This is a genomic window from Pseudomonas sp. LARHCG127 (genome assembly GCF_052871455.1).
The window spans coordinates 223,569-281,239 of sequence record NZ_JBIXJT010000009.1; the positions used below are offsets into that span (position 1 = coordinate 223,569).

The following is a 57,671-nucleotide window of genomic DNA, read 5'->3' on the forward strand; positions in this document are numbered from 1 at the left end:
CTTCTCTTCCTACGTGTGGCACCGCATCGCCCCGCTGTTCTTCGCCACCCACCGGGTGCATTACTTCGACCTGCTGGGGTATGGCCAGTCCGCACAGCCCGATGCCGACGTGTCCCTCGGTGTGCAAAACCATCTGCTCGCACAATTGCTGGAACATTGGCGCCTGGATTGCCCCGACGTGGTGGCCCATGACTTCGGCGGCGCCACAGTCCTGCGTACGCACTTGCTCAACGGCAAGGACTATCGCAGCCTGACCCTGATCGATCCTGTGGCGTTGTCGCCCTGGGGTTCGCCCTTCGTGCAGCATGTCCGCCAGCACGAAGCGGCCTTCAGCGGCCTGCCCGACTACATCCAGCGGGCCATCGTGCCGACCTATATTCGCGGCGCGATCAAACGGGACATCCCGGACGCCGAACTGGCGCCCTACGTGCAACCATGGCTTGGCGAACCGGGCCAGGCGGCGTTCTACCGGCAGATCGCCCAGATGGACGAGCGCTATACCCGCGAGGTCGAAGGCCTGTACCCGACCGTGCGCTGCCCGACCCAGATCCTCTGGGGCGAGGAGGACCAGTGGATCCCCATCGAGCGCGGCCGGGCCCTGCACCGGCTGATTCCAGGGGCGCAACTGCACCCGGTGCCGAATGCCGGGCATCTGGTCCAGGAAGACGCGCCGGAAGCCGTCGTCGCGGCGGTGTTGCGGTTCCTGGCGTTGCCCCCAACCTGAAGCCCCCGGCATTCCACTGTGGGAGCGAGCTTGCTCGCGATGGCGGTGTGTCAGTTGATAGTTATGTGGCTGACCTGACGCCATCGCGAGCAAGCTCGCTCCCACAGGGGGTCGTCATGGGTGAGCGGTGGCGGTGTGGGGGGGGTTTTTTTTTTTTTCTCGCGTCGCCCCCCCCCCCCCCCCCCCCCCCCCCCCCGCCCCCACAGGGGGTCTTCATGGGTAATGCGAATTGTGTTCCAACTTGAATCACCACCGCACCGCTTTCGCCCCCTTCGCCCACCCAATCCCCAGGATTGTCTATAAATAATCTCACGCTCACCCGTTTGGCACGGCCGCTGCACGCTTGCGACATCCCCTCATCCGCAAGGACCGCCACATGACTCAGAACGATCCGGGCAATGACTATCCCCTGAGCGAAGTACCGCTGCACGCGCGCAAGGGCCTAGCCTCCACGGCCATGGTGCTGCTGGGTTTCACCTTTTTCACCGCCACGATGTTTGCCGGTGGCAAGCTCGGCGTGGCGTTCGGTTTTGCCGAGATGCTCACGGTCATCGTCATCGGTAATCTGCTGCTGGGCCTCTATGCCGCCGGCCTGGGTTACATCGCCTTCAAGAGCGGGCTCAATTCGGTATTGATGGGCCGTTTCTGTTTCGGCGAGGTGGGCAGCAAGCTCAGTGACTTGATCCTCGGGTTCACCCAGATCGGCTGGTACGCCTGGGGCACGGCGACGGCCGCGGTGGTGCTGGGCAAGTATTTCGAATTGGGCCAGGGCACGGTGTTGTGGCTGATGGTGCTGTTCGGCCTGGGGTTCTGTGCCACGGCCTATGTCGGTTATCGTGGCCTGGAAATTCTCTCGTACCTCGCCGTGCCGGCCATGATGTTGCTGCTGATGCTGTCGATGTGGGTCGCCACGGTGAAGGTCGGTGGCTTCGAGGGCTTGTTGGCGGTGGTGCCCACCGGCAGCCTCGATTGGTCCACGGCCATCACCCTGGTGTTCGGCACCTTCGTCAGCGGCGCGACCCAGGCCACCAACTGGACGCGGTTCTCCCGCTCGGCGAAGGTCGCGGTGCTGGCGAGCCTGATCGGTTTTTTCCTGGGCAACGGTTTGATGGTGCTGATCGGCGCCTACGGGGCCATCGTCTATCAACAACCGGACGTGGTCGAAGTGTTGCTGCTGCAGGGCTTCGCCATGGCGGCGATGGCGATGCTGCTGCTCAACATCTGGAGCACCCAGGACAACACCATCTACAACTTCGCCGTGGCCGGCTGCAACCTGTTGCGCACCCGCCGGCGCAGAGCCGTGACCCTCGGCGGCGCGGTGATCGGCACGTTGCTGGCGCTGCTGGGCATGTATGACCTGCTGGTGCCGTACCTGATTCTGCTGGGCACCGTGATCCCGCCCATTGGCGGGGTGATCATGGCCGATTTCTTCTTCCGTTGGCGCGGCCGTTATCCGCGCCTGGCCGAAGCCCGGTTGCCGGCGTTCAACTGGCCGGGGCTGGCGGCCTATGGGCTCGGCACGCTCGCCGCGTTCAATTCGCCGTGGGTCGCGCCACTGGTAGGAATCGCCACCGGCGCGCTAACGTATGTGCTATTGATCGGCGTAATGGGTGCCCGCACCGCTGACGCGCCCCTACAAGACCTATAAAGGATTCGCCCGATGCACATCATCAACGCCCGCCTGCGCAACCGCGAAGGCTTGCATGAACTGCACCTGGAAAACGGCCTGATCGCCAGCATCGCCCGCCAGACCGAGGCCCCCAGCCTCGGCCCGGAAGACCTCGATGCCGGCGGCAACCTGGTGGTCCCGCCCTTCGTCGAACCGCACATCCACCTGGACGCCACCCTAACCGCCGGCGAGCCGCGCTGGAACATGAGCGGCACGTTGTTCGAAGGCATCGAGTGCTGGGGCGAACGCAAGGCCACCATCACCCAGGAAGACACCAGCACCCGCGCCAAGAAAACCATCCAGGCCCTCGCCGCCCATGGCATCCAGCATGTGCGCACCCACGTCGACGTGACCGACCCCGAACTCACCGCCCTCAAGGCAATGCTGGAGGTGCGCGAGCAAAGCCGTCACTTGATCGACATGCAGATCGTCGCGTTCCCCCAGGAAGGCATCGAGTCCTACCGCAACGGCCGCGAGCTGATGGAAGAAGCGATCCGCATGGGTGCCGACGTGGTGGGCGGCATTCCCCACTTCGAATACACCCGCGACCAGGGCGTCAGCTCGGTGAAGTTCCTGATGGACCTGGCCGAACGTACCGGGTGCCTGGTGGATGTGCATTGCGACGAAACCGACGACCCGCATTCGCGTTTTCTCGAAGTGCTCGCCGAAGAAGCCCGCAGCCGCGACATGGGCGCCCGCGTCACCGCCAGCCATACCACGGCGATGGGCTCCTACGACAACGCCTATTGCGCCAAGCTGTTCCGCCTGCTCGGGCACTCGGGCATCAGTTTTGTCTCTTGCCCGACCGAAAGCATCCACCTGCAAGGCCGCTTCGACACCTTCCCAAAACGCCGCGGCGTCACCCGGGTCAATGAGCTGCTCGAAGCCGGGATGAATGTGTGTTTCGGCCAGGACTCCATCGTCGACCCGTGGTATCCATTGGGCAACGGCAACATCCTGCGGGTGCTGGAAGCGGGGCTGCATATCTGCCACATGCTCGGCTATCGCAACCTGCAAAGCGCCCTCGACCTGGTCACCGACAACAGCGCCAAGGCCATGAACCTGGGCGAGCGCTACGGACTGGAACCGGGCCGCCCGGCGAACTTGCTGATCCTTTCAGCGGACAGCGATTACGAAGTAATTCGCAGCCAAGGGTTGCCGCTCTACTCGATTCGCAATGGCGAAGTGCTGATGAAGCGGCAAATGCCGGTGGTGGAGTTTGCCCAGCAGCCTGGCTGACTGCCACAAGGGATACATTCATTTTGTGCCCCGCCGAATATCTACTGTGGGAGCGAGCCTGCTCGCGATGGCGGTGGGTCAGTTGCATCAAGGTTGGATGTGCCGCCGTCTTCGCGAGCAGGCTCGCTCCCACAGGGGAACGGTGTCGTACGAGAGTTTTATGCCCGCTGGAAATCAACTGTGGGTGGGAGCAGGGAGAGTTTTATGCCCGCTGAAGATCTACTGTGGGAGCGAGCCTGCTCGCGATGGCGTCATGCGCCGCGCCGCACCAAACAACCTGACCCGCACCAGCTCCCCCGCCTCTTCCTCCAACAAGATCGGCGCAGTACCGCCGGGCATCACCACCCTCACCGCCCCCGCTTTCACCCAACCCACCCGCCAGGCGGCACTGGCCACGGCGCTGGCGCTGGTGCCCGAGGACGCGGTAGGGCCTTCGCCCCGCTCAAACACCCGGGCGGCGATCTGCCCTTCGGCTTCGAGCCTGGCCCATTGCAGATTCACCCCCCTGGGGCATGGAACACCAGCCCCACCGGGCGCCGCATAAGCGATGCGGGTCAAGCCCCGTGACAGCGCCGCAGCACGCATCTGCGCATTGCTTGGCAACGCCTCGCCCTTCTCCACCAGCGTCACGCAATGCGGATTGCCCATGCTCACGAACTGACTGTTGCCCCACGCCGGGTCCAACCGTTCAAGCGCCGCCACACGGCTGACATCACGCTGGTTGAACATCACCCCCTCGACCTCTTGGGCAGCAACGGCCTGAGGCCCGAACAGCGGTTTGCCCAGGTCCAGCCAGAAACCTTGCACCCCTTCGAATCCAGCGGCGCGAACCGAGGTGTGCAGCGGTGACAAGCCGTCGGGTTTATCGTGATGAACCTGCAGCACGCAATCACCAGGCGCCGCCATCAAGCCTTGTTCTTGCAGGGCCTGGGAGAAAATCGTCAAGCCATTGCCACTGCGCTCGGCCAATGTCCCGTCGGTATTGACGATCAACAGATCAAAGGGTGGCTCATTCTGGAACGGGCCAATCAGCAAACCATCACTGCGATGGGCCTTGGCATCCGGCGGCGCTTCGCCCGGCGTCCAACTGCAAAAGGCATGCACCGCCGCGACCGCCCATTTTTCGCAAGCCTGTGCGGCCTGGGCGGCTGACTGGGGCAGATCGATGCCGAGGTCGCGGACCTGCTGCGGTGAAGCGACTCCATAGATATTGCCGCGCGCGTCATAAAACTTCGTCATGGACCAGACCCAATATCAACCAGCAAGAGCCGCTACTTTATAGGCCCAGCCAGCGAATAACACAGGGGAACAAGCTTTCACACGCTTCATCTCACCCCACGGACACCGGTGCCTCCTCCAGCGCGAGCTGAATCTGCCGATGAAAATGCTGCAACGCCGGTTCGTGACGGCCGAACGTCAGGCATTCTTGGGCGCCGGAACGCAGGCCTGGCTGGATACGCTCACTGATCGCAAAGTCCTCCCCGTCCACGGTCTCGATCAATAACGCCAGGTTCTTGTCCCAGTACTCACGCTCGCGAACGGACGTGGCGGCATGCGGTGTATAGAGCGACACCTGGGCCGTGCATCGATCGGGACGCTCCTGGCTGGGGTAAACCTGCCAAGTCTCCAGGTGGTCGGCCTGCCAGAGCAGGAGGGTATTGGGAAACAGCCAATACATGATCAGTGAGTGTTTGAGCAGGCTCCATTGCTCGATGGGCTTGTCGCGCATCTGCAGGATCGAACGGCGTGGCATGATCAGGCGCCCATGGCGGTCGAAGGCTTCGAACAGGCTGACGGAGGGTAGGAAGATCGGGAGGACTGTCCTGCGGTGCACGAACGGGAAATGCCAGTTCTCCAGAAAGGTCTCTATGACCATCTTCCAGTTGAACGACCGGTGGAGCTGAAGGCGTCGATAAAGCACGAACGTCTCGAAACGATAGGCGGCTATTTCCTGGTTCAAGCCTCCCAGCAACGCCAGTGGTTCCATAGCGCGACCGGGGCTTGGGCTGACCCAGATCAACCCATGCTGCTCAAACACCGCCAGGCGCGTCAGGTCGCGTTCGGCACAACCCAACCCCTGGAAACCGTCGGCAGGCACCAGTTTCTTCAGCCGACCGTGCAGGTCATAGCGCCAACCGTGGTAAGGACACGTCATCGACCTTGCCAGCGTACCGTTACCCTCCAGTAATCGTGCACCGCGATGGCGACAGACATTGATGAACGCATTAAGCCCACCCTCTGGCAGACGGATGATGACAATGGGCACGCCGCTCAGGTCGTCGGTCAGATAAGCACCCGGGCCGGACAGTTCACAGGACAAGCCCACCATCAGTGGGCCGGAACGAAAGAGCCGGGCCTGCTCACGGCCAAGATGCTCTGGACAGGTGTAACTCGATACCGGGTTGACAGAGCACGACGCCGCCAGGCTGGTGCCGTTACGGTCGATCAAGTCCAGAAGCTGGTTCGCCAGTCTGAGTTGAGTTGGATGATCCATCATCATCTCCAGCACGCCCCTGAACCTAATTCGTCCGGGTTGTTGTTCAAGAAGTCTTCTTCATACTCGCAAACTATCGCGTCGTAACCTGTCAGGTTCGACAGGTGCGCTGCTGCCTGGGGATCCCGTACCGTGGGCACGCAAGCTCCCAACACAAGGAGGCCCCATGAACAGCAAACATCCCTCCAAGCCCATGGCCGAGCTCTACCGCGAAGGCCGAAAGCACTTCATCGAACTGGTGCCGGACGGCGCCGCACGACTCGACGCGCTGTTCCATACCGCGCCGGGGCTCGGCGAGTTGGCGGTCGGCGTAGTGTACGGTCACTTGCAAAGTCGCCCAGGCCTGGACCCGCGCCTACGAGAGGCCGCGACACTGGCCGCCATCGTCGCGGCCGGCATGACAGGCCCGCCTTTGAGCGTGCACTTCAAGACCGGCATGGCCTCGGGTCTGGCTTCGGGAGAAATGGTCGAACTGGTGACGCAGGCTTCGGCTTTCACCGGGTTCCCCAGGGCGGTCGCAACGGCCGATCAACTCAATCGGTTATTCGAAGAAGCCGGCCTTGTCTCGCCACCGCCGCCAACGCCGCGAGAAGTGACGCTGGCGTTTTGCGAAAGCGTGCGCAAGGGCCGGCCCCCCATCCGGGTCTCCCTCCAGATCAAGCGATTGTTGCGCCAGGCCGAACGCTTGTCGGCCCAGGCAACGTCGGCCCGAAACGTGATTGTTGAATGTTTCGATGACCAGCAGGCAAACCCCATCGTGCTTATTTATTTTGAGGTGGAGGCGGAACACGTGGTGAGCATCAGGCTGTTCAAGGAGCAGTGACCCACTGTGTTCAAGGAGAGTACGTCAGGCCGTCGGCACCTTGGGGTCGCGGTGCGGTCAGTGGATATGCAAGCATAGGCTCCCTGCCTGCATCACCGCACCGCACGAAAGCCAAGGACGTTTCATGACTGCCATTACGCCCCCGCCCACCTTTATTCCCGGACGCCTGGAACAGATGTCCACCCGCATCGCCTATCTCATCGCCGGCATCGGCATCGCCGCCTGGGCGCCGCTGGTGCCTTACGCCAAGGTCCGGGCGAACCTGGATGAAGGCACCCTCGGCTTGCTGCTGCTGTGCCTTGGGGTCGGGTCGATCCTGGCGATGCCGATTTCCGGTGCGCTGGCGACGCGGTTCGGCTGCCGTCGGGTGCTCAGCGGCGGCACGATCCTGATCTGCCTGGCGTTGCCGTTGTTGGCGACGATGACCTCCCTGCCCTGGCTGGTGGCTGCGCTGTTCCTGTTTGGCGCCGGGCTCGGCACCGTGGACTCGACCGTGAACCTGCAAGCGGTGATCGTCGAGCGAGCCAGCGGCAAGACCATGATGTCGGGTTTCCACGGCATGTTCAGCCTGGGCGGGATCATTGGCGCAGCCGGGGTGAGCGCCCTGCTCGGCCTGGGACTTTCGCCGCTGGGGGCGACGTTGGTGGTCAATGGGGTGCTGTTGGTGGCGTTGTTCAAGGCGGCGCCGCACCTGTTGCCGTATGGCAGTGAAAGCTCGGGACCGGCGTTTGCCATTCCCCATGGCGTGGTGCTGTTTATCGGCATCCTGTGTTTCATCGTGTTCCTGGCTGAAGGCGCGGTGCTGGACTGGAGCGCGGTGTTCCTGACCACCGAGCGCGCGGTGGATACCGCCTATGCCGGGTTGGGTTATGCCGCGTTCGCGCTGACCATGACCGTCGGCCGCCTGACCGGCGACGCGGTGGTGCATCGCCTGGGCGCCAAGCGCGTGATCATCTATGGCGGGTCGATCGCTGCGGCGGGGTTCCTGCTGGCAACCCTCGCACCCATGTGGCAAGCAGCGTTGCTGGGGTATGCGTTGGTGGGCGCGGGCTGTTCGAACATCGTGCCGGTGTTGTACACCGCTGTCGGCAAACAGACCCTGATGCCGGAAGCGATCGCCGTGCCGGCCATCACCACCATCGGCTACGCCGGCATCCTCGCCGGCCCGGCGCTGATCGGCTTCGTCGCCCATGGCAGCAGCTTGAGCATTGCCTTCGGGCTGATTGCGCTATCGCTGGTGGCGGTGGCGGCCAGTGGGAAAGTGTTGAAGGTCTGAGGCCTGGCACCGCTTGTCGAGGCCTCATCCCATTCCCTGTGGCGAGGGAGCTTGCTCCCGCTCGGCTGCGAAGCAGTCGTAAACCTGTGGATGCGGTGTTCAGTAGGTTTTGGGGCCGCTTCGCGGCCCAGCGGGAGCAAGCTCCCTCGCCACAGGATGGTACTCAGCCCCAAGAACTGTATTTCAGCCCCTGGAAATTGAGTCCAGATGAGCCTGATCCTCGATCAGAACCCCACACTCGCCTGCACAAAGAACGTGCGCGGTGCGCCGACGTAGATGCCCGAGTTGTTGTCGCTGGAGCGGGTGTAGTACTGGTGGTCGAACAGGTTTTTCACCCCGGCGCCGACTTTCAGGTTCGACAGTTGCTCGCCGAAGTCATAGCCGGCGCGCACGTTCCAGAGCACATAGCCCGGCATGTCGCCGTATTGCCCATCGGCGGTGCCATCGGTGATGTAGTCGCCGCTGAAGCTGCCATCGGCGTTCACGCTGTTGCCGGGTGAGCGTTGCTTGGACTGGGCGAAGGCGTCGAGATTATAGGTCCAGCGATTGACCTCGTACCGCAGGCCCATGTTGGCCACCTGGCGGGAATAGAACGGCAGGTCACGGCCCTTGAAGCTGGGGATCTCACCTTCGTACGTCGCCCGGGTGTAGGTGAAACCGGCGGTGGCGGTGAGGCCTTCAAGGCGCGGGTCGAGCGCGGCCATGTCGTAGTGCACGGAAGCTTCCAGGCCCTGGTGCTTGGTCGCGCCCATGTTGGTCCAGCCCACGTCGTTGCTGATGTATTGCAGTTCGTCGTCGAAATCGATGTAGAACAGCGTCACTTCCCCGCCCCACACGTCATCGTTGTAACGCGTTCCGATCTCGTAGGTCTTGGCCTTTTCCGGGCTCAAGCCGTTGGCAGTGTTGTTGCCGTCGCCGCCCTGGCCGAGCTGGAAGTATTGCAGGCTGCCGAACGAGGTTTCGTAGTTGGCGAACAGCTTCCAGGCGTCCGACAAGTGATACATCACGCTCAGGGCCGGCAGCGGCTCGTTGCTGTCGATGCTGCGGCGTTTTTCCTGCACGGGACGGCCGGCGGTGTCGAGCACCGGACGGTCGTGCCATTCGGTGCTGATGCTTTCGAAGCGGATGCCCGGGGTGATGGTCCAGTTGCCGACATCGATCTTGTCATCGATATACACCGCGTGGGCTTCAGTGCCGCCGGTACGGTCCTGGTAGACGTGGCCGTCGGAACCCGGGCGCACCACCGGTTCGTTATTACGCAACGCCAGGCGGCTGGCTTCTTCGTGCATGCCTTCCTTCAAGTAGCGATAACCGACGCTCGCTTCCTGGGTGGTGGGCCCCATGTCGAACACGTGGGAGACCCGAGGCTCGATGCCGAAGGTGTAATAGGTGCGCGGGTAGGACACCAGGTTGCGCTGGTCCCGGGAGGCAATGGTGCTGCCACGGTAGCTGTCGGAGTAATAGGTCAGCACCTCGGCCTGGGTGCGCTCGTTGATCTCGCGGATCCACTTGAACGACACGTCCTTGCGCCGGCCGCTGAAGTTGTCCCAGTCGCGGTCGGACTGGTACGGGTCGGCGTCATATTGGGCCTGGGTCAGGCCACCGGGCATGTCGGCCTTGGCGTCGTAGTAGTGGAAATTCAGCGAAAAATCGTCGACGTCGGTCGGTGCCCAATGGGTCTTGAGGATCACGTCGTCGATGTCGTTGCCGTTGTTGCTCTGGCGATAGCCGTTACCGTTGACGCCCGAATACAACAGCGCCACGCCCAGGCCGTTGTCGGCGGTGCCACCGAGGAAGGCCGTGTCGATGTGCTTCCAACCGCCGCGCTGGGAGGTTTCCAGGGTGGTGCCGATTTCACCAGTGGCTTTTTCCGGAATGGCACGGGTCACGAAGTTGATCACCCCGCCGACGTTCTGCGGCCCATAGCGCACGGACCCGGCACCGCGCACCACGTCGATGCTCTCCAGGTTGCCCAAGGAAATCGGCGCCATGGACAGTTGCGGCTGGCCGTAGGGCGCGAATGCCGCCGGTACGCCGTCGATCAACACCGTGGAGCGTGGCGACAAGCGCGAGGTCAGGCCGCGCACGCCGACGTTCAGGGAAATATCGCTGCCGCCGGTGCCGTTGGCGTCCTGGACCTGCACACCGGGTACGCGCCGCAGCACATCGCCGAGGTTCATGGCGCCCTGCTCCACCATCGCTTCGCGGCGGATCACCGTACGCGCACCGGGGTGGTTCTGCACCACCTCGGCATTGGCGTCGCCGAGCCAGTCACCGACCACCTGGATCTCAGTGGCGCCCAGCTCCAGCGGGCCAGCGCTGGAGGCTGAGGGCGCCGGCAACACGGTCGCCGAACCCTTATCGATCTGGTATTGCAGGCCGCTGCCCTGGAGCAATTGGCGCAAGGCCGCTTCCGGGGACAGGTTGCCGTCCACCGCCGGCGCTTGCTTGCCCGCTACCAGCTCGGGGTTGAAGAACACCTGCAACGCGGTTTGCTGGCCGAGCTGGCTCAAGGCTTGGCCCAACGGCTGCGCCTGGATGTGAATGGCGGTGGCGGCCTGGTCGGCGAACGCCTGGGGCACTGCGGCGCTGACCGCCAGGGTCAGGGCCAGCGGCAGCCAGCGTGCCGGGGTACGGTTGTGGTGTTTGGCGGTTTTGTTCACGTCGAACCTTGTCCTGTTGATCGCAAGAATACGCGTCTGTTAATGCAAACCAGTTGCAGTTGGACAAGAAGACGATGAACTCGGAAAAAACCTGAATCTATTTCGCAATTATTTCCTGGCTGCCGTCATCCAGGGTGCGCACGGCCACCGGCAGGATGTTCGGCAGCGCCTTGAGCAGTGCCTCGGGATCGTCGGCACGGAACACGCTGGTCAGGCGCAGGTTACCCACCATCGCGCTGCCGACCCGCAGGGGCTGGGTGCGATAGCGGGAGACTTCTTCAACCACATCCTTGAGCGGCGCGTTGTCGAACACCAGCTTGCCGCTGCGCCAGGCGGTGAGCGTCTCGGCGTTGACCGCGTAAGGCGCGGTGACTTGGCCCTGGGCATCGATCTGGGTGCCGAGACCCGCCGTCAGGCTGACGAACTGAGCCGGCGGCGCGGCGCGTCCCTGGACCTTGACGCGGCCCTGGGCCACCGCAATCCGAGTCTTATCGACGTCACGGCGCACATCGAAGCGCGTTCCGGTCACCGTCACCTGGCCGTTGCCCGTCTCGACGGTGAAGGGTCGGCCCGCATCATGCTCGACCGTGAACAAGGCCTCGCCTTCGGCCAGTTCCACCCGGCGTTGACGGTGTGCGAATTCAATCCGCACGCGGCTGCGGCTGTTGAGGTCGATCACCGAGCCGTCCGGCAGGGCAATATGCCGACGCTCGCCGAAGGCGGTGGCGTATTCGCCGCTGTAGTCGGTGGAAGAACTCAGGCCGCTGAACAGCCCCAACCCCAGCGCCACCGCGAACACCCCGGCGGCGACGGCGTAGCGCAACAGCGGCCGACGCTTGGGACGTTCGGCAGGTGGTTCGCACAACGCTTGCAGGCGTTCCTTGGGCAGCAGGTCGGTGGCGCTCCAGATGCCCTGGAGCAACTGGATTTCGTCGCGGTGATTGGGATGTTCGTCCAGCCAGGCGTTGAAAGCCTGGCGCTCCTCGATACTCATGGCGGGCGCTTGCAAACGCACGAACCAATGCGCCGCCGCGTCGCGAACCCTGTCCTGCCCGCACGGGCATTCACGGCTATCCATCATGGAAGGTCCTGTGGCTCAGGTGAAAGAGGGCGACGGATCATTGGCCTGGCCCGTCCAGGCGATCGCGCAGATGCCGCAGGGTGCGGATCATATACTTTTCCACCATGTTTTTTGACAGGCCCAGGCGCTCGGCGATTTCCGCCTGGGTCAGGCCTTCGATCTTCTGCCAGACGAACACCGTGCGGCAGTTGGCAGGCAACTCGGCAAGCGCCCGCTCGATGGAGTCCGCCAGTTGGATCGCGTGCATGAAATGCTCCGGGTCGCCCGAAAACGACAGACCAGGGTCGATGACTGCCTCTTCCATGGCCCCCCGTCGATCTTCGCGCCGATAGCCATCCACTGCAATGTTGCGCGCCGTCTGATGCAAATAGGCCCGCGGCTGCTCGACCTCGCTCGAATCGGCCTCAAGCACCCGTACGAAGGTGTCGTGGGCCAGATCCTCGGCCTGCTGGCGATTGCGCAGGCGACGGGTCCAGGTGCCGATCAACTCTTCGTAATGCTCGAAAAAGCCGGGTCTGCGGGGCAGCTTGGGGATCATCACGGCGCGCTGTGGAAACGGGGCGTGAATAGTAATGCTTCCTATTAATAGGAAGCAAACGCCGTCCGACCGCCTGACATAAAAATAATGTGGGAGCGGGCTTGCTCGCGAAGGCGGCAGCACATTCGAGAATGATGTCGCCTGACACGCCGCTTTCGCGAGCAAGCCCGGGTGCGCCCCCCCCCCCCCCCCCGGCCCCCCCCCCCCCCCCCCCTCCGCCCCCCCCCCCCCCCCCCCCCCCCCCCCCCCCCCCCTCCCACAGGGGCCAGCGCTAACCGCGATTAAACTAGAACCGGCACACCGCCGCCGCGCCCGTGTCGGTCGGCATCACATGCTCGGGTGGAATCACCACCACTTCGCCCCCCTGCCGGGTCACGGCCAGGATCAGCTCATCCAGTACATCCGGAGCCAGTTCGTCACCACTCTCGTCAATCAGCAACCGCCCCTTGTCCAAGTCGAGCTGGCCAGGAACCTGGCGCTCGGCCTCCACCAGCAGCAGCGCGACGCGGCCTTCCCAGGCGGCCTTGGCGATGTCGGCCAGGTTATCCAGTGCCCGTCCCTGCCCCACCGCGATGCCGTAGCGATTCAAGCTGTCGACAACGTGATCGGCATAGCTGTGGGCCATGAGCTTCGAGCAGTGGACACGCAACGCCTCGACGCCAAGCCTGGACGGGTCAATCTCGATCCCCTGGGCCAGCAGTTGCGAGTTGTGGCTGACGGCACGGAACACGGCCTGGTTTTCCGGCAGGGCCACCAGGATCATCGGCAACCCTGAAGGTTGCGAATGGTATTGCAGGATCGTTTTATCCACGACGCGGAAAAAGCGCTCGCGGTCGAGGTTGATTTCGTCCTGCTTACCGCCGCCGGCGGCCTCATGCATCATCCCATCGCCACGCTCGCCACTGCGGCTGAAACCGTTAGGAAAACCCTGTTGGTTGCCCGGTGTCAGCTCGTCGCCCAGGGCCTCGTTCTGGTTGCGCGGCACCTGTTCGGCCAGCTCGATTTTCTCCAACTGCTCCGAGGAGCCTTCATACAGCCAGACTTCGTTGCGGGTCAGGCACAGCGCTTGATAACGGTCGGTGGATTGGACCAGCCGCAACAACGGCTTGAGATAAGGGTGACTGTTGGCGACGGCGCGTTGCGGCAAGCGCTGATTCACCGCAATGACTTTGAAGTAGTCGCGGGCGCCGAACACCGCAATGCCGTCCCGATTGGAATTCCAGAAGTCCTGGTCGTCCACCAACGCGTGAAAAGACTGGAGCAACGGCGCACCGTCAAGGTCCGGGTGCTGTTGCTCCAGTTGCGTCTGCAGATCACGCACCAGGTTCTTGTAGCGGATCGGGTCCTGGCTGCGTTCAGGAAATGTACGGTGCGTGGGCATGTACAACGAAAGGCTCGGCTGTTCGTCGAACGCCAGGAGTTCGGCCAATACCTGCCGGCTGAAAGGTTGATGAGCGGTCATGATCGCCTCCTTATTCTTTGCCACGCGCCTCTTGGTTTTCGAGGAAATCTTCCTCCAGCATCGCGTCCACCACCTCGGGTGGCGCTTCATCAGTGGGCGCAGTCACGCGTCCCATCGGTTCGACGGCGGGGTTGAGTTTGCCGATCTGATGATCGAGCGCGTGCAGCATTTTTTCGGCGGCGCCCTCCACGGCCAGTTCAAGGCTTGCGGCCTTGTGGGAGACCGACATCGGCGATAGGCCTTGCAAGCGTGCCTCGATCTGGCAGCGCTTGTCGGCAGCGCCGCCCTTTTGGGCATTCTCATCGCTGACATGAACTTCAATCCGGGCCAGTTGACCCTCGAAACGCTGCAGCGTGTCCACCACCGTACCGCCCACCCACTCCTGCAGGCGGGCGCTGCCTTCGATATCGTTGCTATTGACTTGAACTTGCATGATCGACTCCTTTGCAAAAGACGGCTGACGCCGCCTGTTGTAGGTAGAAGAAGATCAAACGGGCGAAGTTCCCAGCGCGGGATGACTGGAGCCTGAGCGGCTGGGAGGAAGCGTTTCGATGATCAACTGTGGGAGCGAGCTTGCTCGCGATGGCGGTGTATCAATCAATGGTGCATGAACTGTCAGACCGCTATCGCGAGCAAGCTCGCTCCCACAGAGGCTCCCACAGCTTATTCTTTCTGGATCGAGGCGTCTCAGGCCTCAGGCATCTTGCGAAAGCCCACCGCCAAGCGGTTCCAACCATTGATGGCGTTGATCGCCACGGTCAGGTCGACCATTTCCTTGGGGCTGAAATGTTCGCTCAGCAAGGCATAGTCGGCGTCCGGCGCGTGGGTGTCGCTCAGGCGCGTCAAGGCTTCGGTCCAGGCCAGTGCGGCGCGCTCGCGGCCGGTGAAGAATGGCGCTTCACGCCAGGCGGTCACGGCGTACAGGCGACGTTCGGTCTCGCCGTCCTTGCGGGCATCGGCGGTGTGCATGTCGATGCAGAAGGCGCAGCCGTTGATCTGTGAGGAACGCAGCTTGACCAGCTCCAGCAGGGACTTCTCCAGGCCCAGGTTCGAGGCGGCGTTTTCCAGGGCCAGCATGGCTTTGAAAGCGTCGGGGGAAGCGGTGTAGAAATCGATGCGCGGTTGCATGGTGAACTCCAGGACAGCAATTGGGTGTAGCGCTACGTTAGCGGTGCAGGGGCGCGGTACAAATAGCCAATTGTTGGGAAGTTCGGGTGGCCAATGAAGACCGAGGCTCAACCTGGAAATGGACGCAAGCCTTTGTGGCGAGGAAGTGCCCGCGGCGTCTTCGACGCTGCGTTGTCGCTCAGCAAACGAGTGTTCGGCCGAAGATGGTGTTTTTTCATGACAGCTGCGCCCACCCATCTCACGAGACAAGCGAGCGAGACACATCGTGACGTAGCTTTCACCTTGCCAGACTTTTTTCGAACAGGTCGAGGTGGATTACGCTTCAGGCTTCAGTCAAACACGATCCATGATCGAGGGGGCAGTTTTTAAGGCTTAGGCAACGTTGCGAACCCACCCCCCTGCCGCTCATCGAAACTGTCAGTTATTACAGTAGCCGATACTGAACAACAAAAACTATCCTCATCTCAAAATGAAACACCACGATAAAAATGCTTACACGACAAAACCAGAAAAATTTTAACTCAGCACGACTACCACCCCAAGGTATCATCTTTAATTATCGATGAGAGCACGCGAGATTTGATAGGGGCCACGACGAAATGATGCTTTCCGAGTTTCAGACTCTCAAATAAGCTCGGACATTCAACCAAAAAAAGTAAAAAGCAAGAAAGGCAACGTATGCAATTACATCTGGAAACGGACCACACCGATGAACATATCCGTCATAACAGCGACCTATAATCGAAAAGAATACCTTAAGGAGGCTATAGAAAGCATTCAAAAAAATATTACAACGCCCCTCTCCAACGCAAGCTTCGAACATATCATTTATGACGACCATTCAACCGACAAAACAGAGACAATATTTGAAAATTCGAAATGGGATAACCTTAGCTATGTCTACGGCAAAAAAAACAAAGGGCAGTCATTTTCAAAAAACCAAGCCATCACCAAAGCAAAAGGCGAATATATATTCATCTTGGACAGTGATGACATAGCGCTCCAGAGAACAATATACAATTTCCTCGTAATGACAAACAGCCACTTACAGACCGACTGGTTCATTGCGGATTTTCTTCGCATCGAAGAAAATGGAAAATATCGAAGCGGTGAAGACTACTACGGATGGAACTTTAATACGCCAAATGAAATGCTTGATGCCATCGTCAAAGGCAAACACTTCCTTCAAGGGAACGTCTTGTTTAGGAAAGCGCTTTTCGAAAAAGTCGGAGGTTTCAACGAAAACTTAAGAATGGCTGAAGACTTGGATTTATATATTAGATTTTTACTACAGAACTCCATGCCAAAATTCGCCAACTTCATTTCTCATCTTCACCGGGTACACCCGGGGAATATTTCTTTAGGCGAAACACCGGAAAAACACACGAAAAGGATAAAATCAATAGCAACAGAATACAATCTTCTGCTGCCTTAGTTATGAGCATTCCGAATATTGCTAGGCCCGGCTGCGCAACCATTGCAAAAAGCGCTTCTTGGCGATCGGCTTGGGGGCTTCGCGGGTCAGGTTCTGGGCCAGGTGCATGCGTACGTCCAGCAGGTTTTTCATCGCGTCGTTGATGTCGCGACGGGCTTCGAGGCACGGCTTGAGGTAGCTGTTCTCGATGCGGTAAAGGGTGCAGAAGGTCTTGGCGTTAAAATTAGCCAGCGCCGCCTGCTCGGCGACGATCCCGGCTTCACCGATCACTTCCCCCGGCCCCATGCGCCCGCCCTCGAGTGGCTGGCCGTTGCGCATGAGGGTCACGCTGACCACCCCGGACTCAATGATGAACAGATGATCGCTGACCTCTCCCGCCGCCAGGATCACATCGCCGGCACGGAAGCTTTGTAATGTCATGTTCTGGCTGAAAACATCTTTTTCGTCCGGGCGTAGCGTCGAAAAAATGCTCGAGCTTTCCAGCAGCGCCCGAGGGCGCGACACGCCGATGGAGGCAGTGCTTTCGCTGGAGGACAACAGACTCACGCCCGACGCTTGCAAATGCCGGAACGCCAGGTCGAACAGTTGATTGCGCACCTCCCGCTTCTGCCCCATCGACGCCACGAATCCGCTGATCTCGTATTCCGCCCCGCCGCTACCGGTGCTTTTGAGCGTGACACAGGGCGCCGGAGTCGCGAGCAGCGCACGGCAACCGATCATTGCCCGCTCCAACGCGTCGATCACCTTTTGCGGACGCGCATGGGGGCTGACCTGGAGACTGATGGCCAAGCCATGCATGTCGCTGGGTCGGCTGAAATTGACGATCTTGGCTTTCGCCGCCAGCGAATTGGGGATCACCGCCATGCTGCCCTGGGAGGTCTGCAATCGCGTGGCACGCCAGTCGATGTCGGTGACCCGGCCTTCGGTGCCATCGATGGAAATCCAGTCATCGACTTGGTAGGGCTTGGTGGTATTGAGCACTATCCCGGAAAACACGTCGCTGAGTGTGCTCTGCAAGGCCAGGCCAACGATGATCGCCATTGCGCCCGACGTCGCCAGCACGCCCTTGACCGGCAGATCCAGCACATAGGCAAGTGCCGCGATGACGGCGATGAGGAAAATCACCGCGCCGAGCAAATCCTGCAACAAGCGCCCGGTGTGGCCGACCCGTTGCATCAACGCCGCCACGATCAGCACCGTCAGGGTTCGCGCGGCGAACAGCCACCAGGTGATCTGCAAACCGGTCGCCGCCAGGTGCCGAGGCACATCGTCGACCCACTGCGCCGGTACCATGGGGTTGAGGCCTTCGTTGAACAGCAGCACGCTGAACAGCGAAAAAATCACCAGCCTTGCGCCGACTTTCCAATAGATCCGATCCGCACTGACCAAGTGCCACATCAACAGGTCGAACACCAACAGCGCCAGGGCACAGAGCAACGGGTGCTCAGAGATCAGAAACAGCATCGGAACAGCTCCAGGAGGGCGATTGGCGAAGATTGGCACAGATTGAAGACGCTGTAGAGATCACACTCAAGTCCTGTGGGAGCGAGCTCGCTCTCACAATGGTGTCAGGGTGGCTGTGGTTTTTGCGTTCAGTCTTGCATCCGGCCAAAGCGTCCGGAATGGAAATCCTCGAAGGCCTGGTGAATCTCCTGTTCACTGTTCATCACGAACGGACCATGGCCGACGATGGGCTCGTCGATCGGCTCGCCACTGAGCAGCAGCACCACCGCGTCGTTATTGGCTTGCAGGCTTAATTGGTCGCCGGCCCGGTCGAACAGGGCCATCTGCCCGGCCTCGATCCGTTCACGGCCATTGGCCTGGACCGAGCCCCGCAGCACCACCAGGGCGGTGTTGTGCCCTTCGTGCAGGTCAAGGGTGAGGTTTTTATCGGCATTCAAGCGAATGTCCCAAACGTCGATGGGCGTGAAGGTCCGCGCCGGGCCGTGATGCCCTTCGAAGCGCCCAGCGATCAGGCGCAGGCTGCCGGCGTTGTCCTTCAGGGCAATGTTCGGAATGTCGCCCTTGAGGATCGTCTGGTAGCCGGCGGGGGCCATCTTGTCCTTGGCGGGCAGGTTGACCCATAGCTGGACCATTTCCATGAAGCCGCCCTGCCGCGCAAAGGCTTCGGAGTGGAACTCTTCGTGGATGATGCCGGAAGCGGCAGTCATCCATTGCACGTCGCCGGGGCCGATCTTGCCACCGCTGCCGGTGGAATCTCGGTGCTCCAGTTCGCCCTGGTAGACGATGGTCACGGTTTCGAATCCACGATGCGGGTGCTGGCCGACACCACGCCGCTCGGTGGTGGGCATGAATTCGGTGGGGGCGGCGTGGTCCAGCAGCAGGAACGGGCTGATGTGCTTGCCCAGGTTGTCATAGGAAAACAGCGTGCGCACCTGGAAGCCATCGCCGACCCAATGGGGCCGCGGGCTGGTGTAGAGGCCGATGATGTTTTTCATGCCGTGTCTCCAAATCAGGTGTTGCAACTCGATGGAGATAGCTTAAAACCGACACCCTTGAAGCACTAGACGGCAAAAACCGGCTTTAGCGTTCCATCTAGAGAACGACCAATAAAAAACCCTGTGGGAGCGAGCTTGCACGCGAAAGCGGTGTGTCAGTCAAAGTTGCATTGACGGGTAGGACGCTATCGCGAGCCAGCTCGCGCCCACAAGGTTTGGGGTCAGTCCATTTAGAGGTGATTGCGCTTGGCAAACTCCGACAGCCCCACCAGGGATTGCAAGCCGAGTTTTTCCAACAGGCGGCTCTTGTAGGTGCTGACGGTTTTCGGGCTCAGGAACAGGCTTTGCGCGATGTCCTTGCCACGCATGCCCATGGACAGCATGCGCAAGATCGACAGCTCGCGGGTGGAGAGGCTTTCCAAGGCCTGCTGCTCGCTGCGTTGCAGGAAATCCAGCCGGACGGGCATCTGCGGGAAATAGGCATACCCGGATTTCAGCGCCTGGATGGCCTTGGCCAGCTCCTTCAGGTCGCTTTTCTTGGTCACAAAACCCCGGGCCCCGGCCGAGATGCAGCGGTTGCAGAAGTGCTGTGCATCCTGGGAGGTGAACACCAACACGCTGCATTCAGGAAACTGGGCCATGATCCAGCCCAGTAGGTCCAGGCCATCGAAACCGTTCATCACCAGGTCCAGGATCACCAGTTCTGGCGCGCGTTCCTTGATGAGGCCCCTGGCATCGGCCGCGCTGCTGGCGTCCCGGATGTGGGTGAACGCCTCATTCTGGCATATGAGCCGCAGCGCCCCTCGTATGACAGGGTGGTCATCCACGATCAACACGTCTTTCAAGGCAACTCCCCAAAACAATACAAACGGCACCGGCGCCATGACCGCACAGGACTCTTTTTGCACAAGTACCTGGCCTTGCCACCTGTCAGACCTGACAGTGCGGACCAACGGTCCGGTTCAGTGTCCATGACCCTGCCTGAGGGGACGCGCCCACGCCTGCAACGGCTCAGGGACCTGAGGATCAACCCGCTCCATCAAACGCCGCAGCGAAGCGAGGTCCGGCAGGGGCGCCGGGCTCAAATGCAGGTTCGATCGACGTGCGACAGGCACCGGCGACTGACTGGCCGGTTGCGCGTTGTAAAGCATCCCGTGGCGAACCTGTGGGTTATAGACAACAAAATCGTGCAAATCCAGCGCCTCGCCTGCCAACTGCGCGTTGACGACAATCAGGTCGAACGGCTCGCTGCCGTACTCCACCAGCGTCAGCAACTCTTGCAAATGGCTCACGGGGACAATCCGGAAGTAGCCTTGTTGATTGAACAGACGCTCCAGCACGATTCGATGGGTATGTTGAGTGTCGGCAAGCAGGATACGAAGTGCTTTGTTCGGCATGGCAAGCTTTCCAATAGCAACGCGCCAGGTAGGCACCGGCTCAAGAACATTAAGAGCGCTCAGGCTAGAGGAAGTGTTTGAAGGGCGATGTAGGACTATTCCTAAAATGAAGCCAGACACAGCCCCTGCGGTGAGGAAACCGATCCTTTACTCGGATTCTGTAGGAGCTGGCGAAGCCTGCGATCTTTTGATCTTTCGCTTGGGATTCGGGTGTCAGGGGGAAGATCGCAGCCTCGTTGCACTCGTCAGCTCCTACGGCTCCTACAGTTCCTACTCAGTTTTTACCCCTTCCATGTAGGTTTTTTCAGTTGTTCCGCCAGGTGGTCGATGGCTTGGCGTAGGTCTTCCACGGCTTCGGTGAGTAGCGACACGTTGCCTTCTCGGCAAGCCTCTTCCAGCGCCTCGCAGGCGTAGACCAGGCGTTGCGCCTGGATGATCCGCGCCCCGCCCTTGATCCGGTGCGCCAGGTCCGCCAGGCCCGGCAAGTCTTGTCGGGTGGCCAAGTGCAGCAGTCGGACTTGATCTTCGGCATTGCTGCTGACCAGTTCTTCCAGCAATGCCTTGATGGCCGCCGCGTCGCTGCCGGTCAGTTGTTCCAGGCCGGCCAAGTCGATGCCATCGCTGGACTGGGGCGCCCGCACATCCGGCGTGACCGAGGCCAGGTGCGCATTGAGTGCCTTGAGGCCGATGGGCTTGAACAGGCAATCGTCCATCCCGGCTTCGGCGCAGCGCTGCTTTTCCTCAGGCTGGGCGTTGGCCGTGAACCCCAGGATCACCACCGGCGACAGGTTGCGCTCGCGCTCTTCGTCGCGAATGGCCCGGGCCAGTTCGTAGCCGCTCATCAAGGGCATGTTGCAGTCGGTGATGACTACATCGAAATGTTCGCTGCGCCAGGCTTGCAGGCCGTCGATACCGTTCTGTGCCTCCTGGACACGATGGCCCAGGTAGCCCAGTTGCTGAGACAGCAGCAAGCGGTTGGCCGGGTAGTCGTCGACCACCAGGATACTCAGCGCCCGGACCGGCAGCGGCGCCTCGTCCTGGCTGGGCGCCAGCGTCGACAGCGTGTCGAGTATGGGCAAGTCCAGCAAGACTTCGACCTGCGTGCCCTCCCCTGGCACGCTGTGTAATGCCAGGGTGCCGCCCATCATTTCGCATAACGTGCGGCTGATGACCAACCCCAACCCGGAGCCGCTGCGGGCCGACTGGGGGTGATGGCCGGCCTGGGTAAAGGGGCTGAACAGGCGGCGCTGGTCCTCGGGGGAAATACCGCAACCGGTGTCCTCGACCCGCAGGCAAATGCCCAAGTGTTTGTGCTCAGGGTTCAACTCGCCGCGCACACTCAGGCGCACTTCGCCCTGGTCGGTGAACTTGATGGCGTTGCTCAGCAGGTTCGAGACGACCTGCTTGAAACGCAACGGATCGACCAACAAGTCGCAATCGACCGTAGCATCCAGTACCCAGTGCAAGCGCAAGTGTTTCTGCCAGGCCAGGCCCTCGAAGATCCGCGCCACCGACTCGATCAACCCCCTTAGATTGGCCCGTTGCGGCGCCAGCGACAGCTTGCCCGACTCGATGCGGGCGATGTCGAGGATGTCGCCGATCAAGTCCAGCATGCCATGGGCGGCGCCCGACGCAACTTCGATGGCGAAGCGGTCCACGACGCCCTGGTCGGCTTTTTTCAGGGCCAGCTCCAGCAGCCCGATCACCGCATTCATCGGCGTGCGGATCTCATGGCTCATGGTCGCCACGAAGGTGGTCTTGGCCCGATTGGCCTCGTCGGCGCTTTCCTTGGCCACGCGCAACTGTTCCAGCAGCCGCCGCAGATAAACGCCCCAGCCAAAGGCCACCAGCAACAGCAGCGCAGCAACGGTAAACCCTCGGAGAATCGTGGTGCGGTTGCGCAGCCAATAACTGTTGTCGATCACCACCTCACTGCGCCAGCGGTTGGTCAGCTCGTCCATTTCCTCGGGAGAAATGCTCAACAACGCCTTGTCCAGGATCGAATGAAGCGCCAAGGCGTCCGGGTTCGTCGCCAGGGCAACGTACGCGGGCAAAGTGCCCACGGTGCTGGTGACTTGCAGGGTGTCGCGGTACTGGCGGGAAATCATGTAGCGGGCGCTGATCAGCGGATTGATCGCCGCGTCCGCCGTGCCGGCGGCGACCATGGCCATGGCGTCGGCCGCGTTCTGCGCCGCCACCAACTGCACCCGGGGGAACTGCTCCAGCAGGAACTCCCGCAGCACGTTGCCACGCACCAGCGCCAGGCGCTTGCCGGCCATGTGGTCCAGGGTCAGCGCCTTGGCCCTGAGCGGCACCACCAGTACGAACGGGTTCGCCAGGTAGGGTCGGGTAAAACGCAGCTCGTCTTCGAGTTCGGCGCTGGGGATGGCGGTGGCCAAGACGTCGGCCTTGCCGCTCTTGATCTGGCCGATCAAATCGTCAACCGAATCGCCCCGCTGCACATCGAATTTCAAACCGGTGCGCAAGCTGATCCGGGCCAGCACATCAGCGCCGATGCCGCGCAAATGGCCTTGCTCGTCGAAGAACGTCAGCGGCAGGAAGTTTTCGTTGACCGCCACCTTGATCCGCGGATGGGCGTCCAGCCAACGCTGTTCCTTGACGCTGAAATGCAAGGCCTGCTGCCCCGGCATGCTCGCCCCGCCGGCGCTCCAGCGCCGCAGGATGATCATGCGTTCGCTGGCAGGAATGGCTTGCAGCGCGGCGTTGACGATGCGCAGCATCCGCGCGTTGTCGCGGCTGACCGCAAAGGCGAACGGCTGCACCTCCAGGCGCGAGAAATCGGCCAGTTGGACGTTGTTCAGGTAATTCTTGCTGATGAGGTAGTTGGAACTGATCGAGTCTCCCAGGTAGACGTCGGCCTGACCGAACGCCACGGCACCGATGGCGCTCAAGGTCGAGGGAAACAATTGAAAGGCAGCGTCGGGATAAAACGCCTCGACCGTCTCCGGCGGCAAGTAGTGATAGAGCATCGCCACGCGCTTGCCGGCCAGGTCCGTGGGCAAATCCTGGCTGTCGTCGATGCGGGCCACGAGGGTGGGCAAGTCATCGGCATAGGCCTGGGACATTGCCAGGTCCGGATCGGCGGCTTCGAAGCCATTGGCGGTGCCGAGCAGGTCGATCTCACCGCCACGCAGGGCCTGGAGCGATTCGGCACGGGACGGGTAGCGCTGGACCTGCACCTTGATGTGCAGGAGCTGCCCCAGCAATTGTGCGTAGTCCGCGGTCAGGCCTTCGTAGTCGAGGCCATTGCCGGTGATGCTGAAAGGCGCATAGTCCGGCGCCGAGGCGCCCAGCAGCAACGTGCCCTTCTGGCGCAACCAGCCCCAGTCGGCGGCGTCGAGGGACACCGAATAATCATCCACATGGGAGCGCCCGAGCACCTGCAACGACTCAGGCGCCGCGCCCACCTGTGGCGCCATACCCAATGAGCCCAGCAGCAGCGCCACCAGGCCCGTGCGTAGAAGGAGCTTCATCTGTTCGAGGTGTTTCGCGTGGCGTAGTCGGCCCGGAAACCACCGACTTCAGTCAGGGTGACCGGTTGGGGGTTCAGACTGCCAATACGAGGGAACAGCGAACCGTCGATGCGCCTGTCGAACAGACGCATGACATGAGTGTAGGAAGTTTCTGAAGAATTTCCTGCGAGTGACCCAGATCGCCCCCTTCAGGGCCAAATCTATGACCTGTGGGAGCGGGCTTGCTCGCGAAGGCAGTGGGTCAGTGACATTGATGCCAACTGTCACACCGCCTTCGCGAGCAAGCCCGGGGGGCGGGGCCTTCTTCCTTGGTGTCGGGGTTTAATTTCTTTCCCCCCCCCCCCCCCCCCCCCCCCCCCCCCCCCCCCCCGCTCCCACAGGGGGTTTTTGCATTGATTGACACTTGGCGCAGGTCTGGCCTACACAGCGGCGAGCAATCGATCGCGCACCGGACGCGCCTGCCCACGATTGTTCCCATGTTCATACAGCGAGCCGGCAATTTCATCGGCACGCACCGGCAGGATCGATAACAGGGTGTCGCTCAGGCCATGGCTGGCCTGGCAGAAGCCCTGCATGTAGATCGCCGCCTTGCAGCGCTCGTCGGTGATCAGCTTGTAGTTGCGATCCACCTCGAAATCCCCCAGGTACTGCGCCAGCGGCTCCAGCAGGGTGCGGTGCATCTGCCGCTCGTAACCGGTGGCCAAGACCACGGCGTCATAACGGCGCACCGTCAGCTCGCCAGTGGCGTTGTTGCGCACCGCCAGTTCCACGCCCGCGTCGGTGGCCGTGGCTTTCTCAATCGTGGTGAGGGTGCGGAACGCATGACGGGCGATGCCGGAGACTTTCTGGCGGTAAAAAATCCCATAGATGCGTTCGATCAGGTCGATGTCCACCACCGAATAGTTGGTGTTGTGGTACTCGTTGACCAACCGCTCGCGCTCGCTGTGGGGTTGTTGGAACACCAGGTCGGTGAATTCCGGAGAGAACACTTCGTTGACGAACGGGCTGTCATCCGCCGGTTTGAGGGCCGAGCCGCGCAGGATCATGTCGACCTGTACCGAAGGGAAGCTGTCGTTAAGGTCGATAAAGGCCTCCGCCGCGCTCTGCCCGCCGCCGATAATGGCGATGTTCATCGGCTGGCCCTTCACGCACGGCTGGCTCGCCATGCGCTCCAGGTACTGGGAGTGGTGGAACACCCGCGCATCATCCCTGAACGCCTTGAACGCCTCGGGGATGCGCGCGGTACCGCCGGCACTGACCACCAAAGAGCGGGTGGTGCGGATCAACTCTTCGCCCTGGGCATCGCGGGAAATCACCCGCAGTGCTTCGACCTGCTGGTTATGCAGCACCGGTTCGATGCGCAGCACTTCCTCGCCATAACGGCTCTGCTCGGTGAAGTGTCCGGCCACCCAGCGCAGGTAGTCATTGAACTCCATGCGGCACGGGTAGAAGGTGCCGAGGTTGATGAAATCCACCAGGCGGCCGTGGTGCTTGAGGTAATTGACGAACGAATACGGGCTGGTGGGGTTGCGCAGGGTCACCAGGTCCTTGAGGAAGGAAATCTGCAACTCGCTCTGGGTCACCAGGGTGTTGCCGTGCCAGCGGTAGTCGGCCTGCTTGTCGAGGAACAACACGTCCAGTTCACCCTGGGCCGGCCCCCGCTCCTGCAGCGCGATGGCCAGCGCCAGGTTCGAAGGGCCGAAGCCAATGCCGATCAAGTCGTGAACGATGGGCGATGCAATTGCCTGTGTCATGTCCAGTGTCCTCTGGAAAAGCCCCTCAACAGGGCACGAAAAGCCTGGGGAACCTGACCGGCGTTCGAGGCGCCGGCAAGTCGTCTGTTGAGAGGAACGAGGACAATGAAAAAAAATTTACCGCCGGGTGACCGGTGACGATCGAATCAGGGCGCGTCCCACTGTCGCACGCGAACGCGGCAGTGCTTCATGGCGTTGACGATGTGTTTTTCCACCAGCGCCCGGGAAATGCCCAGGCGCTCGGCGATCTGCGGGTGGGACAGGCCTTCGAGCTTGCGCAGCAGGAAACTCTCGCGGCACAGCGGCGGCAGCTCGGCCAGGGCACGCTGCAGCATGTCCAGGCGCTGGCCATGGTCGAAACTGATATGGGGCGATGGGGTGAAGAAGCGCTCTTCGCTGTCCAGCACATCCAGGGACTCGACCTGACGCAGGGTATTGCGCCGATGCCCGTCGATCACCAGGTTCAACGCCGTGCGGTAGAGGAACGCCCGCGGCTGTTCGATGGGCGTGTCGCTGGCACGCTCCAGCACCCGCACATAAGCGTCATGCACCACATCCTCGGCCGCCTGGCGGTTGCCTAGCCTGGCGTTCAGGAAACACACCAGCTCGCGATAGTAGTTTTCCAACATGACTCCCGTGCGCAATGACTGCGACAGCTATCCCTGGGCCACCCGGCATGCCTGAAAAGGGCATGGCACGATAGTGGCAGATTCAATCGCGTAATTTATAGTAATTCTCATATAGATTTAAAGCGTTGGTTTGTATCAAGGCTGATTCGTTTACCTCAACTGCCGCCAGGTATTGCTTTTGTGGCGAGGGAGCTTGCTCCCGCTGGCCTGCGCAGCAGGCCCAAGGCAGGTAACACCCTTGAATCTGACATAACCGGGATTCAGGTTTTAGGGCCGCTTCGCGCCCCAGCGGGAGCAAGCTCCCTCGCCACAGGGGCTGTGGCGCTGCAATTGACTTTTTCCAACCTGCTACCAAGTGTTTCACACCAGTAAATTCCCGCCCGGAACGCTCGTCTACCAGAACAGCTTCCCGTCCCGGCCCTCCGCGCGACGGGCCCGATATCACCGGCCGGAACCCTGCATGAAACGTCCCCGCCCTACCCGACGCGCCTGGCTTCTCACCTTCGCCCTGCTTCCGGCCGTGGCCTTCGCCGCGTGGCAAGCGGTCGCGCCAAGTCGTGGGCCCCTGGTCACTGCCCCCGTCACCCGGGGCGATATCGAAAACAGCGTCACCGCCCTGGGCACCTTGCAACCGCGGCGTTATGTCGACGTCGGCGCCCAGGCGTCCGGGCAGATCCAGAAGATTCACGTGGAAGCCGGCGACGAGGTCCGTGAAGGCCAGTTGCTGGTGGAAATCGACCCGTCCACGCAAAAAGCCAAGCTCGATGCCGGGCGCTTTTCCATCGAGAACCTCAAGGCCCAGCTTCAGGAGCAACGCGCCCAGCACGACCTGGCACAGCAGAAATTCCGTCGCCAGCAGCAACTCAAGGCCGGCGGCGCCACCCGCGAGGAGGACGTGCAGACCGCCCAGGCCGAAGTGCGCGCGACCCAGGCGCGAATCGACATGTTCCAGGCCCAGATCCGCCAGGCCCAGGCCAGCCTGCGCAGCGACGAGGCCGAGTTGGGCTACACACGCATCTATGCGCCGATGAGCGGCACCGTGGTCGCCGTCGGCGCCCGGGAAGGCCAGACCCTCAACGCCCAGCAGCAGACGCCGTTGATCCTGCGCATCGCCCGGCTGTCGCCGATGACGGTCTGGGCCGAAGTGTCGGAGGCCGATATCGGCCACGTCAAGCCGGGCATGACCGCCTACTTCACCACCCTGGCCGGCGGCAACCGGCGCTGGAGCAGCACCGTTCGCCAGATCCTCCCGGTGCCGCCGCGCCCGCTGGAAGCCAGCCAGGGCGGCAGCCCCACCGGTGGCCGCAGCGGCAGCGAACGGGTGGTGCTCTACACCGTGTTGCTGGACGTGGACAACGCCGACCGCGCCTTGATGACCGACATGACTGCCCAGGTGTTTTTCGTTGCCGCCCAAGCCAAGGACGTGCTGACCGTGCCCATCGCTGCCCTACAGGACGCCAATCAGGTGCAGGTGCTGGCCGACAATGGCGATGTCCAGCCGCGCACCGTTCGCACGGGCGTCAGCGATCGCCTGCGCACGCAGATTCTCGACGGCCTGAGCGAAGGCGACCGGGTGCTGATCGGCTCGACCAGCGGCAGCGGAGGCTGAATGGACACGCCCCTGATCGAACTGCGGGACATTCGCAAGGCCTACGGCGGCGGCGACAGCCCTCGGGTGGAGGTGCTGCGCGGCATCGACTTGGCCATTCACGCCGGGGAGTTCCTGGCGATTGTCGGGGCGTCCGGCTCCGGTAAATCCACCTTGATGAACATCCTTGGCTGCCTCGACCGCCCCACCCGCGGCGAGTACCGTTTCGCGGGCGAAGACGTCGCCAATCTGGGCAGCGATGAATTGGCCTGGCTGCGGCGCGAAGCGTTCGGTTTCGTGTTCCAGGGCTATCACCTGATTCCCTCCGGCACCGCCCAGGAAAACGTCGAGATGCCGGCGATCTATGCCGGCACTTCCGCCGCCGAGCGCCACGCCCGGGCCAGCGCCCTGCTTGACCGCCTCGGCCTGGCCAGCCGCACCGGCAACCGTCCCCATCAACTCTCCGGCGGGCAGCAGCAACGGGTGTCGATTGCCCGGGCCTTGATGAACGGTGGCCACATCATCCTCGCCGACGAGCCCACCGGCGCCCTCGACAGCCAGAGCGGCATCGAGGTCATGGCCTTGCTCGACGAACTGGCGAGCCAGGGCCACGTGGTGATCCTGATCACCCACGACCGCGAAGTGGCGGCCCGGGCCAAGCGCATCATCGAAATCCGCGATGGGCTGATCATCAGCGACAGCGCCACCGCTTTGCCGCACGAGGTGCAAGCCAACCCAAAGGCATTGCAAGCCGTGGACCTGCGCCAGCGCCTGAGTGCCGGCAGCGAACACAACGGCGCCTGGAAAGGCGAATTGGTGGACGCGGTGCAAGCGGCGTGGCGGGTGATGTGGATCAACCGCTTTCGCACCGCCCTGACCTTGCTTGGCATTGTCATCGGCGTGGCCTCGGTGGTGGTGATGCTGGCCGTGGGCGAAGGCAGCAAGCGCCAGGTCATGGCGCAGATGGGCGCCTTCGGCTCGAACATCATCTACCTCAACGGTAGCGCGCCCTCGCCGCGCGCCACCAAGGGCATCATCAGCGAATACGACCTGGCCGCCCTCGCCGCCCTGCCCGAGGTGCAGCGCATCATGCCGGTCAACGGCGCCGAAGCCAGCGTGCGTTTCGGCAACCTCGACCACACCAGCTACGTCGGCGGCAACGACACCAACTTCCCGATCATCTTCAATTGGCCAGTGGCCGAGGGCAGCTACTTTACCGATGCCGACGAACGCGGCGCCGCGGCGGTGGCGGTGATCGGCCACAAGGTCCGGGAGAAACTGCTCAAGGACGTCGCCGACCCCATCGGCCGTTACATCCTGATCGAGAACATGCCATTCCAGGTAGTCGGCGTACTGGCGGAAAAAGGCGCCAGCTCCGGGGATTCGGACGCCGACAATCGCGTCGCCATCCCATACTCCGCCGCCAGCGTGCGGCTGTTCGGCACCCGCCATCCCGAATACGTGGTGATCGCCGCCCGGGACGCCGGCAAGGTCCAGGAGGCCGAGCAGGCGGTCTCCCGGACGCTGTTGCGCCTGCACGACGGCAAGCAGGATTTCGAGCTGACCAACAACGCCGCGATGATCCAGGCCGAAGCCCGCACCCAAGGCACGCTGTCGCTGATGCTCGGCGCTATCGCGGCTATTTCGCTGTTGGTGGGCGGCATCGGCGTGATGAACATCATGCTCATGACCGTGCGCGAACGCACTCGCGAGATCGGTATCCGCATGGCCACCGGTGCCCGCCAACGGGACATCCTGCGCCAATTCCTCACCGAAGCGGTGATGCTCTCGGTGGTCGGCGGGCTCGCCGGCATCGGCCTGGCCCTGCTGGTGGGTGGCGCCCTGTTGCTGGGCAAGATCGCCGTGGCCTTCGAATGGCTGGCGGTGTTCGGCGCCTTTGGCTGCGCCCTGGTCACCGGCGTCGTCTTCGGCTTCATGCCTGCCCGCAAGGCCGCCCGCCTCGACCCGGTGGCGGCCCTCACCAGTGAATGAACCCCACTTTATGAAAGCGCACCTGACCCTCCTGGCCGCCAGCCTGTTGCTGGCGGCCTGCGCCACTCCATTGTCGACGCCCGACAGCGGCATTCAACCGCCCCAGGCTTGGCAGAGCCTCGATACACCCAGCGCCCAAGCGGTAAACCTGCAATGGTGGACGCACTTCGGCAGCCCGCAATTGAATCGCTTGATCGAGCAGGCGCGCCTGGATAGCCACGACCTGGCCGCCGCCATGGCCCGGGTGCGCCAGGCCGAGGCCAGCGCCGTGATCGCCGGCGCGCCATTGCTGCCAGCGGTCACGGCGGGGCTCAACGGCAATCGCCAGGAATTGATGCGCGGCAAGGGCTATAGCCAACTGGATGTGGATCGAGACAACCGGACCATCGATTACTACGACGCCAATCTCAGCGCCACCTATGAGCTGGACTTCTGGGGCGGCAAACGGGCGGCCCGGGACAGTGCATTAAAGACGTTGTCGGCCAGCCAGTTCGACCGCGCGACCGTTGAGTTGACCCTGCTCAGCGGCGTCGCCAACAGCTACACCCAGGCGTTGTCCCTGCGCGAGCAACAGCGCATCGCCGAACAGAACCTGGACAACGCCCAGCGTGTACTCGATCTGGTCCAGACCCGCTACGACGCCGGCAGCGCCACGGCCCTGGAACTGTCCCAGCAAAAAAGCCTGGTAGCGGCCCAACAACGCCGCGTGCCGCAAGTGCAACAACAAGCCCGCGAAGCGTTGATCACCCTGGCGACGCTGCTGGGGCAATCGGTGCAGTCGGTCAGGCTCGACGACGACAGTTTCGACCGCCTGCATTGGCCCGCCATCGACGCCGGCGTGCCCAGCGAACTGCTGCGCCGCCGCCCCGACATCGCCGCCGCCGAAGCCCGCCTCGCCGCCGCCCAGGCCGACATTGCCGTCGCCCGCGCCGCCATGCTGCCCACCCTGACCCTGGGCCTGAGCTTCGCCACCGGCGCCGACATCGCCGACCAGTTGCTGCGCAACAACGTCTACAACCTCAGCGCAGGCCTGGCCGCGCCGATCTTCAACAACGGCCGCCTGAAGGCCGAACGGGACAAAGCCAGCGCCCGCCAGGAGGAACTGCTGGAGCTCTATCGCGCCGCCATCATCAACGGCTTCGCCGACGTCGAAAAAGCCCTGAACGGCATCAACGGCCTCGACCGCCAACGGCAATGGCAAAGCGAAGAACTGCACCAGGCCCAGACCGCCTTCGACATCGCCCAACGCCGCTATCAGGCCGGCGCCGAAGATTTGCTCACGGTACTGGAGACCCAACGCACGCTGTACGCCGCCCAGGACATGAACGTGCAATTGCGATTGGCGCGGGTGCAGGCGAGCGTGGCGTTGTACAGGGCGTTGGGTGGGGGTTGGCGGGTGATGTAGGCCTTGCGCCTCCCCTCGAAGCCAAGTGACACCTGTGGCGAGGGAGCTTGCTCCCGCTGGGCTGCGCAGCAGCCCCAATGGCCAGCACCTCGGTGGGTCAGGTGTTTTGGGGTGACTGGTTTTGGGGGCTGCTTCGCAGCCCAGCGGGAGCAAGCTCCCTCGCCACAGATAACTCTCCACTTCTCATAAACGGTGTTCGGCTTTGGTTCTGTTTATCGGGCCATGTAGGACTCCCGAGCGAGGCTACGCTGCCTTGCGTCATTGCCTACAACTACGCCAGAATCCGCCGGCTTGTGCGCCTAACCTCCCATCGATAACTTGTTCCCTGTCACTGCCCATCAGTGATCGGGTCTGCAAGCCCGACGAAATACCAGGCGCATAGCCACAAGCCAATCGACACATCCGTGTCGCTCAATGGCGGCTGTGTGCGGGAGACCTTCGGGTCTGCCGGGTTCCTGGTTTCCCGGTCTTGCAGACCCGCGCATAGCTGCCACCCATCATCTGCAAGTGATGTCTGGCAACGCCTTGTAAATAACCAGGAGCTGCACCATGTTCAAGACCACCCCCAACCCTCCCGCAGACGATTCCAAAAAACTCGACGAAGCCGCCGACCGCGCCCTCGCCTACTACCTCGACCCCAAACCTGAAACACCCAAGCCACCACCGGGCCAATTGTTCACCGTTGCAGAGAGTGCAGACCTGGAATGCCTGCTGGCCAACCTCAGCGAAACCCTCGCCTCGGTCAACGTCATGGCCAACGAACTGGCGTTTGATCTGGAAGGCGCACGGCGAAGTTTTGCCTTGGCGATCCAGCAGATGGTCGAGCTGAGTGAGCTGCTGGCGAACCGCGCCCTGGACATCGCCGCGCCGCGATAAAACCTTCACAACAAATCTCAAGCCAAGTGACACCTGTGGCGAGGGAGCTTGCTCCCGCTGGGCTGCGCAGCAGCCCCCAATGGCAAGCACCTCGGTGGGTCAGATGTTTTTGAGGTGGCTGGTTTTGGGGCCGCTTCGCAGCCCAGCGGGAGCAAGCTCCCTCGCCACAAAAGCAGCCATTCACACAGCCGTGTTCGGTCAGTTCGGGCCAGGGTTCACACCGGCTTGGACTTGAGGTTACGCGCATACCACGGCCGCTGCGGCACGCGGCGGAACAGCTCAGAGAGCTTTTTGTCATCGCTGCCGAAGGTGATGCGCAGGGCCAGCTTCATGGTTTCCGGGTCCATCTCCACCGAACGTCCAACCTGCAACCCCGGCGTGGTGCTGCAACCGTGGGTGTCCGGGCCGAGCCAGGGGTCGGCGATTTCGACCCAGCGGCCCGGGGCGAACCAGGCCACGCCATTGACGTCGAGTCGGCTCACTTCCCCCGGATGAAAACGTTCGTGGGCACGGAACCAGTCTTCGAGGCGGTCGTCGATCCAGCCGTGGAAGGCCCAGAACACCGGGCTCACGTGGGAGGAAAACGGGTCCCCGAGAAAGTCGTTTTCCGGGGCGTACCAGCGCGCGGCGAAGTCGTCCGGGGCGCGAGCGAACGGCACCGGGTGGCCGTTGGAAGGGTCACGGGGCACCGAGGCCCAGCGCATGTGCAGCCAGTCGTGCAGGCCCAGCTCCACTTCCGAGCCAAACTGGCCGAGGGTCAGTTTCGACAAGTAGCGCGGGTCGCGGTAGCGCGATTCCCAGACCTGGAAATTGCTGTGATAGGTCTCGGCGGTCTTGATGTCGCTGACCCACTGGGCGTACTGCTCGTCGCCATCGGCCAGCCAGGTCGGCGGCAAGGCCGTGCCATCGTGGTTATCCAGGTAGCGGGCGAACCCAAGGCGATCGCGCGCAAGCTCCGGTTGCGGCAAGGGGAAGCGCGGCCACGACGGCAGCGGCTGGAACGAACGGGCCGTGCCGAGCATGTGCCGGTGCATGAAAAAGAAATCCACGCCGGAACCGTTGCGATCCTTGCGCGGCCCACGGGCATCACGTTCCTGGTCCCGCGGGCCGGGCTGCCAGCCGATGCCGCGCAGGGCATTGCGCTTGTCCTCGTCCAGGGTGTGCCATTTATCCCGCGAGGCGTGCCAGAGCTGGTGGAACAGCCGATGCTCGGGCGACACCAGCCAGGCCAGCAGCGCCGGGCTCAGCGGCGTGCGCTCCCGGGCCTCGGGGAAGCGTTGCTTGATGGCGATGAAATGATTGTCCTGTTCAGGCAGCGCCAGGGGACGGTCCAGGCGCAACACGCGGCCGCTGAGGGTGGCGCTGCCGGCATTGCCGAAACCGGCCCAGACTTCGTCCAGGGTCATGATGAATTCATAGTCCGGCGCGTCGTGCTGAGCCCCTGTCAGCCGCCAGCTCAGTTGCTTCGGGTCGGCGCCGGCCAAATCGCCCAACACCCGGTAACGCGGTTCATCGGCGCCACGCAAGCGAACGGCGCTGTCGAGGTAACCCACCAGGCCACGGCCCCTCTGGCCGATGTCGAGGAAGACCTGCAGATCGTCCTGGGGCAAGCCTTCGAGGCCGGCGTCACGGCCGGTGAAACGGATCGTCCAGATGCCCCGCAACGTATCGGCACGGCGCTGGCCCGCCACGTCGGCCACGTCGAACGAGGCCTCGCCGGGGGTGATGGTCGGGTCCGGCCGGGTCAGTTCGCGATGCCCGTAATACACCGCAGGCACGGCGGCACCGGTCAGCGCCAGGCCTGCCATGAACCATCGTCGAGAAATCGTCATTGCCTTACCTGTGTTCGCCCTGGGGTGGGCTTTATCCAAGCTAGAACGTTGGGTGGGCTGACAAATTTATAGGGAGGTGTGAGGCCGCCTTCGCGAGCAAGCTCGCTCCCACAGGGGATCTGAGTACATCCAGCAGAAACAGGCCGCCTCGCGGGCAAGCTTTGCTCCCACAATGAAATTGGAATGCGGTCACCTGTGGGAGCGAGCTTGCTCGCGATGGCGGCCCCGAGAACACCTAAATTTCCCGCCCGACCACTCGTTCTCCCCAGATAGCAAAGGCCCCCGCGCCTGTCCTTCCAAGGCGAACCTGACTGAGATCGGCAATGACAACACCTCGTTCGAAAAAGGCTCTTTTCATCGGCCTGCCCCTGGCCCTGGCGTTGGCCGTCGGTGCTGGCGTCGCGGCTTGGGACCATTGGTGGCGGGACAATCCCGGCTATCCGGTCAAAGTGATGAAAGAGGCCAGGGAGCTACACGAACGCCTGCTTTCCTTCGACAGCCATATCACCGTGCCGCTGGATTTCGGCACCGCCGGCAATGAAGCGGACAAGGACGGCAGCGGCCAGTTCGACTTGGTGAAAGCCAACCGCGGGCAACTGTCCGGTGCGGCCCTGACGGTGTTCGGCTGGCCCGAAATGTGGAACGGGCCCAACGCGCCACACAAGCCCACCGCCGGCTTCGTCGAGGAAGCGCGCAACCAGCAGGAAGTGCGCTACAAGATCATCACCGGCCTGGTCCGCGACTTCCCCAACCAGGTCGCCATTGCCTACACCCCGGATGATTTCCGTCGCCTGCACGGCGAAGGCAAGTTCGCGATCTTCATCAGCATGCTCAACGCCTATCCCCTCGGCCACGACCTGAGCCTGCTGGACCTGTGGACCGCGCGGGGCATGCGCATGTTCGGCTTCAGCTACATCGGCAACAACGACTGGGCCGACTCCTCCCGTCCGCTGCCGTTCTTCAACGACTCGCCCGACGCCCTCGGCGGCCTGTCGGACATCGGCAAGCAGGCGGTGACGCGCTTGAACGACCTGGGCGTGATCATCGACGTGTCACAGATGTCGACCCAGGCCCTGGAGCAAGTCGCGCAACTGAGCCGCACGCCGCTGGTGGCCTCCCATTCGGCGCCACGGGCGATGGTGGACATCCCGCGCAACCTCAGCGACAAGGAAATGCAACTGATCAAGGCCAGCGGCGGCGTGGTGCAGGTCGTCGGTTTTTCCCAGTACCTGCGGCCGCTGACGCAAAAGACCCAGGACAAACTCAACGCCCTGCGCGAACGCTTCGACCTGCCGCCATTGCCCAACCTGGCGGTGGCGCTGATGCCCGGCGACCCGATCATCGCCGCGTGGCCGGAACAAAAGTTCGGCGAATACGCCGGCCAGCTCTACGGCATCCTCGAAGAAGAACCCAAGGCCAGCCTCAAGGACCTGGGGGACGCCATCGACTACACCGTGCGCAAGATCGGCATAGACCACGTCGGCATCAGCTCGGACTTCAACGAAGGCGGCGGTGTGGAAGGCTGGGAGAACGTCGGCGACATTCGCAATGTCACCGCCGAACTGCTGACCCGCGGTTACTCGGAAGCCGACATCGCCAAACTGTGGGGTGGCAATTTCCTGCGGGTCTGGGATCAGGTCCAGAAAGCCGCCCGCCCCGCCATCGCCTCGACCCAGGAGGCGGCCCAGCCATGAATGAGCGTCGCACCTTCCTGAAGCAGGCCGGGATCCTCGCCGCCGGCCTGCCCCTTGCCGCCGGCCTGCCCGCCACAGCCAGCGCCGCTCCACTGCCACCGCTGCCCAAGGACAAATGGGCGCAGTTGCGCTCGCTGTTCAACCAGGACCCGGACTACCTGCACTTCTCCAACTTCCTGGTCACCACCCACCCGCGCCCCGTGCGCGAGGCCATCGAAAAACACCGCGCGGCCCTGGATAACAACCCTGGGCTGTTGATGGATTGGGACCTGGGCGTCACCGAAGAACGCGAGGAAAACGTCCGCACCTGGGCCGGCCGCTACCTGCAGGCGAATCCTGCGCAGATCGCCCTCACCGGCAGCACCACCGAAGGCCTGTCGATGATCTACGGCGGTGTCCAGGTGGCGGCCGACCAGGAAATCCTCACCACCGCGCATGAGCATTACGCCACCCACACCATTCTCGACCTGCGCACCCAACGGACGGGCACACGGGTGCGCAAGATCAAGTTGTTCGACAACGCCCGCGACGCCAGCCACGAACAGATCCTCACGGCCATCGACCGCAACATCCGTCCCGAAACCCGCGTGCTGGGCATGACCTGGGTGCACTCGGGCAGCGGCGTGAAGCTGCCGATCGACAAGATCGGCGCCCTGGTGGACAAGCACAACCAGGGTCGCAGCGATGAGCAGCGGATCATTTATGTAGTGGACGGCGTGCACGGTTTCGGCGTCGAAGACCTCAGTTTCCCTGCCATGAATTGCGATTTTTTCATCGCCGGCACCCACAAGTGGATGTTCGGCCCGCGCGGTACGGGCCTGGTGTGCAGCCGCAGCGAAGAGCTCAAGTACGTCACGCCGATCATCCCAACGTTCTCTGAAGCCACGGCGTTTTCCACCACCATGACCCCGGGGGGCTACCACGCCTTCGAGCATCGCTGGGCGGCCGACGAGGCGTTCAAGTTGCACCTGCAACTGGGCAAGGCCGAGGTCCAGGCGCGCATCCATGCCCTCAACAGCTACTTGAAGAAACAACTGGTGGCTCAGCCGCAGATCGAACTGGTCACCCCACTGAGCCCGGAGCTGTCCGCCGGTTTCACTTTCTTCCGGGTCAAGGGCCGCGACAGCGACGAGGTCGCCGCTTACCTGATGAAAAACCACGTGATCGCCGACGCCGTGCATCGCGACGCGGGGCCGGTGGTCCGCACCGCACCGGGGCTGCTCAACACCGAAGCCGAGATCGATCGCTTCATGGGGTTGCTGGGCAAGACACTCTGAACCTGACTTATCGAGAGAGATGGATGAACAGTTTTTCGTTGACGTTATTCCCGGTACTGGCCCTCGCGTCCCTGCTGCCCTCCGGCGCCCAGGCGTCTCAAGCGGGCCAGGTCTTTCGTGATTGCAAGGACTGTCCGGAAATGGTCGTGCTGCCCACCGGCACCTTCCAGATGGGCACCCCGGAAGACGAAGTAGGCCGCGAGCCCGACGAAGGCCCGATACACCCGGTGACGTTCGCCAAACCGCTGGCGATCAGTCGCTTCCAAGTGCTCAAGGGCGAATGGTTCGCCTACCTGCGCGACACCGGCTACACCATGCCCGACGGCGACGAGCGCCCCGGCCGGGCATGCAAGGCCGGCATCCCGGACTACCAGGGCAGCGACCCACGCAAGCAGTACACCGACCGGCACCCGGCGGTGTGCATGGACTTCGCCGAGGCCAATGCCTACGTGGCGTGGTTGTCGAAAAAGACCGGCAAGCAATACCGGCTGGTCAGCGAATCCCTGCGCGAGTACGCGGCACGCGGCGGCAGCACCGGGCCGTTCCCCTTCCCGTTCGACGAGGGCAAGGACTACAGCATCGCCCAGCATGCCAACACCTACGGCGCGGCCGACGGCTACAACTTCACCGCCCCGGCCGGCAGCTTCGCACCCAACGCCTTCGGCGTGTATGACATGCACGGCAACATCTATGAATGGACCGCCGATTGCTACAACGAAAACTACGTGGGCGCCCCGAGCGACGGCAGCGCCTGGCTGACCGGAAAATGCGAATTCAAACGCATCCGCGGCAACGACTGGGGCGAGGCGCCGGTGTTCTCCCGCTCCGGCAACCGCAATGCGCTGGTGCCCGGCGACCGCGGCGACTGGATCGGTTTTCGGGTGGCGCGGGATATGTAGGCGCCCCCTGTGAGAGCAAGCTTGCTCCCACATTATGCTTGCGGTGAACACAAGACCGATGAGCATCAAAAGTCCCTTGTGGGAGCGAGCTTGCTCGCGATGAGGCCGGCACATCCACCCTCTTCATCGACTGTAACCCCAAAAAAACGAAGACAAAAAAAACGACGCTTCCCATTTCTGAAGAAGCGCCGTTTTGTCTAAGTGAACAGCATCACGCACAAGGCAGGTCTATTTCATTCCCGCAAGAATCAGAACTCCGGGGTGTACTTCACGCTGAACATCAGGTTGCGCGGATCACCGAAGTTGTTGTTGCCATCAAGCTGGTTGTAAGCGGGCGTTATGTACGTCTTGTCGAACAGGTTGTTGGCATTGAGCGCCAAAGCGATTTCCGGCGTCAGCTGGTAGCCGACACGGGCATTCCACACGGTATAACCCGGTACGTCGGTCTTTTCCTGGTAAACCAGTGTGTGGCTTTGGGTGGTGAAGCCCAGGCCAGTGCTGACACGGCTCCAGTCGCCGGTCAGTTGGTAGTTGCCCCATACGCGCAGCATGTGTTTCGGCGTCCAGCTACTGAAGACAACACCGTCCTTCCCCGGCTCCTCCAGGTACTTGGTGGTGTTGTAGGTGTAGCCCGCGAACAACTGCAGATTGTCTACCACTTCACCACTGATTTCCGCATCGAAACCCTGGCTGCGCACTTTCCCCGAGGCTGCCGAGCAATACCCTCCCTCACACACCATCCCGCCGGCGATGTCTTGGATGGCGCGGTTCTCGTGATCGTAACGGAAGACAGCCAGGGAGGTATTGACCCGACCGTCCATCAGCTCACCCTTGAGGCCGACTTCGTAGTTGGTGCCAACGATGGGCTTGAGCACCGAACCGCTGGTATCGACCTCGGTCTGGGGCTGGAATACATCGGTGTAGCTGGCGTACGCCGCCCACTCACGGCTCAGGTCATAGATGATACCGCCGTAGGGCGTGACCACCCCGGTTTCAGTTCCGGTGTTTGCCGTGTAGGGGGTAATACCGGCTGAGTCTTCGGTTCTCGACTTGTAGCTGAAGTCATACCAGCTGACCCGGGAACCCAGCACCAGCGTCAGATCATCGATCGGCTTGACGCGCCAAGTGCCATACACACCCTTCTGGCGGATATCGTACTTACTGAGGACGCCCCGCCCGCCCGGGCTGTTGATCAGACTCTCATAGCTGATGTCCGGACGGTTATTGTTCAGGTCGAAGATGGAGTCGCTGGTGCTGTTGAATGTACGGGCGTAGCGATCATCCGTCTCCAACTGCGAGAAGTTGCCGCCGAGCATGACTTCCTGCTCCATCGACAAGGCTTCGAACTTGCCGATCAGGTTCATGTCCAGACCAGACTTCGTGGACTGGAAATCAGTCACGAAATCGGCATATTGCACGCCACTGCCATCAGGCAATAGACCACCACCCCTTTGCACTCGCTGGTTTTTCGCCTGGTTGTCTTCAGTCATGTACACGGCACCCACCTTGAACGCCCAGTCATCGTTGAACCGATGCTCCAGGTCGGTGTAGTAGGTGGTGACATCGATTTCCGAACGGTTCCACCGCGCCCCCGTATAGGTCGAACGCGACACGTCCGGCATCGACCCGTCGGCGTAGCGTGGCAGGCCACGGATGTTGCCGCGCGATTCGCCGTTGGATTGGCTGACTGCAAGGCCCAGGGTGGTGTCTTCGCTCAGGTCGACATCCAGCGCACCGTACAGCGAATGGGTCTTGCTCCACGCATGATCGACGAACGAATTGCTCTGGTCTTCGTCGATGACGACACGGCCGCGGATATTGCCGGCCTGGTTCAGCGGGCCGCCAGCGTCCAGTTGCAGGCCGTAGTGATCCCAGGAGCCGGCCTTGCCGGTCAGGGTTACGGTCGGGGCATGCTGGCCACGCTTGCGCACCAGGTTGACGGCACCGCCGGGGCTGCCAGTGCCTTGCAGCAAGCCGGCCGCGCCGCGCATGATTTCCAGGCGGTCGAAGAAGATCAGGTCCTGGGTCGCCCAGTTGCCCAGCGAATAGTTATTGCGCAGGATCGGCACGCCATCGTATTGCCAATCGTCGATCTGGAAACCCCGTGACGACAGGATCATGCCTTGGCCGACGCCCTGCAGGCCGACGATGCCGGTGGTCTGGTTGACGGCGTCCTTGAGGCTGACCAGGTTCTGGTCATCCATCTGCTTGCGCGTCATCACGGTGATCGACTGGGGAATTTCCTTGAGGGTGTGGGTGCCCTTGCCGAGGGTCACGGCCTTGCTGGTGTAGGAATGACTGCCTTCGGTTGTCGCGTCCAACGCTTGTGCACTGATGGTGGTCGCACCCAGCTCAAGGCCTCCCGTGGCAGGGCTGTCGATACTGACGTCTTGCGCCATTACCTGAGTGCTGAGGGGCAGTACACAGACCCACCCCAAACCTGCCAACACCCGCCACGAACGCAGGCCGCGGGACATGACGAGTGCCTTGAACAGAGGTTTCAACTCATGAATGGATGACATCGTGCTCTCTATTATTGGTCGAAGTAAAAGTCCATGGGGCCGAAGGGCCCGCCGCTCGCCGGCACACGTGAACCCGCACCGTCGATTGCCCCAGGGCAATGTGTCAGGGCGTGGCCGACCCGATGTGCCCACATACCTAAATAAGACGCAGCATCTGCCAAAACCGGAATGACTTTACTTATCATTCGCGAAAACGATCAAAAAAGGCCGGCGCTGTTGGGCGCCGGCCTTTTTAATCCTGGACTCCATGAACACAGCCCATACCAGGGCTGCGAACACACCTGTGGCGAGGGAGCTTGCTCCCGCTGGGCCGGTCCGACGCTTCGGGCGAAGCGGCCCCAAGTTTTTACGGTCGCTGCGCAACCGAGCGGGAGCAAGCTCCCTCACCACAATTGTGTGTCAGCCGGTTCCTCGCTAAATCCCCCTCCCGTCCAATCGTTCTACAGATGGGCGCGACCCAACCCGGCGTGCCGCCGTCCTCCAGCCCATGCGGTGAATGTCCCCGCGATGGCGTTCGTCCTTTTCATCTTGCAGGGAAACCTCCATGAGCCAACCAAAACGCGGGGTGATCAATGAATTGTTCACCCTGCTCAAACCCTTCCGGCTGATTGTCATCGGCGCCATCCTGCTGGGCATGGTCGGTGGCCTGAGCGTCACCGTGCTGCTGGCCACCATCAACCAGGTGCTGCACGCCGAAGGCGGGCTGAGCCACACCGTGGTGGGCGTGTTCGCCGGGTTGTGCCTGCTGGCCCTGATCAGCTCCATCTGTTCCGACATCGGCACCAACTACGTTGGCCAGAAGATCATCGCCAAGCTGCGCAAGGAACTGGGGGAAAAAGTCCTGTCGGCGCCGATCCAGCAGATCGAACGCTACCGCAGCCATCGCCTGATCCCGGTGTTGACCCACGACGTCGACACTATCAGCGATTTCGCCTTCGCCTTCGCCCCCCTGGCCATTTCCCTGACCGTCACCCTTGGGTGCATGGGGTACCTGGCAATGCTGTCGTGGCCGATGTTCCTGATGATGGTCGTGGCGATCATCATCGGCACCGTGGTGCAGTACATCGCCCGCGGTCGGGGGATCAAGGGCTTCATGGAGGCGCGCGACTCCGAGGACGAGTTGCAGAAGCACTACAACGCCATCGCCGAAGGCGCCAAGGAGCTGCGCATCCATCGCCCTCGTCGGCAACGCATGTTCGTCTCGGGCATCGAGCACACCGCCGACAAGATCTGCGACACGCAGATCCGCTCGGTGAACATTTTCGTGATCGCCAAGACCTTCGGCTCGATGCTGTTCTTCGTGGTGATCGGCCTGGCCCTGGCCCTGCAGTCGCTGTGGCCGAGCGCCGACAAAGCGGTGATGAGCGGTTTCGTGCTGGTGTTGCTGTACATGAAAGGCCCGCTGGAACACCTGATCGGCACCCTGCCCATCGTCAGCCGTGCGCAAATCGCCTTCCGCCGCATCGCCGAATTGTCGGAACAGTTTTCATCCCCTGAACCCCACTTGCTACTCAACGACCAAGGCCAGCCGAAAACGCCGGTGCAGACACTGGAACTGAGCAATGTGGCCTACAGCTTCCCGGCGGTGGAAGGCGCCGCGCCGTTCCGCCTGGGGCCGGTGAACCTGAAGATCGACCAGGGCGACATCGTGTTCATCGTGGGTGAAAACGGCTGTGGCAAGACCACGCTGATCAAGCTGCTGTTGGGCCTCTACGCGCCGCAGCAAGGGGAAATCCGTCTCAACGACCACGCCGTGACGGCCGTGACCCGCGATGACTATCGCCAGTTGTTCACGACGATTTTTGCCGACTACTACCTGTTCGACGACATCGTCCAGGGCGACACCCATATCCCGGACGACGCCAACCAATACCTGCAACGCCTGGAGATCGCCCACAAGGTCAGCGTGCGCGACGGCGCCTTCACCACCACCGACCTGTCCACCGGCCAGCGCAAGCGCCTGGCGCTGGTCAATGCGTGGCTGGAAGAGCGTCCGGTGCTGGTCTTCGACGAGTGGGCGGCCGACCAGGACCCGACCTTCCGGCGAATTTTCTACACCGAGCTGCTGCCGGATCTCAAGCGCCTGGGCAAGACCATCATCGTGATTTCCCACGACGATCGTTACTTCGACGTGGCCGACCAATTGGTGCGCATGGAAGCCGGCCGCGTCATCACCGAACTGCAACCCGCGTAAATAATCACGATTCTCATTCTGGTTTTTCTGGGGTGGTGCGTCCTAATTAAGAATTGATCACAACTACACCCTATTAAAACTAAAACCTGCAAGAGTGAAACACATGCCAGCAACTCCGGGGATTCCACGTTTTACCAAGGCACTGATCATGCGGCGCCTGCTGCAACCAGGCTTCAGCGCCACCGCGTTCAGCCTGGCACTGGCCATGCCGTTCAGCGCACAGGTCCAGGCACAGGAAGTCGACCTCAACATTGCGGCGCAGTCGCTGGCGAGTGCCCTGCAGGCGTTGAGCAATCAAACGAACATGCAAGTGCTCTACAGCGCCGATGATGTCCAGGGCCTGCGCAGCCAGCCGGTCAGTGGCCGATTGTCGCCGGCGCAAGCGCTGTCGCAGATGCTGGTGGGGACCGGCGTCATGTTCACCCTCCAGGGCAACACGGCCAGCGTGCGCGCCAGGACGTCGGGGGATTCGCTGGAACTGGGCGCCACGACCATCACCGGTAAAACCGCGGAATCGGCCTACGGCCCGGTGGACGGCTACGTCGCCACCCGCAGCGCCACCGGCACCAAGACCGACACGCCGATCCTGGAAATCCCGCAGACCATCAACGTGGTCACCGCCGACCAGATCGCCGTCCAGGGCGCGCGCAACCTGACCCAGGCCCTGCGCTACACGCCGGGCCTGAACACCGGCGGCTTCACCGACCGCAACGCCATCGCCGACGAAATCACCAGCCGTGGTTTCTCACCAACCCCGTTGTACCTCGACGGTGCCTACCTGCCCTATGCCGGCAGCCTGGGCGGTGCACCGCAAATCGACCCGTACACCCTGGAGCGTATCGAAGTGCTCAAGGGCCCCTCGTCGGTGCTGTACGGGCAGAACCAGCCGGGCGGCCTGATCAACATGGTTTCCAAGCGCCCGACCACTGAACAGCGCAGCCAGATCAAACTGGGCGCGGGCAGCTATGACCGGGTCAACGGCGCGTTCGACACCAGCGGCCCGATCGACGACCAGAAGGAATTCAGCTACCGCGTCATCGGCGTGGCGAAAAAAGGCAACCAGCAGGTCGATCACACCCACAGCGAGCGCATGCTGCTGGCACCGAGCCTGACCTGGGCCCCCAACGAAGACACCTCGCTGACGGTGCTGGCACAGATCCAGAAGGACGACGGCCTGGAAGACTACCAGGCGCTGCCGCGGATCGGTTCCCTGGAGCGCGGCCCCAACGGCCAGCGGATCGACCGGGACTTTTTCTCCGGCGACACGCGGTGGAACGACTACAAGCGTGACCAGTTCATCCTCGGCTACGACTTCAGCCACAACCTCACCGATGACCTGAAATTCCGCTCCACTGCCCGCTACACCGATGTGCGTGACCAGTACCGGGGTTTCTACCTGCGCAGCTTCGTCACCACCGGTGGCGTGACTGACCAGACCCGGGCCAACCGCGTAAAACTCGACTGGCAACAGCACAACACCGCCTACACCGTCGATAACAACGTGGAATACAAATTCAACACCGGCGCCCTGGAGCACACCACCCTGGCGGGCGTGGACTATCGTCATTTCAACCGCAAGTACGACGGTTACAACGCATACAACGTGGTGCCGATCGACCTGTACGGCAATAACAACAACTACGACACCGGCAGCGTAACGCCGACGCTGGACACCCAATGGGACAACACCGTGCGCCAGACCGGCGTCTACGTGCAGGACCAGATCAAGCTGGACCAGTGGATCCTGACCGTGGGTGGCCGCCAGGACTGGGCCGAAGTGGACAACAAGGACTTGCTGGCGGGCACCGTCTCCTCATTGCGTGACAACAAGTTCACCGGTCGGATCGGCCTGACCTATGTCACCGATTTCGGCCTGGCGCCCTACATCAGCTACTCCGAATCCTTCCTGCCAACCGTGGGCACCGACGCCGCTGGCGAGTCGTTCAAGCCGACCGAAGGCGAGCAGTACGAAGTGGGTGTGAAGTACCAGCCGTTCGACAAGACGATGATTACCGCCTCGGTGTTCCAGATCAAACAGAAGAACCTGGTCACCGCCGATCCCTCCGATCCGCAGAACTCGATCCAGTCGGGCCAGGTGCGTTCACGGGGCGTTGAACTGGAAGTCAAATCCACCCTCGACAACATCGACGTGATGGCCGCCGCCACCTACCTCGACTCGTTCTACACCAAGGACAACTACGGCAACGAGGACAACCGCAGCGAGCAACAGGCACCGTTCTCCGCCACGCTGTGGGTTGACTATCACTTCACCCAGGCCACCCTCAATGGCCTGACCTTCGGCGCAGGCGCCCGTCACACCGGCCGCAAGCCGGGCGACGCGGCCAACTCGTTCGACGTACCGGCCTTCACCGTGTTCGACACCACGATCAGCTATGACATGGGCAAGGCCACTTCGAGCCTGCGTGGCGTCACCACCAGCCTGAACGTGCAGAACGTCTTCGACCGCGAGTACGTGTCCCACTGCAACTACTCGTTCGGCTGCTACTACGGTCAGGAACGCGTGGCCTCGCTGGACGTGACCTACGACTTCTAAGCAATACCGCACACAAAAAAACCGGGCCTGGTCCTAATGCCGATCAGTTAAGCGAAATAAAGCCCGGCAGTAACCCTGTGGCGGGGGGGGGTGGGCCCGCGGGGGGGGGGGGCGGGGGGGGGGTTGGGGGGGGGGGGCCGGCCAAGGGGGGCAAGCGCCCACAGCCCGAGGGAGCTTGCTCCCGCTGGGTCGCGAAGCGGCCCTGTTTTTGGGGCTGCTACGCAGCCCAGCGGGAGCAAGCTCCCTCGCCACGGTTTGTGTGTTTGCCCGTGCTATCCACTTAACTGACAGGCATTAGGCCTGGCCCGGTTTTTTTGTGCCTGCAAATCTTGAAGTCATCCCAAAAACACTGTGGGAGCGGGCTTGCTCGCGAAGACGGCAGTACAGTCAACATCGATGTCGTTTGACCCACCGCTTTCGCGAGCAAGCCCGCTCCCACAAGGGATTTGTGGCGTGTGCAAATCCTGAGGCCACCCCACAGGGAACGGTGGGCCTTCAGGCAGTCAGTGCAATCCGCAGCGCCTGGCTCAGTTGCCCATACACCTCGTCAATCTCCGGCACCACGCTCTGCAAGCGCAGGTAGTCGTGGATCAGGCCGGTGTATTCGATCAGTTCCACGCTCACCCCCTGCTCCTGCAAACGCCGCGCGTAGGCGCGGCCTTCGTCCAGCAGCGGGTCATGGCCGGCCAGGGCGATCAGGGCCGGGGCCAGGCCTGGGCAACCGGGCGCCAGCAACGGCGAGAACCGCCAGTCCAGGCGATCGGTGGGCTCATTGGCATAGTGCCGGTAGAACCACTCGAGGGTGTCGCTCTCCAGCAGATAACCTTCGCCGAACAACTCGGTGGACGGACTGCTGGTGGACGCATCGGTCACCGGGTAGCAGAGCAATTGAAAGCACGGCTTGACCGCCAGGGAGGCGGGTTCCAAGGCCGATTGCAGCGCCAGCACCGTCGCCAGGGTCGCGCCGACGCTGTCGCCGCCGAACGCCACGCGACTGATATCCAAACCCTCGGCGTGGGCCTGCCGGGCCAGCCAGTCGAGGGCGTCGGCGCCGTCGTTCAGCGGGGTCGGGAAAGTGTGTTCCGGGGCCAGACGATAGCCCACCGACAACACCGCGCAGGGTGTCCGCGCGCAGAATTCGCGGCAGACGCCGTCGTGGGAGTCCAGGCTGCCGACCACATAACCACCGCCGTGAAAGTACACCAGCACCGGCAGCGCCTGGGCCGAAGCCGTGGCGGGACGGTACAGGCGCAGCGCCAGCGTCGCGCCGTCACGGGTCGTGAATGAGTGAGCGGCGCACAGCACATCCGCCGGAGCGCTCCAGCGCAATTGCACCGTGGTGCGCTCGAACGCCTCACGGGCCTGGGCCGGTGTCGACAGGTGAAACGGCCCGGGGCCCTCGGCCTGGCTTTCTTCGGCCAGGTCGAGGAAGGCATTGAGTTCCGGATGCAGGGACATCGCAGGGGTTCCTTATGAAAAACCAGGGGTAAAAGATGAGCCCTCAGGCTCATGCAAAACCCTGTGGCGAGGGAGCTTGCTCCCGCTGGACTGCGCAGCAGGCCCAAGTTTTTGTTCCAAGACAAAATGCTTGGGGCCGCTTCGCGACCCAGCGGGAGCACGCTCCCTCGCCACAGAGGCAAGATTTAAGCCGCCTGCGCCACGCAGTGCTCGATCAGCGCTTCCAGTTCCTCCTGGTACGCACGCATCAAACCCTCGACAGTCTCGGCACGGTAGCGGCGGGTGCTGAAGATGCAACGCAGCGCCAGGCGCCCGTCGTACACCTGCCCCACCACTTCCAGCCAGTTACCGAGCGCGGCATGGGAGCTGTAGCAGCTGCCGTAGCTTTCCGCCGCCGGCACCAGCAATGCCTTGTCGTCGAAGCTCTGGTCGAACTGCCCCAGGTAGTTGAACGTCACCCGGGCCTGGGGCGCACGCCCCAAGGTGGCGGCCATCGGCTCGCCGCTCATGTAGCGCAACACGCCGTAGCCCAAGCCCTTGTTCGGCACCGCGGCCAACTGCCGCTGCACCGCCCGCACCGACGTGCCGATATCGGCTTCAGGGTTCGGGGCCAGTCGCACCGGGAACATGCTGGTGAACCAGCCCAGGCTGCGGCTCAGGTCGATGTCCTTGACCAAGTCCTCGCGACCATGCCCCTCCAACTGGATCAGCACCGAAGGCTGCTGGCTCCAACGGCACAACACCCGACTCAGCGCCGCCAGCAACACGTCGTTGATCTGCGTCTGGTAGACCGCCGGCACTTGTTTGAGCAACTGCTGGGTGTGCTGCTCCGACAAGCTCAAATGCGCCACCGACTGGTACTGCACCTGGTTCTTGCCCCGCTGGTTGTCACACGGCAACTCGCTGCCCGGCTGGTCGATCTGTTCCAGCCACCAGGCTTTTTCCTGCGCCGGATAATCCAGCGCATAGGCTTGCAGGCCCTCGGCCCAGGCCCGGTAGCTGCTGGTGCGAATCGGCAGGTTCGGCGCCTGGCCCTCACTGTAGGCCGTATAAGCAGTCTGCAAATCCTGCAGCAGCAAACGCCACGACACCGTGTCGATGACCAGGTGATGAATGACCATCAACACGCGGGTTTCACCGTTGCCCAAGGTCACGTGCGCTGTGCGCCACACCGGGCCGTTGTGCAGATCGAGGCTGCGTTGCACCTGTTCGGCGTACAACTCCAGCTCAGCCTCATCGGCCACGCTGTGCTGCCACAGCAAGGGTTCGCTGGCCCACTGCGCCTGCATGTCTTCCAGCGCCTGGTAATGCTGCAGGTGACGTCCGCCGGCTTCGCTGAAGCGCAGGCGCAAGGCGTCGTGCTGCTGCATCATGCCGCGCAACGCCAATTCCAACGCCGTCAGGTTCAACCCTTGGCGGGCCCGCAGCATCAGTGCCTGGTTGTAGTGATGGGGTTCGCTCATGCGCTGGTCAAACCACCACTGCTGGATCGGAATCAGGTTGAACTGCCCTTCGGCGGCCACCTGGGTCACATCCTCGGCCGTCACGGCGCGCGTGTTCGAACGCTGGTCGAAAATCGCCTCGATGGTCTGGCCACGCATCAGGTCCCGCAACTTGAGCTCCATCTTCAGTTCCGAATGGTTGCGTACCCGCGAGACCACTTGCAGGCTGAGGATCGAGTCACCGCCCAATTCGAAGAAATTGTCGGTGATACCCACCCGCTCGACTTGCAACACATCAGCCCAGACCTCGGCCAACAGTTGCTCATCGCGGTTGCGCCCCGGCACATACTCGCTGCCCTTGAACTCCGGCTCCGGCAGGGCCTGGCGATCGAGCTTGCCGTTTGGCGTGACCGGCAACGCCTCCAGGCAGATCACCTGGGCCGGCACCATGTAGTCCGGCAATTGCGCCCGCAGCTCGGCCTTGAGCCGATCGCCGATGGCCACGCCATCGGGGGTAACCACGTAGCCGATCAGTTGCTTGCCCGAGGCGCTGTCCCGGGCGATCACCAACGCATCGCTGACGTCGTCCAGTTGCCGCAGGCTGGCCTCGACTTCCCCCAGTTCGATGCGGAAGCCCCGCACCTTGATCTGGTGGTCGATACGCCCGACGTAATCGAGCACGCCGTCGGCGCGCTGGCGCACCAGGTCGCCGCTGCGATACAGGCGATCGCCCGGCTGGCCGAACGGGTCCGGCACGAAGCGCTCGGCACTCAGGTCCGGGCGACGGTGATAACCACGGGCGATGCCCGCGCCACCGATGTACAACTCGCCGGCAATGCCCGGCGGCAACGGGTTGAGGTGGTCGTCGAGCACATACAAGGCGCGCTCGCCCACCGCACGCCCGATCGGCGCGTAGGCGGCCTCGCAACGTTGGCTGGCCGGCACCTTCCACAACATGGGTGTGACCACGGTTTCCGTCGGGCCGTAGCCGTTGGTGAAGAATCGTGGGCGCAGCGCCGCCTTCACTTGCTCGAAGGTCTGGTCCGGCACCGCATCGCCGCCGAAGCAGTACACCCGCACCGGCGGTGGCGCCAGTTGGCTGTGGGCGGCGTATTCGGCCAGTTGCTTGAGGTAGGCCGGCGGGAAGCAGGCGATGGTAATGCCATGGCGGTGCAAGGCGTCGAAGGTCTGCTCCGGTGTCCACAGCGCGCCGTCGCGAATCACCAGGGTGCCGCCGCTGAACAACGTGCTTAGCCAGCGTTCATGGGCACCGTCGAAAGCGAACGACATGAAGTGCAGTTCACGAGTGTCCTCGTCCATGTCATACAGCCCGGCGATGGCCTGGCAGTGCATGCTCATCGGCCCGTGCGCCACGGCGACACCCTTGGGTCGACCGGTGGAACCCGAGGTGTAGATCAGGTAGGCCAGGTTGCCGCCGAGCAAACCGCTGCGCGGCGGCAAGTCGCTGTAGCCACGGCTGTCGAAACCGTCGATGGCCAGGCGCGGCAAACCGTCGAGATCCGGCAAGCGCCCCTGTACCCGGCTGTGGGTCAGCAACAGCGCCATGGCCGAATCTTCGATCATGAACGCCAGGCGCTCGGGTGGATAATCGATGTCCAGCGGCACATACGCCGAGCCGCTTTTCATCACCGCCAGCAGCGCCACGACCATGTCCACCGAACGCTCCAGGGCCACGCCGACCACCACTTCCGGACCGGCGCCGAGTTCGATCAAGCGGTGGGCCAGGCGGTTGGCCCGGCGCTCCAGTTCGCCGTAACTCAACGAATCGTCGCCACACACCAGCGCCGTGGCCTGCGGTCGCGACTGGGCATGCCGGTAAATCAGCTCTGGCAACAACTGCGGCTGATGGCAGCCATTCGGCGCCGCGCTCCATTGTTCGAAGGCCTGCCACTGTTCCACCGACAAGCGCTGCAAATTGCCCAGGCACGCGTGGGGTGCATGGATCATCGCTTCCAGGGTGTCTTCCATCGTCCGGCGGATGCGTTCCACCGCTTCGACACTGAAGGCGTTGCGCAGGAACAGGTACTCGATGGACAGCGTTTCGCCCAGGTTGACCGCCAGGTCCATCGGGAAGTTGGTCACGTCATGATTGCGCGACTCGCCGAAGCTCAGGCCGGTGTCCTGCTGCTCGCCCAGGCGTTCGTCGATGGGGTAGTTCTCGAACACGATGATGCTGTCGAACAAGCCCTGCCCGCCGAGGCCCGACCAACGCTGGATGTCCGCCAGTGGCGCATGGGAATGCTCACGCAGGTCCAGGTTGTAGGCCTGCAACTGTTGCAGCCATTGATCCAGTGGTTGCTCGGGATCCAGGGTCTGGATCACCGGCAAGGTGTTGATGAACAGGCCGAGAATGTTATCGGCGTTGACCAGCCCCGCCGGACGCCCGGCGACGGTGGCGCCGAAGACCACGGTGTCCTGCCCGGTAAAGCGTTGCAGCAACAGCAGCCACGCCCCTTGGATCAAGGTATTGGGGGTGATCTGCAAGGCGCGGCAGGCCTGTTGCAGGCGAGCGGTCTGCGTCACGTCCCAGCGCGAATACAACGCCTCGTGCCCCGGCAGTGCCTCGACATGCCGGGGGAACATCGCCTGGTTGAGGGAGGTCGCCTGCTCCAGGGTATCGAGTCGGCTGCGCCAGAAGCGCTCCAGCGCACCCTGGTCCTGGCGTTGCAGCCATTCGATGAACTCGCGATAGCGACCATTGCGGTTGGGCACCTGCCCGTGGGCGTAGAATTGCAGCACTTCACCGAACAACCGCGAACTGCTCCAGCCATCCATGAGGATGTGGTGGCAGGTCCAGATCATCTGGTAGCGATCATCTTCCAGGCGCAGCAACAGCACCCGTTGCAGGGGCGCGCGGCTCAAGTCGAAACCGGCCAGGTAGTCGGCGGTCGCCCGGGCGCTGATCGCCTGCTCGCTGATGTCCTGTCCACGCCAGTCTTCGACCTGCAGCGGCAATTCAACGTGGCGATGGACGATTTGCACCGGCGCGCTCAAGCCATCCTGCCAGTGGAAACTGGTGCGCAGGATGTCCTCGCGCTCGATCACCGAGGTCCAGGCCCGGGCGAAACGCTCCGTGTCCAGGCCATGCACCGGCAGGCAGATCTGGTTGATGTACAAGCCGGAGCTGTCGTCGGCCAGGGTGTGGAACAACATGCCGTCCTGCATCGGTGACAGCGGATAGATGTCCTCCACCTGCGCCACCGGCACCGGCAGGCCGTTGAGTTGCGCCTGGCTCAGGCGCGCCAGCGGGAAGTCGGAAGGTGTCAGGCCCAGGTGCCCGTCGGTGCAGCAGTGGTCGATCAGTTGCTGCAACGCCACCGCGTAGGCATCGGCCAATTGCTGGAGCGTGGCCTCGTCGAAGACATCGCCACTGAAGGTCCAATCGAGGGACAACTGGCCGTTGAAAATCCGCCCGTCGATGGTCAGCCAGTTGCCCAGCGCCACGTCGTCGCCGTGCCCTGCGCCACTGCCCTCCTCACTCGGCACGAACAGCGCCTGTTCATCGAAGCTCTGGTCGAACTGCCCCAGGTAGTTGAAGGTGATGCGCGCTGGCGGCAGTTTTGCCAGCCGTTGCTGGACCGCTTCGGCACCGAGGTAACGCAGCACGCCATACCCGAGGCCCTTGTTCGGCACTGCGCGCAGTTGTTCCTTGATCCGCTTGATCGACTCGGCCGGGTCGCTCGCCGGCGTCAGCAACACCGGGAACAGGCTGGTGAACCAACCGACGGTGCGACTCAGGTCGACGCCCTCGAACAGCTCTTCGCGGCCATGGCCTTCGAGCTGCACCAGGCAGGCCGGTTGCCCGGTCCATTGGCAGACCACTTGCGCCAATGCGCTGAGCAGCAAATCGTTGACCTGGGTGCGATAGGCCGTCGGCGCTTGCTTGAGCAAACGCTGGGTCTGGTTGGCATCCAGGCGCGTGCTCACCGAACGGCCATGGGCCGCAGCCTGGCTGCCCTCGGGACGGGCCCGTGGCAATGGCGGCAGAGGCTGGTCCAGTTGCCCGACCCAGTAATCCAGTTCCTTGTTCAGGGTTTCGCTGCGGGCGTAGTCCTGCAACCGGGCGGCCCAGGCCTTGAACGCCGTGGACTTGCCCGGCAAGGCCGGCGCCTGGTTCGTCCGCAATTGGCGATAGACGTTTTGCAGGTCTTCCAGCAGCACCCGCCACGACACGCCGTCCATGACCAGGTGATGAATCGCCAAGTGCAGACGCGCACTGCCGTCCTGCACCGCGATCAGGCTGCAACGCAGCAACGGGCCGTGTTGCAGGTCGAGGCTACGTTGCGCCCGGTCGGCGATGGCGACGATTTCGGTGGCATCCTGCGCAGTGCGCTGCCAGATCTCCAGGGGCTGCTCATCCATGGCCTGGTGGCTGGCGCGCCAACGGCCATCGTCGGCCTGGGTGAACCGCAGGCGCAAGGCATCGTGATGGGCCACCACGTGAGCGAGGGCCTGTTGCAGGTGCGCGATGTCCAGCGGTTCGCGCGGGGTCAGCAGGACCGATTGGTTCCAGTGATCGCGGTGCGGGATATCACTGGCGAAGAACCAGTGCTGCATCGGCACCAGCAGGCTGTCGCCGGTGACCGGCCCCTGGTCGATCAGCCCTTCGTCGGTGGCGGTGGCGACCCGCGCCAGGGCCTGGATGTTCTGGTGCAGGAACAGGTCCTTGGGGGTCAGGCCGATGCCTTGGGCACGCGCCCGGCTGACCACCTGGATCGAGTTGATCGAGTCGCCGCCCAGGGCGAAGAAGTTGTCGGCGGTGCCCACCCGCTCGGCGCCGAGCACCCTTTGCCAGATCTCCACCAGCGCCCGCTCGATGGCGTTGACCGGTGCGGTGAACACCTCTTGGCGCTCGGCCAGGTCCGGCGCCGGCAACGCCTTGCGGTCGAGCTTGCCGTTCGGGCTCAGTGGCATGTGTTCCAGGCGGGTCAGGTGCGTCGGCACCATGTGTTCCGGCAGGCTCAGGCGCAAATGGGCCAGCAGCGCTTCACGCAATTGGGACCAAGCGCCGGTTGCCTCGGCCTGGGCGACCACGTAGCCGCTCAGCACCTTGCCGCTGCGGCTGTCCTGGGCCACCACCACCGCTTCGCGCACCGCCCCGTGTTCGAGCAAACGTGCTTCGATTTCCCCCAACTCGATACGGAACCCGCGGACCTTCACCTGATGGTCGATCCGGCCGATGTAGTCGATCACCCCGTCCGGGCGATAACGCGCCAGGTCGCCGGTGCGGTACAGCCGCTCGCCGGCCACGAACGGGCTGGCGACGAAACGCTCGGCGGTCAGTTCGGGACGGCGATGATAACCGCGGGCCAGGCCCTGGCCGCTGAGGTACAGCTCGCCGTTGACGCCGCTCGGCACCGGGTTCAGCTCATCGTCGAGGATGTAGGTCATCAGGTTGGCAATCGGCTCGCCAATGGGCACCGCATCGCGCCCTTCGTCGCGGCAGGTCCAATGGGTCACGTCGATGGCCGCTTCGGTCGGACCGTAGAGGTTATACAGCCGGGCATTGGGCAACTTGGCGAACACCTGCTGCTGGGCATCCACCGGCAGGGCTTCGCCGCTGCAGACGATGCGAGCCAGGCTGGTGCAACGGCTGACGTTGGTGTCGAGCACAAACGCTTGCAGCATCGACGGCACGAAATGCAGGGTGGTGATGGTTTCCCGTTCGATCAGGCTGACCAGTTTTTGCGGGTCGCGATGATCGCCCGGTGCCGCGACGACCAGGCGCACGCCGGTCATCAACGGCCAGAAGAACTCCCAGACCGACACGTCGAAACTGAACGGTGTCTTCTGCAGGACGCTGTCACCGGCCCCCAGGCCATAGGCCTGTTGCATCCAGCACAAGCGGTTGGTCAGCGCGCCATGGCTGTTGCCGGCGCCCTTGGGCTTGCCAGTGGAGCCGGAGGTGTAGATCACGTAGGCGAGGTTCTCGGCGACGGCCCGGCGTGGTGGGTTGTCGGTGGCATTGTCTCGCAGCCAGTCGTCGTCCCCATCCAACACCAGCGTCTTGACGCCGCCCCCTGTGGGAGCGAGCCTGCTCGCGAAGAGGCCATCACATTCAACATCAATATCGACTGTCAGGCCGCTATCGCGAGCAGGCTCGCTCCCACAGAATTGATTGAGCAATGAGCTCTGGGTCAGCAGCAACTCGATGCCACTGTCCTCGATCATGTAGGCCAGGCGCTCCGGCGGGTAGTCCGGGTCCAGCGGCACGTAGGCGCCGCCGGCCTTGAGGATCGCCAGCAGGCCAACGACCATTTCCACGCTGCGCTGCACCGAGATGCCCACCAGCACATCCGGGCCGACACCGCGGGCAATCAAGGCGTGGGCCAACTGGTTGGCGCGGGCGTTGAGCTGGGCATAGCTCAGCGACTGCCCTTCGAACACCAGCGCCTCGGCGTGGGGGTCACGCTCGACCTGGGCTTCGATCAACTGATGCACCGGGAGATGGTTCGGGTAATCGGCGAAGGTGCGGTTCCAGTCCTCGACGATCAGGCGCCGCTGCGCCCCGTCCAGCATCGGCAGTTCGGCGATGCGCTGGGTCGGATTGGCGACGATGGCGCGCAACAGGTTCAGCCAGTGCTCGCCGAGGCGGGCGATGGTGCTCGGCTCGAACAGGTCGCTGGCGTAGGTCAGCGCGGCGCTGAGGCCATCGGCGTATTCGAAGGTGTCCAGGGTCAGGTCGAACTGGGCGGTGCCTGCATCCCAGGTCAGTTGCTCCAGGTTCAGGCCCGGCAACGCCGACAGGTCCCGGCGGGCATCGCTGGCATGGTTGAACATCACTTGGAACAACGGCGTGTGGCTCAGGTTGCGCGCTGGCTCCAGCCGTTCCACCAGTTGTTCGAATGGCAGGTCCTGGTGGGCCTGGGCACCCAATGCGCGTTGCTTGACCTGATCGAGCAACTGGTCGAATCGCAGGTTGCCGTCGATGTCGGCCTTGAGCACCTGGGTGTTGACGAAGAAGCCCAGCAGGCGCTCGGTTTCCACCCGGTTACGGTTGGCAATCGGCACGCCGACGCGGATGTCGTCCTGGCCGCTGTAGCGGTGCAACAAGGTCTGCAAGCCCGCGAGCAAAAGCATGAACAGCGTGCTGTTGTGCTGCTGGGCCAGGCGCTTGAGGCCTTCGGCCAACGCCGGTTCGATGACGATGGGCAGCCGTGCGCCGCGATAACTTTGCTGGGCCGGGCGCGGATGGTCGGTCGGCAGTTCGAGAATCGGTTGCTCGCCGCCCAACTGCTCGATCCAGTAATCGAGTTGACGCTGCTGCTCCCCCGCCGCCAGCCATTGCCGCTGCCAGTGCGCGTAGTCGGCGTACTGGATCGGCAGCGGCGCCAGTTCCACGGCCTGGCCCTGGCTGAAACCTGCGTACAACTGCAGCAGGTCGTCGACCATGATCTGCATCGACCAGGCGTCGGAGACGATGTGGTGCTGGGTCAGGATCAGCACATGGTCATCAGCGCCCAGTTGCAGCCACTTGACCCGCAGCAACGGGCCGCGCTGCAAATCGAACAACTGCCGGGTTTCGGCTTCGATCAAGCCGCGCAAGGCCTGGTCATCGACAGTGGCGTCGATTGATTCGACCGCCAGGGCCAGCGGCGCCGGTTCGTCGATCACTTGCAGGGGGCGCTCGTTGTCGAGCACGAAGCGGGTGCGCAGGCTCTCGTGACGCGCCACCAGGGCATCGAAGCTCTGTTGCAGCGCGACACGGTCGAGGGCGCCGCGCAAACGCAGCGCTGCCGGAATGTGATAGGCGCTGCTGGTGGGCTCCAGTTGCCAGAGGAACCACTGCCGTTGCTGGGCGAACGAGAGCGCCAGCGGCTGATCGCGAGGGATGCGTGGAATGCTCGCTTCATCGTGCGCCGATGCCGTGCCCATGGCCTCGACAAACGCCCGCAGGCTGTGATGGCCGAACAACAGGCGCAACGGCACCTGGATATTCAGTTGCTGGCGGATCCGTGACATCACCTGGGTCGCCAGCAAGGAGTGGCCACCCAGTTCAAAGAAACTGTCCTCCAGGCCGACCCGCCGGACCTTGAGGATATCGGCCCAGATCGTCGCCACCGCCTGCTGCGTGGGCGTCTGCGGCGCGACATAGGTTTTCTGCCATTGGCTGGCATCGGGCTTGGGCAATTGCTTGCGATCCAGCTTGCCGTTGGGCGTCAGCGGGAAGCGCGGCAACAGCACCACATGGGACGGCACCATGTAGTCGGGCAGGTTGGCCTTGAGCCGTGTGGTGAGGCTGTCGCGCAGGCCGCTCTGGGCGGTGGCGTCCAGGTCATTCAGCTCGGCGGTTGGAACGATGTACGCCACCAACGCCTGGCCGCCTGGCGCGTCCTGGGCCAGCACCGCCGCTTCGCGGACACTGTCCTGTTCCAGCAGGCGCGCCTCGATCTCTCCCAGCTCGATGCGAAAGCCGCGGATCTTCACTTGATGGTCGATGCGCCCGAGGTATTCGAGGACACCGTCGGCACGCTGGCGCGCCAGGTCACCGGTGCGATACAGACGCTCGCCGGCGACAAACGGATGGGGCACGAAGCGTTCGGCGGTCAGCGCCGGGCGCTGGAAATAACCACGGGCCAGGCCTTGGCCGCCGATCAGCAATTCCCCGGCCACGCCATAAGGCACCGGCATCAGGTCGGCACCGACGATGTACAGCGTGGTGTTGTCGATGGGCCCGCCGAGCCACGGTTGCGCGGCCTGGGTTTGCAACGGGTGCAAGGCCGACCAGATGGTGGTTTCCGTCGGGCCGTAGAGGTTCCACACTTCACCGCCGAGGGCGAGCATGCGCACGGCCAGTTCCCGGGGCAACGCCTCGCCCCCGCACAGGCATTTGCAGCCGCGCAGCCCCTGGGCGTGTTCATTGTCCAGCAACATGCGCCAGGTCGACGGCGTGGCCTGCAGCACATTGACCTGCTCGGCCGCGATCAATGCCAACACCGCGTATGGGTCCTGGGCGATCTGTTGGCCGGTCAGCACGATGCATGCGCCGACCATCAGCGGCACGTAGATTTCCAGGCCGAAAATATCGAACGAGAACGTGGTCAGCGACAATGCCCGATCCTGGGCCGTCATGCCCGGTGCCTTGGCCATGCTCGCGACGAAGTTGGTCAGCGCGCCGTGGCGCACCATCACGCCCTTGGGCTTGCCAGTGGAGCCGGAGGTGTAGATCGCGTAGGCCAGGTGTTCCGCATCCAGGCGCGTCGCCGGCGCCTCGCAGCTATAGCCGTCGAGCCAGTCACTCTCCTGGTCCAATACCAGCGTGGAGCGAGCCTGCTCGCGATAGCGTCGGCACACCCAACATCGCCATTGACTGAACCGCCGCCATCGCGAGCAGGCTCGCTCCCACAAGGTACCGAGAATTGATTGAGCAACGAGCGTTGGGTCAGCAGCAGCTCGATGCCGCTGTCTTCGATCATGTACGCCAGGCGATCCTGGGGGAACGCCGGGTCCAGCGGCAAGTAGGCGCCGCCGGCCTTGAGGATCGCCAGCAGGCCCACCAGCATGTGCGCGCTGCGCTCCACGGCAATGCCCACCAAGACGTCGGAAGTCACGCCGAGGCTCTGCAGTTTCCCCGCCAGTTGATTGGCCCGGGCATTGAGTTGGCCGTAGCTCCAGCGCTCGCCGTCGATCACCAGCGCCGGAGCGTCCGGGG

Annotated in this window: 35 protein-coding genes (2 of these 35 cut by a window edge); 15 read left to right on the plus strand and 20 right to left on the minus strand. The window is 62.9% G+C overall.

Going from position 1 to position 57,671, the window contains the following annotated elements:
* From ACIPQ1_RS17545 to codA, 3 genes are all read left to right on the plus strand, one after another.
* A protein-coding gene (locus ACIPQ1_RS17545; RefSeq protein ID WP_446534507.1) for an alpha/beta fold hydrolase crosses the window boundary here: on the plus strand, positions 1-724 show its 3' portion. 104 nt of this gene lie to the left of the window's left edge; only the last 724 of its 828 coding nucleotides appear in the window; its start codon lies off the left edge, out of view; it ends in the stop codon at positions 722-724.
* Between the two features lie 376 nt (positions 725-1,100).
* Complete coding sequence (gene codB / locus ACIPQ1_RS17550) at positions 1,101-2,372, plus strand: cytosine permease (protein WP_411385187.1); 1,272 nt, start codon at positions 1,101-1,103, stop codon at positions 2,370-2,372.
* Between the two features lie 12 nt (positions 2,373-2,384).
* Positions 2,385-3,632 carry a cytosine deaminase gene (gene codA, locus ACIPQ1_RS17555; protein ID WP_411385188.1) on the plus strand — a complete coding sequence of 416 codons (1,248 nt, stop codon included), beginning with the start codon at positions 2,385-2,387 and terminating at the stop codon, positions 3,630-3,632.
* A gap of 219 nt (positions 3,633-3,851) precedes the next feature.
* Here codA and ACIPQ1_RS17560 read toward each other — a convergent pair whose 3' ends face one another.
* A complete protein-coding gene (locus tag ACIPQ1_RS17560) occupies positions 3,852-4,871 on the minus strand; it encodes a diaminopimelate epimerase (RefSeq protein WP_446534508.1) in 1,020 nt (339 codons plus the stop codon).
* Between the two features lie 91 nt (positions 4,872-4,962).
* Positions 4,963-6,126 carry an aromatic ring-hydroxylating oxygenase subunit alpha gene (locus tag ACIPQ1_RS17565; protein ID WP_446534509.1) on the minus strand — a complete coding sequence of 388 codons (1,164 nt, stop codon included), beginning with the start codon at positions 6,124-6,126 and terminating at the stop codon, positions 4,963-4,965.
* A 166-nt stretch (positions 6,127-6,292) separates the two neighbouring features.
* Between ACIPQ1_RS17565 and ACIPQ1_RS17570 the strand changes: the two genes are divergently transcribed.
* Positions 6,293-6,949: a carboxymuconolactone decarboxylase family protein gene (locus ACIPQ1_RS17570; RefSeq protein WP_446534510.1), complete on the plus strand. Its 657-nt coding sequence runs from the start codon at positions 6,293-6,295 to the stop codon at positions 6,947-6,949.
* Positions 6,950-7,073: 124 nt separating this feature from the next.
* A complete protein-coding gene (locus tag ACIPQ1_RS17575) occupies positions 7,074-8,225 on the plus strand; it encodes an MFS transporter (RefSeq protein WP_411385192.1) in 1,152 nt (383 codons plus the stop codon).
* A gap of 224 nt (positions 8,226-8,449) precedes the next feature.
* Here ACIPQ1_RS17575 and ACIPQ1_RS17580 read toward each other — a convergent pair whose 3' ends face one another.
* The 6 genes from ACIPQ1_RS17580 to ACIPQ1_RS17605 all read right to left on the minus strand — a co-directional run bounded on the left by ACIPQ1_RS17580 (position 8,450) and on the right by ACIPQ1_RS17605 (position 15,097).
* Complete coding sequence (locus ACIPQ1_RS17580) at positions 8,450-10,888, minus strand: TonB-dependent siderophore receptor (RefSeq protein WP_411385193.1); 2,439 nt, start codon at positions 10,886-10,888, stop codon at positions 8,450-8,452.
* 97 nt (positions 10,889-10,985) lie between these two features.
* Positions 10,986-11,969, minus strand: a complete 984-nt coding sequence (locus ACIPQ1_RS17585; RefSeq protein ID WP_411385194.1) for a FecR family protein — start codon at positions 11,967-11,969, stop codon at positions 10,986-10,988.
* 37 nt (positions 11,970-12,006) lie between these two features.
* On the minus strand, positions 12,007-12,507 hold the full coding sequence (locus tag ACIPQ1_RS17590; protein ID WP_411385195.1) for a sigma-70 family RNA polymerase sigma factor: 501 nt from the start codon (positions 12,505-12,507) through the stop codon (positions 12,007-12,009).
* 286 nt (positions 12,508-12,793) lie between these two features.
* Positions 12,794-13,969, minus strand: a complete 1,176-nt coding sequence (locus ACIPQ1_RS17595; RefSeq protein WP_250963154.1) for a baeRF3 domain-containing protein — start codon at positions 13,967-13,969, stop codon at positions 12,794-12,796.
* Between the two features lie 10 nt (positions 13,970-13,979).
* Positions 13,980-14,402, minus strand: coding sequence for an HPF/RaiA family ribosome-associated protein (locus ACIPQ1_RS17600; protein WP_250963153.1), 423 nt, complete (start codon positions 14,400-14,402; stop codon positions 13,980-13,982).
* A gap of 254 nt (positions 14,403-14,656) precedes the next feature.
* Complete coding sequence (locus ACIPQ1_RS17605; protein WP_053123536.1) at positions 14,657-15,097, minus strand: carboxymuconolactone decarboxylase family protein; 441 nt, start codon at positions 15,095-15,097, stop codon at positions 14,657-14,659.
* 709 nt (positions 15,098-15,806) lie between these two features.
* Here ACIPQ1_RS17605 and ACIPQ1_RS17610 point away from each other — a divergent pair.
* A complete protein-coding gene (locus ACIPQ1_RS17610) occupies positions 15,807-16,532 on the plus strand; it encodes a glycosyltransferase (protein ID WP_250963152.1) in 726 nt (241 codons plus the stop codon).
* Positions 16,533-16,553: 21 nt separating this feature from the next.
* Here the strand turns inward: ACIPQ1_RS17610 and ACIPQ1_RS17615 are convergent, their stop codons facing one another.
* The 7 genes from ACIPQ1_RS17615 to ACIPQ1_RS17645 form a co-directional block, all read right to left on the minus strand.
* The gene (locus tag ACIPQ1_RS17615) at positions 16,554-17,996 is read right to left on the minus strand and encodes a mechanosensitive ion channel domain-containing protein (RefSeq protein WP_411385197.1); all 1,443 of its coding nucleotides are present in this window, start codon (positions 17,994-17,996) and stop codon (positions 16,554-16,556) included.
* A 128-nt stretch (positions 17,997-18,124) separates the two neighbouring features.
* A complete protein-coding gene (locus tag ACIPQ1_RS17620) occupies positions 18,125-18,991 on the minus strand; it encodes a pirin family protein (protein WP_250963150.1) in 867 nt (288 codons plus the stop codon).
* Positions 18,992-19,221: 230 nt separating this feature from the next.
* Positions 19,222-19,836, minus strand: coding sequence for a response regulator (locus ACIPQ1_RS17625; RefSeq protein WP_446534511.1), 615 nt, complete (start codon positions 19,834-19,836; stop codon positions 19,222-19,224).
* 117 nt (positions 19,837-19,953) lie between these two features.
* Positions 19,954-20,388: a response regulator gene (locus ACIPQ1_RS17630; RefSeq protein WP_250963148.1), complete on the minus strand. Its 435-nt coding sequence runs from the start codon at positions 20,386-20,388 to the stop codon at positions 19,954-19,956.
* Positions 20,389-20,669: 281 nt separating this feature from the next.
* Complete coding sequence (locus ACIPQ1_RS17635; protein ID WP_446534512.1) at positions 20,670-23,882, minus strand: ATP-binding protein; 3,213 nt, start codon at positions 23,880-23,882, stop codon at positions 20,670-20,672.
* A gap of 419 nt (positions 23,883-24,301) precedes the next feature.
* Positions 24,302-25,636: a lysine N(6)-hydroxylase/L-ornithine N(5)-oxygenase family protein gene (locus tag ACIPQ1_RS17640; protein ID WP_446534513.1), complete on the minus strand. Its 1,335-nt coding sequence runs from the start codon at positions 25,634-25,636 to the stop codon at positions 24,302-24,304.
* Between the two features lie 146 nt (positions 25,637-25,782).
* Positions 25,783-26,265 (minus strand): sigma-70 family RNA polymerase sigma factor, encoded by a 483-nt coding sequence (locus ACIPQ1_RS17645; RefSeq protein ID WP_186708687.1) that lies wholly within the window; start codon positions 26,263-26,265, stop codon positions 25,783-25,785.
* 460 nt (positions 26,266-26,725) lie between these two features.
* Between ACIPQ1_RS17645 and ACIPQ1_RS17650 the strand changes: the two genes are divergently transcribed.
* From ACIPQ1_RS17650 to ACIPQ1_RS17665, 4 genes are all read left to right on the plus strand, one after another.
* Positions 26,726-27,874, plus strand: a complete 1,149-nt coding sequence (locus tag ACIPQ1_RS17650) for an efflux RND transporter periplasmic adaptor subunit (protein ID WP_446534514.1) — start codon at positions 26,726-26,728, stop codon at positions 27,872-27,874.
* Positions 27,875-29,845 (plus strand): MacB family efflux pump subunit, encoded by a 1,971-nt coding sequence (locus tag ACIPQ1_RS17655; RefSeq protein ID WP_446534515.1) that lies wholly within the window; start codon positions 27,875-27,877, stop codon positions 29,843-29,845.
* A gap of 10 nt (positions 29,846-29,855) precedes the next feature.
* The gene (locus ACIPQ1_RS17660; protein ID WP_411385203.1) at positions 29,856-31,250 is read left to right on the plus strand and encodes an efflux transporter outer membrane subunit; all 1,395 of its coding nucleotides are present in this window, start codon (positions 29,856-29,858) and stop codon (positions 31,248-31,250) included.
* A gap of 549 nt (positions 31,251-31,799) precedes the next feature.
* On the plus strand, positions 31,800-32,126 hold the full coding sequence (locus ACIPQ1_RS17665) for a DUF6124 family protein (RefSeq protein WP_250963142.1): 327 nt from the start codon (positions 31,800-31,802) through the stop codon (positions 32,124-32,126).
* A 215-nt stretch (positions 32,127-32,341) separates the two neighbouring features.
* Here the strand turns inward: ACIPQ1_RS17665 and pvdP are convergent, their stop codons facing one another.
* The gene (pvdP, locus tag ACIPQ1_RS17670; RefSeq protein WP_446534516.1) at positions 32,342-33,958 is read right to left on the minus strand and encodes a pyoverdine maturation tyrosinase PvdP; all 1,617 of its coding nucleotides are present in this window, start codon (positions 33,956-33,958) and stop codon (positions 32,342-32,344) included.
* 323 nt (positions 33,959-34,281) lie between these two features.
* Between pvdP and pvdM the strand changes: the two genes are divergently transcribed.
* The 3 genes from pvdM to pvdO are packed head-to-tail and all read left to right on the plus strand — an operon-like array spanning position 34,282 to position 37,828.
* The gene (gene pvdM / locus ACIPQ1_RS17675; protein ID WP_446534517.1) at positions 34,282-35,652 is read left to right on the plus strand and encodes a pyoverdine-tailoring dipeptidase-like protein PvdM; all 1,371 of its coding nucleotides are present in this window, start codon (positions 34,282-34,284) and stop codon (positions 35,650-35,652) included.
* The gene (gene pvdN, locus ACIPQ1_RS17680; protein WP_446534518.1) at positions 35,649-36,929 is read left to right on the plus strand and encodes a pyoverdine-tailoring periplasmic protein PvdN; all 1,281 of its coding nucleotides are present in this window, start codon (positions 35,649-35,651) and stop codon (positions 36,927-36,929) included. Before pvdM ends, pvdN begins: the two co-directional genes overlap by 4 nt.
* 23 nt (positions 36,930-36,952) lie before the next feature.
* Positions 36,953-37,828, plus strand: coding sequence for a dihydropyoverdine dehydrogenase (gene pvdO / locus ACIPQ1_RS17685; RefSeq protein WP_250963138.1), 876 nt, complete (start codon positions 36,953-36,955; stop codon positions 37,826-37,828).
* Positions 37,829-38,076: 248 nt separating this feature from the next.
* Here the strand turns inward: pvdO and ACIPQ1_RS17690 are convergent, their stop codons facing one another.
* Positions 38,077-40,350, minus strand: a complete 2,274-nt coding sequence (locus ACIPQ1_RS17690) for a TonB-dependent siderophore receptor (protein WP_446534519.1) — start codon at positions 40,348-40,350, stop codon at positions 38,077-38,079.
* A gap of 544 nt (positions 40,351-40,894) precedes the next feature.
* On the opposite strand from ACIPQ1_RS17690, the gene ACIPQ1_RS17695 reads away from it, so the two are divergent.
* Positions 40,895-42,544, plus strand: coding sequence for a cyclic peptide export ABC transporter (locus ACIPQ1_RS17695; protein ID WP_250963136.1), 1,650 nt, complete (start codon positions 40,895-40,897; stop codon positions 42,542-42,544).
* Between the two features lie 103 nt (positions 42,545-42,647).
* Entirely contained in the window at positions 42,648-45,098 is a 2,451-nt protein-coding gene (locus tag ACIPQ1_RS17700) for a TonB-dependent siderophore receptor (protein ID WP_250963135.1), read from the plus strand.
* A 495-nt stretch (positions 45,099-45,593) separates the two neighbouring features.
* On the opposite strand, the gene ACIPQ1_RS17705 is transcribed toward ACIPQ1_RS17700, so the two are convergent.
* The 3 genes from ACIPQ1_RS17705 to ACIPQ1_RS17715 form a co-directional block, all read right to left on the minus strand.
* The gene (locus ACIPQ1_RS17705) at positions 45,594-46,556 is read right to left on the minus strand and encodes an alpha/beta hydrolase fold domain-containing protein (RefSeq protein ID WP_446534520.1); all 963 of its coding nucleotides are present in this window, start codon (positions 46,554-46,556) and stop codon (positions 45,594-45,596) included.
* 185 nt (positions 46,557-46,741) lie between these two features.
* Complete coding sequence (locus tag ACIPQ1_RS17710) at positions 46,742-57,214, minus strand: amino acid adenylation domain-containing protein (RefSeq protein WP_446534534.1); 10,473 nt, start codon at positions 57,212-57,214, stop codon at positions 46,742-46,744.
* Positions 57,148-57,671, minus strand: partial view of a condensation domain-containing protein gene (locus ACIPQ1_RS17715; protein WP_446534521.1) — the end only. Its footprint extends 1,555 nt past the window's final position; the window shows 524 of its 2,079 coding nt (coding positions 1,556-2,079); its start codon lies beyond the right edge, outside the window; its stop codon occupies positions 57,148-57,150. Before ACIPQ1_RS17715 ends, ACIPQ1_RS17710 begins: the two co-directional genes overlap by 67 nt.

Excerpts from the sequence above, each read along its gene's own strand:
- codB (WP_411385187.1), top strand. The coding sequence starts at position 1,101 with ATGACTCAGAACGATCCGGGCAATGACTATCCCCTGAGCGAAGTACCG.
- codA (WP_411385188.1), top strand. The coding sequence starts at position 2,385 with ATGCACATCATCAACGCCCGCCTGCGCAACCGCGAAGGCTTGCATGAA.
- ACIPQ1_RS17560 (WP_446534508.1), bottom strand. The coding sequence starts at position 4,871 with ATGACGAAGTTTTATGACGCGCGCGGCAATATCTATGGAGTCGCTTCA.
- ACIPQ1_RS17565 (WP_446534509.1), bottom strand. The coding sequence starts at position 6,126 with ATGGATCATCCAACTCAACTCAGACTGGCGAACCAGCTTCTGGACTTG.
- ACIPQ1_RS17570 (WP_446534510.1), top strand. The coding sequence starts at position 6,293 with ATGAACAGCAAACATCCCTCCAAGCCCATGGCCGAGCTCTACCGCGAA.
- ACIPQ1_RS17575 (WP_411385192.1), top strand. The coding sequence starts at position 7,074 with ATGACTGCCATTACGCCCCCGCCCACCTTTATTCCCGGACGCCTGGAA.
- ACIPQ1_RS17585 (WP_411385194.1), bottom strand. The coding sequence starts at position 11,969 with ATGATGGATAGCCGTGAATGCCCGTGCGGGCAGGACAGGGTTCGCGAC.
- ACIPQ1_RS17590 (WP_411385195.1), bottom strand. The coding sequence starts at position 12,507 with ATGATCCCCAAGCTGCCCCGCAGACCCGGCTTTTTCGAGCATTACGAA.
- ACIPQ1_RS17595 (WP_250963154.1), bottom strand. The coding sequence starts at position 13,969 with ATGACCGCTCATCAACCTTTCAGCCGGCAGGTATTGGCCGAACTCCTG.
- ACIPQ1_RS17600 (WP_250963153.1), bottom strand. The coding sequence starts at position 14,402 with ATGCAAGTTCAAGTCAATAGCAACGATATCGAAGGCAGCGCCCGCCTG.
- ACIPQ1_RS17605 (WP_053123536.1), bottom strand. The coding sequence starts at position 15,097 with ATGCAACCGCGCATCGATTTCTACACCGCTTCCCCCGACGCTTTCAAA.
- ACIPQ1_RS17610 (WP_250963152.1), top strand. The coding sequence starts at position 15,807 with ATGAACATATCCGTCATAACAGCGACCTATAATCGAAAAGAATACCTT.
- ACIPQ1_RS17615 (WP_411385197.1), bottom strand. The coding sequence starts at position 17,996 with ATGCTGTTTCTGATCTCTGAGCACCCGTTGCTCTGTGCCCTGGCGCTG.
- ACIPQ1_RS17620 (WP_250963150.1), bottom strand. The coding sequence starts at position 18,991 with ATGAAAAACATCATCGGCCTCTACACCAGCCCGCGGCCCCATTGGGTC.
- ACIPQ1_RS17630 (WP_250963148.1), bottom strand. The coding sequence starts at position 20,388 with ATGCCGAACAAAGCACTTCGTATCCTGCTTGCCGACACTCAACATACC.
- ACIPQ1_RS17635 (WP_446534512.1), bottom strand. The coding sequence starts at position 23,882 with ATGAAGCTCCTTCTACGCACGGGCCTGGTGGCGCTGCTGCTGGGCTCA.
- ACIPQ1_RS17640 (WP_446534513.1), bottom strand. The coding sequence starts at position 25,636 with ATGACACAGGCAATTGCATCGCCCATCGTTCACGACTTGATCGGCATT.
- ACIPQ1_RS17645 (WP_186708687.1), bottom strand. The coding sequence starts at position 26,265 with ATGTTGGAAAACTACTATCGCGAGCTGGTGTGTTTCCTGAACGCCAGG.
- ACIPQ1_RS17650 (WP_446534514.1), top strand. The coding sequence starts at position 26,726 with ATGAAACGTCCCCGCCCTACCCGACGCGCCTGGCTTCTCACCTTCGCC.
- ACIPQ1_RS17655 (WP_446534515.1), top strand. The coding sequence starts at position 27,875 with ATGGACACGCCCCTGATCGAACTGCGGGACATTCGCAAGGCCTACGGC.
- ACIPQ1_RS17660 (WP_411385203.1), top strand. The coding sequence starts at position 29,856 with ATGAAAGCGCACCTGACCCTCCTGGCCGCCAGCCTGTTGCTGGCGGCC.
- ACIPQ1_RS17665 (WP_250963142.1), top strand. The coding sequence starts at position 31,800 with ATGTTCAAGACCACCCCCAACCCTCCCGCAGACGATTCCAAAAAACTC.
- pvdP (WP_446534516.1), bottom strand. The coding sequence starts at position 33,958 with ATGACGATTTCTCGACGATGGTTCATGGCAGGCCTGGCGCTGACCGGT.
- pvdM (WP_446534517.1), top strand. The coding sequence starts at position 34,282 with ATGACAACACCTCGTTCGAAAAAGGCTCTTTTCATCGGCCTGCCCCTG.
- pvdN (WP_446534518.1), top strand. The coding sequence starts at position 35,649 with ATGAATGAGCGTCGCACCTTCCTGAAGCAGGCCGGGATCCTCGCCGCC.
- pvdO (WP_250963138.1), top strand. The coding sequence starts at position 36,953 with ATGAACAGTTTTTCGTTGACGTTATTCCCGGTACTGGCCCTCGCGTCC.
- ACIPQ1_RS17690 (WP_446534519.1), bottom strand. The coding sequence starts at position 40,350 with ATGTCATCCATTCATGAGTTGAAACCTCTGTTCAAGGCACTCGTCATG.
- ACIPQ1_RS17695 (WP_250963136.1), top strand. The coding sequence starts at position 40,895 with ATGAGCCAACCAAAACGCGGGGTGATCAATGAATTGTTCACCCTGCTC.
- ACIPQ1_RS17700 (WP_250963135.1), top strand. The coding sequence starts at position 42,648 with ATGCCAGCAACTCCGGGGATTCCACGTTTTACCAAGGCACTGATCATG.
- ACIPQ1_RS17705 (WP_446534520.1), bottom strand. The coding sequence starts at position 46,556 with ATGTCCCTGCATCCGGAACTCAATGCCTTCCTCGACCTGGCCGAAGAA.